The organism is Xylanibacter rodentium, assembly GCF_013166575.1.
Classification (GTDB): domain Bacteria; phylum Bacteroidota; class Bacteroidia; order Bacteroidales; family Bacteroidaceae; genus Prevotella; species Prevotella rodentium.
Map to the genome: position 1 here is coordinate 1 of NZ_JABKKE010000012.1, position 57,671 is coordinate 57,671.

42 protein-coding genes, 1 tRNA gene, 2 pseudogenes and 1 riboswitch (1 of these 46 running past the window's edge) are annotated in these 57,671 nt (G+C 49.4%); of the genes and pseudogenes, 26 read left to right on the forward strand and 19 right to left on the reverse strand.

The window, feature by feature from the left end:
* Positions 1-529 precede the first annotated feature (529 nt).
* The 3 genes and pseudogenes from HPS55_RS14380 to HPS55_RS08100 form a co-directional block, all read left to right on the forward strand.
* Positions 530-745, forward strand: a pseudogene (locus HPS55_RS14380) (DUF4492 domain-containing protein); the annotation flags it as partial.
* Positions 746-879: 134 nt separating this feature from the next.
* Positions 880-2,487: a cytochrome ubiquinol oxidase subunit I gene (locus HPS55_RS08095; protein ID WP_172178716.1), complete on the forward strand. Its 1,608-nt coding sequence runs from the start codon at positions 880-882 to the stop codon at positions 2,485-2,487.
* A gap of 40 nt (positions 2,488-2,527) precedes the next feature.
* The gene (locus tag HPS55_RS08100; RefSeq protein ID WP_172178718.1) at positions 2,528-3,670 is read left to right on the forward strand and encodes a cytochrome d ubiquinol oxidase subunit II; all 1,143 of its coding nucleotides are present in this window, start codon (positions 2,528-2,530) and stop codon (positions 3,668-3,670) included.
* A 22-nt stretch (positions 3,671-3,692) separates the two neighbouring features.
* Here HPS55_RS08100 and HPS55_RS08105 read toward each other — a convergent pair whose 3' ends face one another.
* Positions 3,693-5,162 carry a methyltransferase RsmF C-terminal domain-like protein gene (locus tag HPS55_RS08105; protein WP_172178720.1) on the reverse strand — a complete coding sequence of 490 codons (1,470 nt, stop codon included), beginning with the start codon at positions 5,160-5,162 and terminating at the stop codon, positions 3,693-3,695.
* 119 nt (positions 5,163-5,281) lie between these two features.
* Between HPS55_RS08105 and HPS55_RS08110 the strand changes: the two genes are divergently transcribed.
* The 3 genes from HPS55_RS08110 (at position 5,282) to HPS55_RS08120 (ending at position 7,086) form a co-directional block, all read left to right on the forward strand.
* Entirely contained in the window at positions 5,282-6,133 is an 852-nt protein-coding gene (locus tag HPS55_RS08110) for a DUF6249 domain-containing protein (RefSeq protein ID WP_172178722.1), read from the forward strand.
* A gap of 61 nt (positions 6,134-6,194) precedes the next feature.
* Positions 6,195-6,734: an RNA polymerase sigma factor gene (locus tag HPS55_RS08115; protein WP_172178724.1), complete on the forward strand. Its 540-nt coding sequence runs from the start codon at positions 6,195-6,197 to the stop codon at positions 6,732-6,734.
* A complete protein-coding gene (locus HPS55_RS08120; protein ID WP_172178726.1) occupies positions 6,724-7,086 on the forward strand; it encodes a DUF5056 domain-containing protein in 363 nt (120 codons plus the stop codon). Before HPS55_RS08115 ends, HPS55_RS08120 begins: the two co-directional genes overlap by 11 nt.
* Before the next feature lie 84 nt (positions 7,087-7,170).
* On the opposite strand, the gene HPS55_RS08125 is transcribed toward HPS55_RS08120, so the two are convergent.
* On the reverse strand, positions 7,171-8,391 hold the full coding sequence (locus HPS55_RS08125) for an ISL3 family transposase (RefSeq protein ID WP_172178763.1): 1,221 nt from the start codon (positions 8,389-8,391) through the stop codon (positions 7,171-7,173).
* Positions 8,392-8,585: 194 nt separating this feature from the next.
* Here HPS55_RS08125 and HPS55_RS08130 point away from each other — a divergent pair, with 194 nt between their 5' ends.
* The 5 genes and pseudogenes from HPS55_RS08130 (at position 8,586) to HPS55_RS08150 (ending at position 13,543) form a co-directional block, all read left to right on the forward strand.
* A complete protein-coding gene (locus HPS55_RS08130; RefSeq protein WP_172177401.1) occupies positions 8,586-9,611 on the forward strand; it encodes an ORF6N domain-containing protein in 1,026 nt (341 codons plus the stop codon).
* A gap of 208 nt (positions 9,612-9,819) precedes the next feature.
* On the forward strand, positions 9,820-10,149 hold the full coding sequence (locus HPS55_RS08135) for a helix-turn-helix transcriptional regulator (RefSeq protein WP_172177400.1): 330 nt from the start codon (positions 9,820-9,822) through the stop codon (positions 10,147-10,149).
* Positions 10,136-11,382 (forward strand): annotated as a pseudogene (locus HPS55_RS08140) (primase-helicase family protein). Before HPS55_RS08135 ends, HPS55_RS08140 begins: the two are co-directional and overlap by 14 nt.
* Positions 11,383-11,472: 90 nt before the next feature.
* Positions 11,473-11,691, forward strand: a complete 219-nt coding sequence (locus HPS55_RS08145; RefSeq protein WP_172177398.1) for a hypothetical protein — start codon at positions 11,473-11,475, stop codon at positions 11,689-11,691.
* 343 nt (positions 11,692-12,034) lie between these two features.
* Positions 12,035-13,543 (forward strand): mobilization protein, encoded by a 1,509-nt coding sequence (locus tag HPS55_RS08150; RefSeq protein ID WP_172177396.1) that lies wholly within the window; start codon positions 12,035-12,037, stop codon positions 13,541-13,543.
* A 17-nt stretch (positions 13,544-13,560) separates the two neighbouring features.
* Here the strand turns inward: HPS55_RS08150 and HPS55_RS08155 are convergent, their stop codons facing one another.
* Positions 13,561-14,328: a response regulator transcription factor gene (locus tag HPS55_RS08155; protein ID WP_172177394.1), complete on the reverse strand. Its 768-nt coding sequence runs from the start codon at positions 14,326-14,328 to the stop codon at positions 13,561-13,563.
* Positions 14,329-14,419: 91 nt separating this feature from the next.
* Here HPS55_RS08155 and HPS55_RS08160 point away from each other — a divergent pair, with 91 nt between their 5' ends.
* The 3 genes from HPS55_RS08160 to HPS55_RS08170 all read left to right on the forward strand — a co-directional run bounded on the left by HPS55_RS08160 (position 14,420) and on the right by HPS55_RS08170 (position 17,039).
* The gene (locus tag HPS55_RS08160; RefSeq protein ID WP_172177393.1) at positions 14,420-15,172 is read left to right on the forward strand and encodes a DUF1349 domain-containing protein; all 753 of its coding nucleotides are present in this window, start codon (positions 14,420-14,422) and stop codon (positions 15,170-15,172) included.
* A gap of 24 nt (positions 15,173-15,196) precedes the next feature.
* Positions 15,197-15,745, forward strand: coding sequence for a flavodoxin family protein (locus tag HPS55_RS08165; RefSeq protein WP_172177391.1), 549 nt, complete (start codon positions 15,197-15,199; stop codon positions 15,743-15,745).
* A gap of 124 nt (positions 15,746-15,869) precedes the next feature.
* Positions 15,870-17,039, forward strand: coding sequence for a glycosyl hydrolase family 8 (locus HPS55_RS08170; protein ID WP_172177389.1), 1,170 nt, complete (start codon positions 15,870-15,872; stop codon positions 17,037-17,039).
* A 275-nt stretch (positions 17,040-17,314) separates the two neighbouring features.
* On the opposite strand, the gene HPS55_RS08175 is transcribed toward HPS55_RS08170, so the two are convergent.
* A tRNA-Leu gene (locus HPS55_RS08175) sits at positions 17,315-17,396 on the reverse strand.
* Positions 17,397-17,583: 187 nt separating this feature from the next.
* On the opposite strand from HPS55_RS08175, the gene HPS55_RS08180 reads away from it, so the two are divergent.
* The gene (locus HPS55_RS08180; RefSeq protein WP_172177387.1) at positions 17,584-18,537 is read left to right on the forward strand and encodes a DUF362 domain-containing protein; all 954 of its coding nucleotides are present in this window, start codon (positions 17,584-17,586) and stop codon (positions 18,535-18,537) included.
* A gap of 95 nt (positions 18,538-18,632) precedes the next feature.
* Positions 18,633-19,724, forward strand: coding sequence for a mannose-1-phosphate guanylyltransferase (locus HPS55_RS08185; RefSeq protein ID WP_172177385.1), 1,092 nt, complete (start codon positions 18,633-18,635; stop codon positions 19,722-19,724).
* 138 nt (positions 19,725-19,862) lie between these two features.
* On the opposite strand, the gene HPS55_RS08190 is transcribed toward HPS55_RS08185, so the two are convergent.
* Together HPS55_RS08190 and greA are read right to left on the reverse strand one after the other, a co-directional pair.
* Positions 19,863-20,270 carry an HIT family protein gene (locus tag HPS55_RS08190; protein ID WP_172177383.1) on the reverse strand — a complete coding sequence of 136 codons (408 nt, stop codon included), beginning with the start codon at positions 20,268-20,270 and terminating at the stop codon, positions 19,863-19,865.
* 13 nt (positions 20,271-20,283) lie between these two features.
* Positions 20,284-20,751 (reverse strand): transcription elongation factor GreA, encoded by a 468-nt coding sequence (gene greA / locus HPS55_RS08195; protein ID WP_172177381.1) that lies wholly within the window; start codon positions 20,749-20,751, stop codon positions 20,284-20,286.
* Positions 20,752-21,495: 744 nt separating this feature from the next.
* Here greA and HPS55_RS08200 point away from each other — a divergent pair.
* The 3 genes from HPS55_RS08200 to HPS55_RS08210 are packed head-to-tail and all read left to right on the forward strand — an operon-like array spanning position 21,496 to position 25,156.
* Entirely contained in the window at positions 21,496-22,365 is an 870-nt protein-coding gene (locus tag HPS55_RS08200; protein WP_172177379.1) for an electron transfer flavoprotein subunit beta/FixA family protein, read from the forward strand.
* A 9-nt stretch (positions 22,366-22,374) separates the two neighbouring features.
* The gene (locus HPS55_RS08205) at positions 22,375-23,400 is read left to right on the forward strand and encodes an electron transfer flavoprotein subunit alpha/FixB family protein (RefSeq protein WP_172177377.1); all 1,026 of its coding nucleotides are present in this window, start codon (positions 22,375-22,377) and stop codon (positions 23,398-23,400) included.
* Between the two features lie 25 nt (positions 23,401-23,425).
* On the forward strand, positions 23,426-25,156 hold the full coding sequence (locus HPS55_RS08210) for an acyl-CoA dehydrogenase family protein (RefSeq protein ID WP_172177375.1): 1,731 nt from the start codon (positions 23,426-23,428) through the stop codon (positions 25,154-25,156).
* A 478-nt stretch (positions 25,157-25,634) separates the two neighbouring features.
* Here HPS55_RS08210 and porE read toward each other — a convergent pair whose 3' ends face one another.
* The gene (porE, locus tag HPS55_RS08215) at positions 25,635-27,701 is read right to left on the reverse strand and encodes a PorE family type IX secretion system protein (protein ID WP_172177373.1); all 2,067 of its coding nucleotides are present in this window, start codon (positions 27,699-27,701) and stop codon (positions 25,635-25,637) included.
* 249 nt (positions 27,702-27,950) lie between these two features.
* On the opposite strand from porE, the gene HPS55_RS08220 reads away from it, so the two are divergent.
* Positions 27,951-29,495, forward strand: a complete 1,545-nt coding sequence (locus HPS55_RS08220) for an ATP-binding protein (RefSeq protein WP_172177371.1) — start codon at positions 27,951-27,953, stop codon at positions 29,493-29,495.
* A gap of 35 nt (positions 29,496-29,530) precedes the next feature.
* Positions 29,531-30,412, forward strand: coding sequence for a hypothetical protein (locus HPS55_RS08225; protein WP_172177369.1), 882 nt, complete (start codon positions 29,531-29,533; stop codon positions 30,410-30,412).
* 51 nt (positions 30,413-30,463) lie between these two features.
* Here HPS55_RS08225 and HPS55_RS08230 read toward each other — a convergent pair whose 3' ends face one another.
* Both HPS55_RS08230 and HPS55_RS08235 read right to left on the reverse strand, forming a co-directional pair.
* The gene (locus HPS55_RS08230; protein ID WP_172177367.1) at positions 30,464-32,512 is read right to left on the reverse strand and encodes a DNA topoisomerase 3; all 2,049 of its coding nucleotides are present in this window, start codon (positions 32,510-32,512) and stop codon (positions 30,464-30,466) included.
* A gap of 61 nt (positions 32,513-32,573) precedes the next feature.
* Complete coding sequence (locus HPS55_RS08235; RefSeq protein ID WP_253945851.1) at positions 32,574-33,221, reverse strand: lactate utilization protein; 648 nt, start codon at positions 33,219-33,221, stop codon at positions 32,574-32,576.
* Positions 33,222-33,413: 192 nt separating this feature from the next.
* Between HPS55_RS08235 and HPS55_RS08240 the strand changes: the two genes are divergently transcribed.
* Both HPS55_RS08240 and HPS55_RS08245 read left to right on the forward strand, forming a co-directional pair.
* Positions 33,414-34,208 (forward strand): thymidylate synthase, encoded by a 795-nt coding sequence (locus HPS55_RS08240; protein ID WP_172177365.1) that lies wholly within the window; start codon positions 33,414-33,416, stop codon positions 34,206-34,208.
* Between the two features lie 45 nt (positions 34,209-34,253).
* Positions 34,254-34,742: a dihydrofolate reductase gene (locus tag HPS55_RS08245; RefSeq protein WP_172177363.1), complete on the forward strand. Its 489-nt coding sequence runs from the start codon at positions 34,254-34,256 to the stop codon at positions 34,740-34,742.
* A gap of 100 nt (positions 34,743-34,842) precedes the next feature.
* Here HPS55_RS08245 and HPS55_RS08250 read toward each other — a convergent pair whose 3' ends face one another.
* From HPS55_RS08250 to HPS55_RS08290, 9 genes are all read right to left on the reverse strand, one after another.
* Positions 34,843-35,730 carry a 4-hydroxy-3-methylbut-2-enyl diphosphate reductase gene (locus HPS55_RS08250; protein WP_172177361.1) on the reverse strand — a complete coding sequence of 296 codons (888 nt, stop codon included), beginning with the start codon at positions 35,728-35,730 and terminating at the stop codon, positions 34,843-34,845.
* Positions 35,731-35,851: 121 nt separating this feature from the next.
* Positions 35,852-36,955, reverse strand: coding sequence for a methylmalonyl Co-A mutase-associated GTPase MeaB (gene meaB / locus HPS55_RS08255; RefSeq protein WP_172177359.1), 1,104 nt, complete (start codon positions 36,953-36,955; stop codon positions 35,852-35,854).
* Positions 36,956-36,968: 13 nt separating this feature from the next.
* The gene (locus tag HPS55_RS08260; protein ID WP_172177357.1) at positions 36,969-38,030 is read right to left on the reverse strand and encodes a DUF1573 domain-containing protein; all 1,062 of its coding nucleotides are present in this window, start codon (positions 38,028-38,030) and stop codon (positions 36,969-36,971) included.
* Between the two features lie 18 nt (positions 38,031-38,048).
* A complete protein-coding gene (locus HPS55_RS08265; protein WP_172177355.1) occupies positions 38,049-43,628 on the reverse strand; it encodes an alpha-2-macroglobulin family protein in 5,580 nt (1,859 codons plus the stop codon).
* A gap of 720 nt (positions 43,629-44,348) precedes the next feature.
* Entirely contained in the window at positions 44,349-45,143 is a 795-nt protein-coding gene (locus HPS55_RS08270; protein ID WP_172177353.1) for a DnaJ-like cysteine-rich domain-containing protein, read from the reverse strand.
* A gap of 130 nt (positions 45,144-45,273) precedes the next feature.
* Positions 45,274-46,401, reverse strand: coding sequence for an ATP-binding protein (locus tag HPS55_RS08275; protein ID WP_172177351.1), 1,128 nt, complete (start codon positions 46,399-46,401; stop codon positions 45,274-45,276).
* Between the two features lie 629 nt (positions 46,402-47,030).
* The gene (locus HPS55_RS08280; RefSeq protein ID WP_172177413.1) at positions 47,031-48,335 is read right to left on the reverse strand and encodes an MATE family efflux transporter; all 1,305 of its coding nucleotides are present in this window, start codon (positions 48,333-48,335) and stop codon (positions 47,031-47,033) included.
* A gap of 67 nt (positions 48,336-48,402) precedes the next feature.
* Entirely contained in the window at positions 48,403-49,953 is a 1,551-nt protein-coding gene (locus HPS55_RS08285) for a family 43 glycosylhydrolase (protein ID WP_172177349.1), read from the reverse strand.
* Between the two features lie 123 nt (positions 49,954-50,076).
* Positions 50,077-52,182 carry a S9 family peptidase gene (locus HPS55_RS08290; RefSeq protein ID WP_172177347.1) on the reverse strand — a complete coding sequence of 702 codons (2,106 nt, stop codon included), beginning with the start codon at positions 52,180-52,182 and terminating at the stop codon, positions 50,077-50,079.
* 443 nt (positions 52,183-52,625) lie between these two features.
* Here HPS55_RS08290 and HPS55_RS08295 point away from each other — a divergent pair, with 443 nt between their 5' ends.
* Together HPS55_RS08295 and HPS55_RS08300 are read left to right on the forward strand one after the other, a co-directional pair.
* Entirely contained in the window at positions 52,626-54,479 is a 1,854-nt protein-coding gene (locus HPS55_RS08295) for a TlpA family protein disulfide reductase (RefSeq protein ID WP_172177345.1), read from the forward strand.
* 437 nt (positions 54,480-54,916) lie between these two features.
* Positions 54,917-55,016: riboswitch (TPP riboswitch) on the forward strand.
* Positions 55,017-55,181: 165 nt separating this feature from the next.
* On the forward strand, positions 55,182-55,955 hold the full coding sequence (locus tag HPS55_RS08300) for a thiazole synthase (protein ID WP_172177343.1): 774 nt from the start codon (positions 55,182-55,184) through the stop codon (positions 55,953-55,955).
* Positions 55,956-56,282: 327 nt separating this feature from the next.
* Here HPS55_RS08300 and HPS55_RS08305 read toward each other — a convergent pair whose 3' ends face one another.
* Entirely contained in the window at positions 56,283-56,900 is a 618-nt protein-coding gene (locus HPS55_RS08305; RefSeq protein WP_172175615.1) for an OmpH/Skp family outer membrane protein, read from the reverse strand.
* Positions 56,901-57,210: 310 nt separating this feature from the next.
* Here HPS55_RS08305 and HPS55_RS08310 point away from each other — a divergent pair, with 310 nt between their 5' ends.
* Positions 57,211-57,671: the 5' end (the start) of an aminoacyl-histidine dipeptidase gene (locus HPS55_RS08310; protein ID WP_172175617.1), read on the forward strand. Its footprint extends 997 nt past the window's final position; the window shows 461 of its 1,458 coding nt (coding positions 1-461); it begins with the start codon at positions 57,211-57,213; its stop codon lies off the right edge, out of view.

A 57,671-nucleotide genomic window follows, 5' to 3' on the forward strand; every position in this document is an offset into this window, starting at 1 on the left:
CCGAGTGATTATGTAGTTTGATTCTGTTGACTAACTTAATATATTTATTTGACTATGATTCCAGAAATGAGCGACAAGTTTTGGACACCCTACCCAACGGGGCAACAAACACACAGCCCGGGGAGAGCGCAGCGGCATGTCACGGCGGCACTATGATAAAATGATGTAAATGAAAAACAAATTTAATGTCAATAACTTTACTGTTTAAAGTTAATAATATTACACCTTAAAATTAATAACTTTACCAAGTAATCTTATTGACTTCATTTTCCCGCAAAGCCACCATGACAATCCAACAAGGCCGTGACTGCAAATATAAACTGTAGCAATAGTAGACTGACTTTTCCGTGTTTTCAGAGCAATTCTATTTGGTATTACAAACATTTTGTGTTTAAGTTTTTACAATATACCTTGTTATTTTAGCGATTATTCCAAAGATTTTTTGTAAGTTTGCAACTGACAATCAAGCTACCTTAGGCACAACGCAGGAAGCACCGATGACACCAAAACCATCAAACGACAGAACGGAATGAGCAAAACCGACAATCTGCCTCGCAGGATATACGACCTCTATGCCGACGGCTTCCGCCATATGACAATAGGACGGACGTTGTGGACGATTATCATCATCAAGCTGGTGATAATATTTGTCGTGCTCAGACTGCTGCTACTGCCTGACTTTCTTGCCAAAAACGCCGGACAAGGCTGCGAAGACGACTATGTGGCTACAGAAATGATAAAGCGTGGCGAGACTGCAGGACTGTCCGGCCGACATGGAGACAATGTCAGCCCGGAGACCGGCAAAACCGGTCAAGACAACAAGAACCAAACCGATATACCGACAACTACCCATAAAAACAACAAAACAGAATAACACTTATGACAAACATTCTCTTAAACATCGACGCAGCCACTGTAGACTGGTCGAGAGCACAGTTTGCCCTCACCGCCATCTACCACTGGCTCTTCGTTCCGCTCACACTGGGCTTGGCACTCATCATGGGCATCATGGAGACGTGCTACTACCGCACCCGCAAACCTTTCTGGCGCGACACGGCCAAATTCTGGCAAAAGCTCTTCGGCATCAATTTTGCCATGGGCGTGGCCACAGGCATCATTCTCGAGTTCGAGTTCGGCACCAACTGGAGCAACTACTCATGGTTTGTGGGCGACATATTCGGTGCGCCGCTGGCCATAGAGGGCATCGTGGCTTTCTTCATGGAGTCCACGTTTGTAGCCGTAATGTTCTTCGGATGGAAAAAGGTGTCGGCCGGATTCCATCTTGCCGCCACATGGCTCACCGGGCTGGGCGCCACAATCTCGGCATGGTGGATACTCGTAGCCAACGCATGGATGCAGTATCCCGTGGGATGCACATTCAATCCCGACACGATGCGCAACGAGATGACATCGTTCATGGAGGTGGCACTGTCGCCGTTTGCCGTCGACAAGTTCTGCCACACAGTCACGTCGGCATGGATTATCGGTGCTCTCTTTGTCGTGGCCGTGAGCTGCTACTATCTGCTGAAAGGCCGCGAGAAACAACTTGCCGTGGCAAGCATCAGAATCGGAGCCGCTGTGGGACTGGTGGCGTCGCTGCTCGCCGTGCACACGGGCGACGGCTCGGCATATAATGTGGCACAGGTACAGCCGATGAAGCTGGCCGCCATGGAGGCACTTTACGACGGCGGCCACGACCAGGGACTGACGGCCATAGCCCTTGTCAATCCGTTCCGACAGCCCGACTACAAGACAGGAGGCGAACCGCCGCTGCGCATCGCCATACCCTACGGTCTGTCGTTCCTTGCCACACGCGACATCAACGGATATGTGCCGGGCATCAACGATATAATGCGGGGCGGATATATGCTCGAGAACAACACCCGCGAGATATCCATGGACGAAAAGATACGCCGCGGCCAGCGGGCCATACTGGCTCTGAAGGAATACCGCGAATTGGGAGCAAAGGCCCGCACGGGCGAACTGTCCAAACAGGAGACGGCCCGCCGCGAGATACTGCGCAACGGACTGCAGCAGAACATGCCATACTTCGGATACGGATATATCAAGGACAAGGCGCAGCTCGTGCCTTACATTCCGCTGTGCTTCTATGCTTTCCGCGTGATGGTCGGACTCGGCACGCTGTTCATCGTCTTCTTCGCCGTGGTGCTGTTCGTCGTTTTCCGCAAGGACATCACCCGCTACCGCCTGCTCCACCGCACCGCCATCGTGCTGCTGCCACTGGGCTATATTGCCAGCGAATCGGGATGGCTCGTGGCCGAATTCGGACGTCAGCCGTGGGCCATACAGGACATGATGCCTACGTGGGTGGCCGTGAGCAACGTCGGTTCGGGCAGCATCATGCTTACGTTCTTCATCTTCCTCGCCCTCTTCACCACACTGCTCGCCGTAGAGATTAGCATTCTGCTGAAACAGATAAAGAAGGGTCCGGAAAAGGAACTGCAAGAAATCAGCGACAACAAGTGACACATCAATCCACAACCGTTTATATTAACAATCTACATATATGACATACGAATTTCTGCAACAATATTGGTGGTTCCTCGTTTCGTTGCTTGGAGCCCTGCTCGTGTTCATGCTCTTCGTCCAGGGAGGCAATTCCGTGATTTTCTCTATCGGACGTACTGCCGAAGAGCGCCGCATGCTCGTCAACTCTACAGGACGCAAATGGGAACTGACGTTCACCACTCTCGTAACCTTCGGAGGTGCTTTTTTCGCCTCGTTCCCACTGTTCTACAGTACAAGTTTCGGCGGAGCCTACTGGCTGTGGATGATTATCCTGTTCTCGTTTGTACTTCAGGCGGTGAGCTACGAGTTCCAGAACAAACTGGGCAATCTGCTCGGCCCGCGCACGTTCCAGTGGTTTCTCGTTGTCAACGGCGTAGTTGGTCCGCTGCTGCTCGGCGGTGCTGTGGCCACATTCTTCAACGGTTCCAACTTCCTTATAGACAAGGACAATATGGTGAGCGGCATACAGCCGGTGATAAGCCGGTGGGCCAACTCCGGTCACGGCCTCGATGCCCTGCTCGACCCGTGGAACCTTGTGCTCGGATTTGCCGTATTCTTCCTTGCAAGATGCCTCGGACTGCTTTACTTCATGAACAATATCGATGATGAGGACATACGCTGCCGCTGCAGTGTACGCCTGGTAGGGACGGCCATACCGTTCGTTATACTCTTTGTGGCGTTCCTCGTGCGCACGCTTCTCAAGGACGGCTATGCCGCTGATCCTACCACGGGGCTAATTACGATGGAACCTATGAAGTATCTGAACAATCTTGTCGACATGTGGTATGTGTCGGTAGTGCTGCTCGCTGGTGTAGTATCGGTGCTCTACGGCATCGTGCGTACCATTGTCAGCCGCACATATATAAAAGGCATATGGCCGGCCGGCATCGGCACGGTGCTCACCGTTCTTGCACTTATGCTATGTGCCGGATGGAACGACACGGCCTACTATCCATCCGCCGCCGACCTGCAGAGTTCGCTGACCATATCCAATTCGTGCAGCAGCGAATTCACACTGCACACCATGGCCATAGTGAGCTTTTTCATACCGATTGTACTCGCATACATAATATACGCATGGCGGTCAATCGACAACCGTAAGATTACGAAAAAAGAAATGGCGGAAGACGAGGCTTATTGACCGGCTGTGCCTGTATAAAACGTCATACAAGCACCCATGGCTCTCTATCGGGCACATGGGTGCTTTTTATCTTCCATTCCTGAGGATACAGATTGTTGGCACGGTTTCCGATGTTCTTCACAAAACCGAGCACGGCATCGTGCCAGGCGACAAGAACAAAGCCCATCGGAGTGTCGGGCGGAAGGGCGACTGTCTCACGACGCAGATAGGCAACGGCCTGCGTGTATGTGAGCGGGACTACGGGAAAAGCATCAGGACAAAGCACCGAAGACAAGGCAAGAGAATGATTAGGAACGATATCGTGCCCCTTGACATTGCCGAGAGTGACGCCCGCCGAAAGAACACGGAGCGACAGAGAAGCGGCATCGTACAACCTGGCAAGATGCGGAGTAAGCGCCAAGACACAGACATCGGACTGCCGGAGAGCCGGCTCGATATGCTCATCTCCGGATACAAAAGATGTCCATCCGGAAACAATCTTTTCAATATCCCTTGACACCAAGGATGCAGCAATGGCCTTATCTTTTCGTTTTTTGTTGCCATTGTCATATTTATCCTGCACATACCGCTTCCCTTTTCGGAGGATTATAGGAGACTCTGCGTCAGGTGATTTCCGCAACACTGCCATAAAAAGACCTTCGCCACGGGTACATCCGGGGATAAAACGGTATACGGGAGCGGTAAAGTCTGCAAGCAGAGAACCACATATCCCCCACCCTTCAGACACCGGAACAGCAACCGGCATACCACCAAGTTCGTCGACAATCCACCTGATATTTTCCTCGTTCTCGGTGGCGTTGAATGTACATGTGGAGTATATCAGCAGGCCGCCCGGACGCAGACATTGCCAAGCATCTGCAACAATCTCACGCTGGAGCCGGCTGCAAGCGTCAACATTCTGCGGACTCCACTCTTCTACCGCTCCTTCATCCTTGCGAAACATCCCTTCTCCCGAACACGGAACATCACATAGAATCACATCGAAATCAAGACCCGAACGGACATAGTCACGGGGATAGTTGTTGGTAACTATTACATCGGGCGAGCCCCATTTCATCATGTTCTCGGCAAGAATATTTGCCCGGGCACGCACCGGTTCGTTGCTCATCAGTATACTACCTTCGGGTAAGGCGCTCGCTGCCGCAGTCGACTTGCCACCGGGAGCGGCACACATGTCTAGCATAAGTACAGGCGTAGAGACAAGACTGCGCAACACGTGGTGGACAAACATGGACGATGCCTCCTGCACATAATAACAACCGGCATGCAGAAGCGGGTCGAACGTAAAATCAGGACGCTGCGGAAGATAACGGCCGTCGCCACACCATGGAACATTTACGGCTGTGCCCGCCACCGAACGGCCGCGGCTCTTCAGCCTGTTGATACGTATGCTTACGGGAGCTTCCTCGTTGAGTCCGTCTGAAAAACGGGCGTATAGTTCGTCGCCCATCAGGCGGCTGGTATATCGGATAAAACTGTCTGGCAAGTTCATCGCATTCGTTTTTTGTCATTGAATGTTGCAAAGTTAGAAAAAAAAATCGCATCTTTGCAACTTATTCAATACTACTTACGTCTAACAGACAAATAAAAACAATATAAAGAAAGACAACAATGAAAAATTATCTTATAGCATTGGTCATAACGGCAGCCATGACGGCAAGCGCCTCTACAGTGCAACAAATGCACAGGCACACCCCGCGCACGACGATAACCGACGACGGACAGACAACAGACAACAACCGGAAAACCGCGAAAAAAAACACCTCCGAAGGTAATACTGACGCTGCCACGGTAAAACAAGGCACCACTGACACACACGATTTCACAGTTAAGAAGAGCACAAAGCACAGTGCCAAGGCAAAGAACAGTTCAAGAACAACGCTGACAACCGATACCGACAACACAGACGGGAACAACGATGGCATAGAGGCTTACTCTGATACATCGTCGACAAACTTTGACAGCATATACGGACAGCACCAATATTCATATCAGGTAAATATGGACGAGGACAGTCTCAACCATATGATGAACGGTTTGTCATGGATAAGCAGCGGCATGGTGAACACACTGCTGATACTGCTCATCATCTTTGTGATATCGCCCGTGGCTATACTCATCGTATTGTTCTACTTCATATACAAAAGCCGTAAGCAGAAACTGCAACTTGTAGAAATGGCAATAAAGAACGGACAGCCGATACCCGACATGTTCAACAACAAACCGTATGCAACATCCAACGATGACATTCTATGGCGCAAGGGTATCAAGAATGTCTTTGTCGGTATAGGACTGATGTTCCTCTTCGGCTTCATGGACATTTCCACAGGCATCGGTATAGGATTCCTCGTACTGTTTTATGGCGCGGGACAAGCTGTAATCGCCCGCACATCGCAAAAGAGACATGACAACCCGAATGACAGGAACAGTGTAAATGACAGCGACGATTTTGAGAATTTCTAACACCGCTGAACCATAACGGAAAAAACATCAAGCAGCAGACAGACCAACCGGAACTGAAAAAATGGACAAGCTGAACGACATAACCCTTGTCACACAAGTGGCTGTATTACACGACAAACGGGCCTTTGACAGGCTTGTGAGGAAGTATCAGTCGCCCGTACGACGGTTCTTCCTGAGCCACACATTGGGAAATGTCCAGCTGAGCGACGACCTTGCACAAGACACATTTGTCAAGGCATACGTCAACATAACGAAATTTCGCGGGCTATCCAGCTTCCAGACATGGCTGTTCAGAATAGCATACAACGTTTTCTACGACTATACACGCACACACCATGTCAGCGACGACATAGACACTGCTGTGGCTACACGGCCCGACACCGCCTCAACGGACAGCAACCTGAAAATGGACATATACGACGCTTTGGCAAGGCTGAAAACCGTGGAACGATCGTGTATAACACTACAACTGATTGACGGACAGCCAATAGACAAGATTGCAGAAATAACAGGAATGCCGCTGAACACGGTGAAATCACACCTATCGAGAGGTAAGGAGAAACTTGCAACATATTTAAAAAACAACGGATATGACAGATAACGACAACATAATTATAGAACAACTGTTCAGCGAAGCACGCAAGACAGAGATTGAGGACAACGGATTCAGCCACCGCGTAATGCGCAGTCTGCCTGATACTATCGCGCCAATATCGCGCCACACCATTATCATTTCGCGCTTATGGACGTTTTTTTGCGTGGCCATCGGTCTTGCGTTCTCGTTCGCTTTCCATTTTTGGGAACTGGCGGCAACATACATTGAAGTGTTTGTGCGCACATTGCCAACATACGACACGCCAGGCATTTGCTATGCACCGATGACCATAGTCATGGTTGTCGCATCTGCTTTCGGCATATACAAATGGGTAGACACTGGACGAATGCCAGTGTGACATAAGCAAAAAGGGGCTGCCGATATTTCGACTTTTCGAATATTCCGGTGAGCCAAACAAGGGCGGATAGGAAAAGAAAAAGGCTCATCCGACATTTCGAGTGATGCGACAGTCGTGCAGTGCATATAGCCTTAGTTTGAAATACCTTTCATCTCTAAAGCCATATGCATTGCGTTTCATTACTTTTATCTTGTTGTTTATCCCTTCTACTTTGGCTGTTGAGATATGACAATCATACCATGATAGTATTCCTCTTCTGTAAGCCAATACAGTCATAACCATCTTTTGTAACTGGGGTATTTTACTTTCCCTTGCCTGATCCACCCAATCCGCCAAGACCTTTTCCGCATCCTCCTTACATCCCTGCGCCCAGATTTCCCTCAGCTGTTCTTTCAGATAATAAGCCTTTGACAGAGGCTCGTTCATTGCCAGGGCATTTTCCAGCCTCGTCTTGTATTTCGAGTCATAGATGTCAGCGCCATTCCCAAGCAGCAGATATCTGGTTCCCTTGAGCACCTTGCGTTTGTTGATGTCCTTTTCCATATTATACTGCATTCGCCGTATATCGTCAAGTTTGTCATTCATCAGCTTTACAACATGAAAATGGTCAAATACGTGTATGGCATTCGGGCAGTTGTCAAGAACAGAGCTAATGAAAGCTGCGGACAAATCTGTTGCTACATATTTGATTGATATATTCTTGCGCCTTACCTTCTTCCAGAAATCCGCCAATGCTTCAACCCCCTTGCCTTCACCGACATAGAGGATGCGGCCACTGAGCAGGTCTACTACAATCGTCTTGTATATATGACCTTTCTTGACTGCGAACTCGTCTATGCCGATACATTCCACCCCATCAAGAGATGGAGGGGAATAGTGGCTTTCAAGATACCGTGAATGTATCTCTTTTACCATGTCCCAACTTATGTCCAGCCTTGCCGCAGCGTCTTTCAGGGTCATGGATCGCAATAAGTCTACCACATGTTTTGCAAAACGGTGGGTGTAGGAACAACTGCCTGTCGCAAACGGTATGTTTTCCTGTTGGTCGTAATCGCAGCCATCGCATTTGCACTTGTAGCGTTGAACTTTCATACGTATGATGATTTTCTTGCCTCCTATAGGCAAACCAAGGAAATCCCTTGTACGGTATCCGTTCTTGACCAAATTGCACTTTCCGCATTTGGGACAAGTCTTTTGAGGCTTTTTGCTTTGCACATGAAGAATAATTGTATTACCTTTGTATTCCTCTCTTGTACATTCAAGGCTATATAGGCCCCATGCATGATATAGAAAACTGCTGTTCATTTTTATATATTTGTTTGTGGTTATTCAAATATACAAAAACTTCGGCAGTTTTCTTTTATTTTTTTTATTGACTTTATCACTCGAAATGTCGGATGAGCCAAATAAAGACTGTGGCATTGAAAGGTCGTTCATCAATGAATGGAGGGCTTATCTCACAGACAACAAATAGTTGAACATATAACTAATTTTGAAATATGGATAAAGACATCATAGCCCAAGAAATAAATGACGAATATCTGAAAGGCCATATATACTATGTCAGGGGAACTCGTGTAATGGTAGATACTGACTTAGCTAAAATCTATGGTTACAGCACCAAAGATTTCAATCGCCAAGTGAAGAATAACATTGAGAAGTTTGAACAGGACTTCATGTTCCAGTTGACCGATGAAGAGTGTGAAATCTTGAGGTGCAAAAATTCCACCTCAAGTTGGGGCGGTCGCCGATACAACCCATACGTTTTCACCGAACAAGGTATCTATATGCTCATGACCGTCTTGAAAGGCGAGCTTGCGACAAAACAAAGCAAGGCACTTATTCGCATCTTCAAGCAAATGAAAGACTACATTGTCGATAACCAGCCATTGTTAGGGCAAAGGGAATACCTGCAATTGTCCTTACAGACCACAAAAAACACGCAAGACTTGCTGGATTTGCGAAATTCTTTGTCTGCGGTGGATGACAAGGTTGCCAGCATAATTGACACATTGGGCAATGTCGTAACCAAATCGGAATTGGCGAACGTCATGCTTGATTTCAGCAATCCTTCCGTTAGAAGAGGTTGGCTGATACTCAACGGTCATCCCGTGGAATCGGATTTGGCATACCAACAAATTTATGGTACAGCCAAGAGAACCATATTCGTTGTGGATAACTACATTGGGTTGAAGACATTGGTTCTTTTGAAAGATGTTCCTGCCAATGTGAATATAACGATATTCTCCGACAATATCGGCAACCGCTTGCATAAAACGGAGTTCGATGATTTCTGTCGGGAATATCCCAATGTTACTATCTCATTGCATACTTCGGGCGGCATATTCCATGACAGGTATATCGTCATTGATTACAATACTGCTGATGAACAGATTTATCATTGCGGTGCATCATCCAAAGATGGAGGAAATAAAGTTACTACCATTACAGCCGTAACTGATGGTGGAATTTATCACCCGGTAATAGACCGACTTATTCAAAACCCTGCATTGACGTTGAAGTAAATCCAAGTCAAGATAGACGAATTTGGCTTGTTTCATATTTCGTTTCTTTCGTTCACGATTTCGGCGAAAACAACGAAATGTAAATTATTGAATTACAGAAAATTCCATTTATATTTTTGCGCCATCGTTCCAATATCGGAGCGGTGGCGCAATCATTTGTAATGCTGTCGGAATGGTTGTGTCGGGCTACTGGCAGCACGCATATATTATGACTGATTTAATGCAAATCATCTCCAACGGCACAGCCAATATCAAATTGGAGATTACGAGTGAAGACCTGCGCAATTTCTCTAACGAGCTTATCAACCGTGCGGTGAACGAGGTGGCAGCAGCTCTCAAAGCCACCAATGAAGATAGGTTACTGACACGTGAAGAAGTAAAAAGTATGTGTGGCGTTTGCGACACAACCCTATGGCTTTGGAACAAGCGTAATTATCTGAAAACGGTAAAGGTAGGAAACAAAGTGAGATACCGCTACTCTGACGTAAAGCGCATTTTGGGTGAAACAAATAGAATCTCTGGAAATGGAAAAATTTGATAACCAACTCATACCACATGAGAACGAGATTACCGAGAAAGTGGAGGAAGAGTATGTCCGAGTAGGGACAACCTTATTTCGTATTCTCAATCAGCCAATGATGAATGGTTCGTTCCGCAAAATGCGTGTAGAGTGGAAGATGAGCGTGTTCGGCAAGACCACAGCAAGGATGATGTGGCAAGTATTCCTAAATATGACGGTTTCTGCACGATGCCAAGCCATACGGACTACAGGCACAACGTGAACAACTTCTACAACCTCTATGAGCCGATAACACACGTACCTGTAGAGGGGGATTTCAGGCATATACAATCACTAATTGGACATATCTTTGGCGAACAGCACGAAATGGGAATAGACTATCTCCAATTGTTGTACCTGAAGCCGACACAGAAGTTGCCGATACTTCTCTTGGTGTCGGAAGAACGCAACACTGGAAAGAGTACATTCTTGAACTTTCTGAAAGCATTGTTTCAAGAAAACGTCACGTTCAATACAAACGAGGATTTCCGCAGTCAATTCAATGCCGACTGGGCGGGCAAGCTGATGATTGTGGTGGACGAGGTTCTTCTCAACAGGAGGGAAGACAGTGAACGGTTGAAGAATCTTAGTACGGCACACTCTTACAAAATGGAAGCTAAAGGGAAAGACCGTTACGAGGTACAGTTTTTCGCCAAGTTCGTATTGTGTTCCAATAACGAGAACTTCCCCGTGTACATTGAACCGGAAGCAACACGCTATTGGGTGAGAAAGGTACGCAAATTGGAAAAGGACGATACATCATTCTTGCAGAAACTGAAAGACGAGATACCTGCTTTTCTATACCACTTGCAACATCGGGACTTGACCACCAAAGAAAAAAGCCGTATGTGGTTTGCGCCGTCACTCATCCGCACGGCAGCTTTGGAGAAAATCATCCGCTGCAACCGCAGCCGCATTGAGCTTGATATGGCAGAGCTGTTGCTTGACATCATGGACAACATGCAGGTGGATGTGGTGGATTTCTGCATCAACGACCTGTTGGCGTTGTTCAACTATTCGATGGTAAGAGTGGAGCGCCATCAGGTAAGGAATGTCCTGCAACAATGTTGGAAACTGGAGCCTGCGCTTAATGCGTTATCTTATTCTACCTATCAAATATCTGTGTTGCCGGGACAGAAATATTCTGCTTCGCCCAAAAAGGTAGGACGCTTTTACACCGTTACCCGTGAAAAATTGAAGGACTACCGTTGAATTTGTTGAAAGTGATGAATAACAAGAGATAGCTTGCAAATAAACGCTTTATAAGTCAACAACATCTTCAACAAAGCTCAACAAAGGATATTGCTGGCCAAAAGAGAAAATTTTTCTTTTCCCTTTTGTTCGTCTGTAGTTTCCGACCATTCCGCTGACGGGCAGGACAGCAATGGCAACATAGAGCATTTCCAAATCATAGACAAAAAGAATGCAATAGCCAACGGAAGCCGCGCAGAGAGCCACAGAGAGGCGCAGGACGGCACGATTGACGGCATGGACGATACCGACACAGGCACGGTGAGCTAAGCGGCACAAAAGAGGGATTTCAGCGTTACTCCGTTGTCGTGGCTTGGCTGACTGGGCTTGCCCAGATATAGCTCACTATAACTTCTCCGCTGCGCTCCCGAAGTTGTGGGCTCTCCCGAGGGGCTGGGCGTTGCCCCGTCCTACTTAGGACGCTGCCCTAAGAACCCGGCAAGGACTTTCAGCCCTGTGCAACCCGACCAAAGAGTGACCCTCTCTTTGGAAACTCCGCTTAGTGGTTTCCACCCCTAAGAACCTGGAGCAGGAAGTGACACTCTCCCTGCACCCTCCGATTAGGACGCAGCCCTAATAACCCATCAATGAAACTAAAATACAGACAAACCTCATGGCACAGAAGACATCCATCAACATAAAGCCGTGCAACATCGGCAGCAGCGAGGCGCACAACAAACGGACAGCGGAATACCTCGTCAACATCCGCAAGGAAAAGTTCTACATCCGCACCGACCTAATGGCAGGAAATGAGACGTGGGTATCACCTGATTTCGGTGAAGCCACGTTGACCGACCGCTACAATCAGATAGCCGCAATGGTCAAGGAAAAGACGGGTCGGGCGATGCAGACCAAAGACCGTGAGCGAGTGAACAAAAAGACTGGAAAGGTGACCATAGTTCGTGGTAGCACGCCACTGAAAGAGGGAGTGGTTGTCATCAATAAAGACACCACAATGGAACAGTTGCAGGGCTTTTGCACAGTTTGCAACGAGAGGTGGGGTATCACTGCCCTGCAAATCTTCATCCACCGTGACGAGGGGCATTACGGAACGCCCGGCGACAATGCCACGTGGAAGCCCAATCTCCATGCCCATATCGTCTGGGATTGGATGAACCACGAAACGGGCAAGTCCTGCAAGCTGGACGAGAAAGCCATGAGCAATATGCAGACACTTTTGGCTGAGTGTCTGGAAATGGAAAGGGGCAGCTCAAAGGAGGTCACGGGAAAGGAACATTTGGAACGTGCCGACTTCATACTTGCCAAACAGAAACAGGAAGCGGAACAAGCCATTGCAGCCAAAGAACAGGCGGAGGAGGCTCACCGCAATATGGAGAAAGAAAACAAGGAACTGGAGCAAGTCAACCTCTCCCTTGGCGTGGAACTTGCCGGACTTAGACGGAAAAAGGCAGCGGCGGACAAGGAGAATACCGACAGCATAAAGTCTGGATTAGCCAACTTCTTCGGCAAAGGTAAGTATGCGGCTATCGAAAAAGAGAATGAAACGCTCCGTGCCGAGAACGAAAGGATAAAGCAGTCTTTTCCCATTGTCGTAAAGAACAAGGTTGATGAACTGACAAGAGCCTTGGTTGCCAAGAAGCAGGAAGCCGAAGCCCAGCGTGACAGGGCACTGGTGCTAAGCCGCTCTCTTACCATTGAACGGGACAAGGTGGTAAAACTTCTTCAAGAGCAGGAGGATGGCGAACAACGCCGCATAAGCCAAGCCGTCCTTACCGCCACAAAGGAGAAAGATAAGACCATACGTTTGCTGCAAAGCGCATTGAAAGCGAGCCGATATGTCCTAAACACATTGGCGGACTTGCTTTATAAGGCAAGCGAAGTATTTAGGCGAGCCATAGATGCTATTATCCATTTCGGGACAGAGCGGCACAAGTCTTTCTTTACCCCGTCCGAAGCTGCTAACATAAAAAGCGTGATGCAGGAATATGGAGATACTGCCGAACAGAAAAAAGCGGTCGGTGCATGGCTCTGTGATTATGCGGAAAGCCGAAAACCATTTGACGAAATAAAACATAGCCAAACACTCAAAGAGGTTGGCGATGTTGCTAATGGTGCTTATGACTGTAAAATTTACAAAAGGATGAAAGGTGTTCAACGATAATCAAGGCATTATAGGAATTAAATAATATTCATTCTTAACGCGATTTCCACGGCCGATGCGGTATTTGCGACTTTCAATGCAGCCAAAATATCCTGCCGATGACGATTTACGGTATGAACCGATATATTGAGATTATCGGCAATCTGCTTGCTTGACACTCCCTTGGCTATTAACGACAGAACTTCAAGTTGCCGTTGGCTAAGAATTTTCCGGTCACTTGCTTCATATTTTTCTCGCTCGACCACCTCTCCTGTCAGTACATTAAAGATGATTCCGTCTTGTCGGTCATAAGAGACGGGATATGGAATGTATGTACACAAACCGAACAGGACGCTCCCATCGGAGCTATAACCGAAATATCTCGTTGTATGCAACATTTTCACCCTCTCGTTACTTTCTTTTTTGTAAAAACTTAGAATACATGAAGCCGAGAAACAGGCTTTTTCTTTGACAGGCAGTTCTTTTATGAAGTTGAAGAAACGTAGTTCGAGTACATGACGTTCAATAAGTTCGTTTTCATCGGTTTGGCTGAATATGCTGTTCTCAAAGGCCGTATTATGGTCAATCGTATATTGAGGGAGATTCATTGTAGTTTGTCCGAATCTGCCAGCGTAAATGTGGCATTCGTTGTTTTTGAAATCAGACACTACAGCTATACCTTCGGTGGCAAGGGCAAAACCTTTCGCACGTGCCCTTGTCTGGGCAAGTAACAGGTCTGTATTCTCAATGCCTTCAAACGGTTGCTCGGTCAACAGCGATTTTAGTTCATTCTCTTGCTCTATCATGCCCCTAATTGGTTATTTTTAACCATTGTAGGTTTTTGCCTTTTTACCTAACTTTGCCGGCAAAATTATAAATAATAAATGAAATAATAAGATGAAAAAGACTGTTTTATTCAGCGCATTCCTTATAGGGTGTATTACATTAGTTGCTTGTCAGCAAAAGAACTCGCCCAAATTGGAGGAGGCAAATTTGACAGATAACGCAACCTCAACAAGTAGCCAGATGGCAGAATGTGAAATAAAGGTGGGTGATGTTACTTTTACCCGCTCCATCAATGGCGCGGACACATGTGTTAGCTTGTTGGCCGATGGGGCGCTGGAGTTCCGTTGCAGGGAAGGACTCGATTTCTTCTGCGACCCTAACGAGGGCAAGCTGTCAAACAACACGCTTCCCGTGTTGTTGATTCCGACAGACAATACCAAGCCATTTACCCTGACAGCCAAGGTCACCCCGGAAATCACAGCCGAGGGGCTTTACAATGCCGCCGACCTCTTTGTGTATGTCAACGATACACTTTGGCAGAAACTTGCTTTTGAACAGGACGAATATGGCAACCACCGCATTGTATCGGTACGGACACAAGGCACGTCCGATGATAACAACCATGACCGGATAGACGCAAAGTCGGTCTATATGAAAATATCTTCCGACACTCGGACTATAGCCAGCTATTATTCATTGGACAAAAAAGAGTGGCACATGGTGCGTCTGTACCGCAACTACTACCCCGATAGTATCTATCTCGGCATTAGCAGCCAGTGTCCGCAACGTGGCGGATGCACAAGCCGTATCGAAGACGTGACATTAAGCCATGACAATGTGGGAGACTTCCGCATGGGAGAATAACTTACCCAAAATAGATAATTAAAAATGAGTAAACGCATATTGATTTTAACCGGCAGTCCACGTAGAGACGGTAACAGCGACCTCATGGCTGAAGCCTTTGCACGTGGTGCGTCAGAAGTTGGAAACCGAGTGATGCGGTTTGAGGCTGCACATAAACATATTCAAGGTTGCCGGGCTTGTGACCAATGTTTCAGCAAGGATAACAAAGCCTGTATTTTTGACGATGACTTCAATGAGTTGGCTTCCTTAATGGCAGAAAGTGATGCAATTGTATTCTGCACCCCTTTGTATTGGTACACATTCCCTTCTCAGATAAAAGCTGTCATAGACAAGTTCTATTCCTTTATCATAGGCAAGAAGGATGTGCCTATCAAGGAATGTATGCTTATCTCATGCGGTGAACTGGATGATCCTCACGTATTTGACGGCATAGTGCGTTCTTTTGAACTCATTGCGCAAGACAGAGGATGGAAAAACAGTGCTCACTATTTTGTGAATAACGTCAGCGAGAAAGGCGCGATTTCACATACAAAGCATCTTCAAAAGATTTACGATATAGGAAAAGAATTTTGATTCTTAAATTTACATCGTTCGGAGCAATCCACAATTTTATGGCGACCTTAATGCGGTGTAAAATTAACAAGTAATTTTCATGATGAAGTGGAAAATCGTCTTGGCAGCGTTGCTTTTTATTACGATGTCGTTGGGAACACATGCCGAAAACCTGTTTGTCTCATTATTGGGAAAGAGCGAGAAGGAAGTTAACGAACGGATTGAGAAAATATGGGAACATTTCTTCACCCCGGCAGATTTAAGCTGCTATGAAGCAGGCGATGAAAAATCGGTCTACTATGAAGGTCCGGATGGCACAGCCTTTATCTTGGATACAGGAAACAATGACGTGCGCACCGAAGGAATGTCGTACGGCATGATGATTTGCGTACAGTTGGATCACCGTGAACAGTTCGATAAACTTTGGAAGTGGGCGAAACGATACATGACCTTTTCATCCGATTCCGCATGGGATGGCTATTTCTGTTGGCAGTGCAAGTCAGACGGCACCAAGATTGGAGGGAGCAATGCTTCGGACGGTGAGTTGTATTTTGTCACTGCCTTATTCCTTGCTTCTGAACGTTGGGACGAACCCCATTACAGTGACGAAGCCAACAAAATATTGGCAAAAGTAATGAATAAGAATAGCATAGAGAGTGGAGTTTACAATCTTTTTGACAGCGACAGCAGGTTGGTTACTTTTGTTCCCACTCGGACGGGGCATGGTTTTACCGACCCCTCCTACCAGCTTCCCGCTTTCATTGACAAATGGGCACGCACGGCGACCGCCAACCGTCCGTTCTGGAAAAAGGCTGCAACAGCAGCCCGCCAGCATCTCATCGCATCAGCAAACTCCATCACTGGTCTATATCCCGATTATAGCCAGTTTGACGGAAAAGCCTATGCCTGGCCTAATGCCACTTATGACACATCCTTATATATGTACGATGCCATCCGCTGCCCAATGAACGTAGGCATGGATTACTATCTTTGTGGGAAGGACAGGCGAAACCAAGAGACCGTTATGGGCCATCTGCTTGCGTTCTTCAAGAAAGATGGATTCAAGCACGGCCATTTCTCTCTAGATGGTTCAAGGGCTTTCGGACAATATTCTTGCGGCATGGCCGGTGCTAATGCTGTTGGCGCAATAACCCTTGCCCACTCAAATGTGCCGGAACAGCGCGAACTAGCTCGTGAATACGTTAAACGCCTGTGGGACGTACAACCTCCAACAGGCAAATTTCGCTATTATGAAGGTTTGGTGTATTTCCTTTCCATGCTGCACGTGTCCGGACACTTCTCGCTGGACTTCTAATCTGAAACGGACGATGAAAGCTTGTTGTATGAACAAAAAGCAATTCACAATATAAGCTGAAGATGCTTCAAAAACTATGCTGCCCATAGGTCAATCAGTACCTATGGGCTTTATAAAATCCGTTGACTCATATATAGTTTAACAGGTTTATTTAGTAGCATTCAAAAGCATTTAATATATTGATTAGAATGGCTGTACGGGAACAAATTGGGAACAATGGGGATAAAATAAAATTGGCCAAGTGTTGATTTTCAACGACTTAGCCAATTTGCTCGTACCCAGACCCGGGCTCGAACCGGGATGGGTTGCCCCACTGGTGTTTGAGACCAGCGCGTCTACCGATTCCGCCATCTGGGCGCGATTTGCGGGTGCAAAGATAATGATAATATTTGAAACTACAAACTTTTATAACGAAAAGTTATCAAAATCCGTAAAATTGGTTGCAATATCCATTATTTGTTTATCTATAATTACAAGAAATATGTATAACTTTGCAACATTGAAAATAACCATATTGGCAATAACACATAACACATGAGTAATTATGATTAAAAAGAAGATTTTTATTTTGGCCGTCGCAATGATGGCGACAGTGACCGGATTAGGCCAGTCGAAAGTGTACTTCACCAAGGAAATAAGTCCTGAAGCACTCGTAAGAATATATAACGCAATGGACCGAAAGGTGGAAGGACGCGTGGCCGTAAAGATAAGCACAGGAGAGGCCGGAGGGCACAACTATTTGAAACCAACACTAATACGCAGCCTTGTTGACAATGTCAACGGCACCATTGTAGAGTGCAATACGGCATATAACGGCAAGCGAAATACTTTTGAGGCTCACTGGCAGACAATACATGATCACGGGTTTGACTCGCTCTTCGCCGTCGACCTGATGGACGAACAAGGCGATCTGCGCATACCTGTCAAAGACAAGAAACACCTGAAATACAACATCGTGGGCAGCCACCTGGGGTACTACGATTGGATGATCAATCTGGCCCATTTCAAAGGGCATGCTATGGGCGGATTCGGTGGCGTGCTGAAAAACGCAAGCATCGGCGTAGCTTCAGCCAACGGAAAAGCATATATACACACGGCAGGAAAGGTACAGAGCACGCGCGAACTTTGGCAGAATCTGCCAGCACAGGATCATTTCCTCGAGTCTATGGCCTCAGCGGCACAGTCCGTACACGAATGGTTTGGCGGACGTGTACTCTATATCAATGTGATGAACAACATGAGCGTAGACTGCGACTGCGATTCACATCCGGCCGACCCAAAACTGAAAGACATGGGAATACTCGCATCCACCGACCCCGTGGCATTAGACAAAGCCTGTCTTGACCTCGTATTCAGCCACAAGGCAAAACCCGGAGACGACAACAAGCCGCTCATAGAACGTATCAACCGGCAACACGGCACATACATAGTGGACTACGCTGAGCAGATAGGTCTCGGCAGCAAGAACTACACAATAATAAACATCGACAAGAGATAGTGCAATTTAGCTTGTTTTTCTAATAAAAACTTAAAATCCTTGTACGTATCAATGAATTTTCGTAATTTAGTAAGCGAAATACAAACTTTGTTGATATGGATATGAACAACGCTAATTTTTGTGTAATTCTTGCCGGTGGGCGCGGCCGCAGACTGTGGCCATACAGCCGGGAGAAAAAACCGAAACAGTTTATTGATTTCTTCGGAACGGGGCGCACTCTTATACAAACCACATTCGACAGATTTGCAAAGATAATGCCCAAAGAAAACATATATGTATGCACGAATGTCGAATTCAGGGATACGATAGACGAGCAACTGTCCGACATACCGGAATCAAACATTATATCAGAACCTGTAAGCCGAAACACCGCTCCAAGCGTGGCATGGGCCAGCACGCTCATATACCAGCGCAATCCGAAGGCAAACATCATCATAACACCGTCAGATCTCTTCGTACTAAACGAGGAATCTTTCGACGACAACGTCGCCAAGGGGTTTGAATTTGTTGCCGGACACGACATCGTACTCACCATGGGTGTAAAGCCAACAAGGCCTGAACCGGGCTACGGATACATACAGGCTGGTGCGCCCTCAGATATGGAGAATGTATACACGGTAAAGTCATTTACAGAAAAACCCGAACGTGAGTTTGCCAAAATGTTCGTAGAGAGCAATGAATTCTATTGGAACACCGGTCTATTCCTTGCCAATGCCCGACATCTTGGGCGTGTGCTCCGCAAGCTCTTCCCCGAACAGATGGAACTGCTGACCGACAGCAAGCCCGACTTCACGCTTACCGACAGTAAAGATTTCATTGACAACCGGTTCTCGTCGTTCCCCAACCTGTCTATCGACTACGGAATATTGGAACGTACAGACAACGTTCATGTAATGCTGTGCGACTTCGGATGGGCAGATTTGGGCACATGGCACTCCATGTACGAATGTATGCGCAGGAGCGACGATGACAATGTGGTAATCGATTCGGACGTGATTCTCGAGGACTGCCGTAACAATGTTATAAAGCTCGACAAAGGCAAACTTGCCGTAATCAACGGCCTCAACGGATATATAGTCACAGAAAAAGACAATGTATTATTTATCTGCAAAAAGAGCGACTCTTCCGCACTTGTCCGCAAATACGTAAACGAAGTACAGATAAAATACGGAGAAAAATTTGTTTAGATCGGACCGGATACAGACAATAAAAAACGCGCGACAACATCACAAGATGCTTCGCGCGATTTTTTATAAGCAATCATCTTTATAAGATACCACCCTGTTTCAACCCGAAAGTACAGCCCGGCAGCTAATCTCCGGATTTCAATCCATACTCTTCTCAAATTCGGAAAATATCCTTTCCGAAATTTCCCGGAATTCTTCGTCGCCCAACTTCAGTTTAGGATTGGAGAAGAGCATATCCTTCTCTGAATTCATAGGCACAAGATGAATATGCGCATGGGGAACCTCAAGACCGAGCACGGCCATACCCACCTTTATACACGGAAAAGCCCTTTTTATGGCCTCAGCCACCTTTTTGGCAAAAACCGTCATCTCAGCAAGCTCATCATCAGCCAAATCAAAAATATAATCAACTTCACGGCGCGGAATCACAAGTGTGTGTCCCTTTACCAACGGATTAATATCGAGAAATGCATAGAACTTGTCATTTTCAGCACATTTGTAGCTTGGGATATCTCCGGCTGCAATCTTTGCAAATATTCCTGCCATAGCCTCTATTCTGTCAGTCTATAGAAATATTGTCAATACGCAGTTTTATAGTTCCGCGCGGAATGGTTATCTCCACCTCATCGCCGACTTTCTTGCCCAACAGTCCTTGAGCAATCGGTGTTTTTATAGATATCTTGCCCGCACGCAGATCTGCCTCATTCTCACTCACGATGGTATAAGTCATCTTAGCCTTTGTAGTGAGATTGGTCATCTCCACCTTGCACAGTATCTGCACCGAATCCGTGCTCAGGCGTGACGTATCGATGATTTTTGCGTCCTGGATGGCCAGCTTCATCTGATTGATTTTATCTTCAAGATGTGCCTGTGCCTCCTTAGCTGCATCATATTCGGAATTTTCACTCAGATCACCCTTATCACGAGCCTCTGCTATAGCGGCTGATGCCTTGGGGCGCTCCACGCTTTCCAAGCGTTTCAACTCGGCTACCATCTTATCGTAGCCCTCTTGTGACATGTAAGCCATAATTTCTTTTTTAAAGTTATTACTTATTCGTGTTTCCTGGAAAAGACATCAAAAAGAAAGAATTCCAACATTATCATTTGATGTCGGAATCCTCCATTTTAATCAATGTGTCTTGTTATTCGTTTACAAAGGTAGGCATTATTTCCGAATAGTCCAAACTTGCGAATGTTAAAAATCCTTTTACTTGTCACAAGTATAATATTACAAGGTGTATTATATATGCTACAAAATATGAAAAATGACTGTTTACACTTAAAAACACATTTTTTCCGGGCATCACTCCATAAAACCTACAATCACATTGATTTAAATCAATAAAGTGTCCGCTACACACTATTAATCCTTTAATAATATTGTTTTTATAAAAAATATACTTATCTTTGCATCGTGTTTTTCATAGTATTAGATTTAAGGTTAACAAAGGTTGGGTCTCAGCGGAGACCCTTTTTTATTTTTAAATTCTAATATTCATTTGAATACTGCCCCGCACATGACCTCATGTTTATAATAAACACATTAGATATCCCCCATACAAACACACATCCCAACATTGCACAAATTATAATAATTGTGCACGTTTAACCGCAATATGTGCATTTTTCGTATCTTTTTCTTTGCAGAACAACAAAAAAAGACTACTTTTGCAAAGATATACGTTCCTTAACAACCGGTATCATCATTAACAAAAAAGACCTTGATGACAAGGTTGAAAATATAAGTTTATACAATAACTAAAATAAATTTATGAGTTTAAAAATCGTTGTACTTGCCAAGCAAGTACCAGACACAAGAAATGTAGGCAAGGATGCCATGACAGCCGAAGGCACCGTAAACCGTGCCGCCTTGCCTGCAATCTTCAATCCTGAAGATCTTAATGCCCTTGAGCAGGCTCTGCGACTGAAAGAACAGAACCCCGGTTCAACTGTTGGCATCCTGACGATGGGACCTCCACGCGCGGCTGAAGTAATCCGCCAAGGTCTTTACCGCGGTGCTGACACGGGATGGCTGCTAACCGACCGTCTGTTTGCCGGTGCCGACACACTGGCCACATCCTATGCGTTAGCTACGGCTATCGGAAAAATCGGCGGAGCCGATGTTATCATCGGAGGACGTCAGGCCATCGACGGTGACACGGCTCAGGTGGGTCCGCAGGTGGCTCAGAAACTCGGATTGTCGCAGGTGACATACGCTGAGGAAATATTAAAATGTGAAAACGGCAAGTTGACCATACGCCGACATATCGACGGTGGCGTTGAGACAGTCGAAGCTCCGATGCCCATCGTAATCACAGTCAACGGAAGCGCAGCACCCTGCCGTCCGTGCAACGCCAAACTGGTGATGAAGTACAAGCGTGCAAAAGCTCCGTTGGAATGTACTGCTGACATGGCATATAAAGAACTATACGAGGAGCGCCCGTATCTCACACTGACACAATGGTCGGTAGCCGATGTAGACGGCGACCCGCAGCAGTGTGGCCTGAGCGGTTCACCAACCAAGGTGAAAGCCGTGCAGAACATTGTATTCCAGGCAAAAGAAAGCAAAACCCTGACAGGCAGCGACGCCGACATAGAAGGTATGATAAAGGAATTACTTGAAGAGAAAATCATTGGATAAGTTTGAAATATGGCTAATAACGTTTTTGTATATTGCGAAATAGAGGGCACTCAGGTACAGGAAGTATCGCAGGAATTGCTCACAAAGGGCCGCAAGCTGGCCAATGAACTCAATGTTGAACTGCACGCCATCGTTGCAGGAACAGGTATCAAAGGAGCTGTGGAGGAGCAGATACTGCCCTACGGTGTCGACAAGTTGTTCGTGTTCGACGGCGAGGGACTATTCCCCTACACATCGGCTCCCCATACCGACATTCTCGTAAACCTCTTTAAAGAGGAGAGGCCGCAGATATGTCTTATGGGCGCAACTGTCATCGGTCGTGACCTCGGTCCCCGCGTGTCGTCATCGCTTACCAGCGGACTTACCGCCGACTGTACACAACTGGAAATTGGTGACTACGATGACAAGAAATCAGGCAAACACTACGACAATCTGCTGTATCAGATCCGTCCGGCATTCGGCGGAAACATCGTTGCCACAATCGTCAATCCAGACCATCGCCCTCAAATGGCGACAGTACGTTCAGGCGTGATGCAGAAAGCCGTTTATGACGGTGAAAGCCGCAAGGAAGTGGTTTATCCCGAAGTATCGGAATATGTAAGCAAGGAAGCATATATAGTCAAGGTGCTTGACCGTCAGGTGGAGGAAGCCAAACACAATCTGAAAGGCGCCCCCATCGTCGTTGCCGGAGGCTATGGCGTCGGTTCGAAGGAAGGTTTCGACCTGCTGTTCAAACTGGCCAAGGAACTGCACGGCGAGGTCGGCGCGAGCCGCGCAGCAGTGGATGCAGGATGGGCCGACCACGACCGACAGATTGGCCAGACGGGAGTTACGGTTCACCCGAAAGTATATATTGCCTGCGGTATAAGCGGACAGATCCAGCACATCGCTGGAATGCAGGATTCGGGCATCATCATCTCTGTGAACAGCGACCCGGAGGCTCCCATCAACAAGATTGCCGACTACGTAATAGTAGGCACTGTTGAGGAAGTGGTGCCGAAGTTGATTAAGTATTATAAACAAAACAGTAAATAAAAAACTCCTCATCCCATCAAATATTATGGCAAATTATTATAGCGACCACCCGGAACTCGAGTTCCATCTCAGCCACCCGCTCATGAAGCGCGTTGTGGACCTTCGCGAGAAGAACTATGAGGATAAGGATAAATATGAAGACGCTCCCGTAGACTACGAGGACGCCATAGAGAACTACAAACAGATATTGGAAATAACAGGCGATGTCTGTGCCAACGTTATCGCGCCTAACTCTGAAGACGTAGACCTTGAAGGTCCGCACCTTGAAAACGGCCGCATGATTTACGCATCCAAAACATACGAGAATCTCGATGTAACGCGCAAAGCAGGCCTGTGGGGTATCTCTATGCCCCGCCGCTATGGCGGACTCAATCTGCCCAACACCACATTTTCAATGCTCAGCGAGCTGATTGCAGCAGCCGATGCCGGTTTCCAGAATGTCTGGAGCCTGCAAAGCTGTATCGACACCCTATATGAGTTCGGCAGCGAGGAACAGCGCCAAAAGTATATACCGCGCATCTGCGCCGGTGAAGGCATGTCGATGGACCTCACCGAACCTGATGCCGGTAGCGACCTGCAACGCGTAATGCTCAAAGCCACATACGACAAGGAAAACGATTGCTGGAGGCTGAACGGCGTGAAGCGATTCATCACCAACGGCGACTCCGACATACACCTCGTGCTGGCACGCTCTGAGGAGGGCACACACGACGGCCGCGGACTGTCGATGTTCATCTACGACAAGCGGGACGGCGGTGTGGATGTGCGCCACATCGAGCACAAACTCGGTATACACGGTTCGCCCACATGCGAGTTGACATATAAGAACGCCAAAGCAGAGCTTTGCGGAAGCACCCGCTTGGGACTAATCAAATACGTCATGGCACTGATGAATGGTGCACGTCTGGGCATTGCAGCACAATCTGTCGGTGTAGAACAAGAGGCATATAATGAAGCGCTTGCCTATGCCAAGGAGCGCGCGCAGTTCGGAGAAAAGATTATCAACTTCCCTGCTGTCTACGATATGCTCTCACGCATGAAGGCCAAACTCGATGCCGGCCGTTCGCTGCTCTATCAGACAGCACGTTACGTAGACATCTACAAGTGTCTGGAGGATATCGCACGCGACCGCAAGCTCACTCCCGAGGAGCGCACCGAGTTGAAGAAATACACCCGTCTGGCCGATGCATTCACTCCGCTGGCCAAAGGAATGAACTCCGAGTATGCCAACCAAAACGCCTACGATGCCATTTCGGTGCACGGCGGTTCGGGATTCATCATGGAGTACAAGTGCCAACGCCTATACCGAGACGCCCGCATCTTCTCCATCTACGAAGGCACGACACAGTTGCAGGTGGTGGCTGCCATACGCTACATCACCAATGGCACATATCTTTCAATTATCAAGGAGATGCTCGAAAATGCTGTTGCTCCCGAACTTCAGTCTCTGAAAGATCGCACCACAGCTCTCGTTGATAAACTCGAAGATGCCGTCAATACAGTCAAAGAATCCGGCAATCAGTGTGTTCAGGACTTCCTCGCACGTCGCCTCTACGAGATGACTGCCGACATAATAATGTCGCTGCTCATTCTTGATGATGCCACGCGCGCACCGGAACTCTTCGCCAAGAGTGCCAACGTATACGTACGCCACGCTGAAGCAGAAGTGAACGGGCACTACGGTTTCATCAAGAATTTCCGCGAAGAGGACATCGAATTCTACAAGGCTCAAGAGAAAGAGGCTGAGGAGGCTTGATAAAAACGCTTCATAAATACCAAAAAACGCGCGTCTTTTATAATAGGCGTGCGTTTTTTGTTATACCTTTATACTCACATAAACACCTAAAGCCCAATCATTAAACTCACAGCCGCCAAAATTCAAAATACATGCTTCGTCTCCACTGTGGTACAAGACCGCTGTACCAACAGTTCAAAGCCGTTGAACCAGCAGTACAAGGCTGCGGAACCGGCAGTACAACGGCCTTGTACCAACTTCATAATATCGGCATGGCCCTGAGTAAGCTATGCTACAAGTCCGGCATAACCATTGAGACAAGCCATGAAACAAACAAAAGACAACAGCATTATGGCCTGCAAAACAACTACAAAAGTATATCCCAAATGTACGTATCATCAATGGTGCGCACATTTGGGATATAACTTCTTATTACTTTACTTCTTTTTTTTGGGGGGGGGACTAATTTTGCTGTCATAAGTACAAAACCATACTCCCTTCAGAACAAATCATCAAATCCGTCGTCATCCGCCGCTTCCTTTGCCGCATCACGCTTAGGCGGATTCTTCAAATTGCCTTCCTTGTCAAACATGCCGTAGGTGGTACGCAGCACGATAAACTCGGTACGGCGGTTGAGCTGGTTGCATATCTCCTGCTGGTCTTCGGGCAGCTTTTTTATGTACTCTTCGGTCAATACGTCGTCCGCTTTCAGGAACGGAATCTTCTCGGTCAGCTTCTTGCGAATCGTCTTTGGTTTCTCCTTGCCATACCCCACCGGCGAGAGGCGGTCGGCGGCAATGCCGTGCTCAGTAAGATATGCCACCACACTCTCGGCCCGGCGCTGCGACAGCAACTTGTTGTAAGCCTCCGGACCACGGTAATCGCAGTGTGCGCTCAATTCGATGGTAACGTTTGGATTCTCGTTGAGCAGCTTTATCAGTTCGTCGAGAGCCGCGGTCGATTCCGGACGCAGCGTTGCCTTGTCAAAGTCATAGAAGATGTTGTCTATAAGTACAGGAGACGTGATGCTCGCCAACGGGAACTGAAGCACATACTCCTCCGATTTGCCTACCGGCTCCACGCGCAACTGCTCCTTGTGATTAAGGAATCCCTTGCACGTGCCAAGGAATACATAATCGACATTGGGATTGATCTGTTGCGTGAATGAGCCGTCACCTTTCACACTCAGCTTCAGATTGGTACCATCGTTGCCCACCATATAGACCAAGGCTTCCGGCAGTTCATAACCGTCCTGTTCGTAAACCCATCCCTTGACAGTCTGCACAATCTCCGGATTCTCGAAACTGTAAATATGATCCCATCCCTTGCCGTCACCACGGTTTGAAGAAAAAAAGCCACGGTTGTGCAGCCCTTCGAACGTCATCCCGAAGTCGTCGCCCTGCGAATTGAGCGGAAATCCCGGATGCTCAATCTTCCATCCCTGCATCACCGTGTCGGGCTTGGCTATGTAGATGTCGAGACCTCCCATGCCGGGATGACCGTCTGAAGAGAAATACAGGTCACCATTGGGACGGAACGTCGGGAACATCTCGTCGCCCTCGGTGTTTATCGGTGCCCCAAGATTCTCAACGCCACCCGTTCCGCTTGCAGTCAGCCGCACACGCCAAATATCAAGGCCACCCATGCCACCTGGCATGTCACTCACGAAATAGAGCCACTCCCCATCGGGTGAAACAGCCGGATGGGCATAGCTTGACAATGTGTCGCGTGTGATTTCGAGCGGTGTCGACTTGCCCCAACTGGCGTCTGAACGCGACGATGTGCAGATGGTAGCATAACGCGGATAAGAAGGGTCGCTGAGACACTGCGTGAGATACATCGTGCGACCGTCGGGCGTGAACGAACATACACCCTCATCAAAATCCGAATTAAGCTCCGAGTCGATACCCTCCGGCTTGGTCCATTTGCCTTTTTCATCCTTGGTTGATACGAAAATATCACCATTTTTTGTTCCGGTGATACCGCTCAGTTCGTCACCTTTGACATCGTTGCGCGTAGACGTAAAGTAAAGCTGGTCGTACTCGTCACCAGCAAGCATAGGCGAATAGTCGGCACGACGTGAATTGAAGAAGTTCTCGCGTTTCACCGTATACTGCGAACCGGCGTCTTTCCACTGCGGCGCCATCTCTGCCGAACGCAGTCCTACACGTGCACGGCGATGGTCGGGCATGCTGTCAAGCACAGTCTGAAAATGCTTTGCCGCATCCTTATAGTTGCCGTTCTTCATCAGCTGCTGTGCCAGTTGAAAATGAGTCAGGCTGTCTGTCTTCTTGTATCTTATGGCGTTGTTATAGGCCGCTATTGCCCGTTGCGTATAGTTTATCCTTCTGTAACAGTCGGCCAGTTTCAGCGCCCGCTCTCCCCGTGTGGTCCGTTCTTTGGCCGGTGTGGCCGAATATGCCTTCTTGTACTGCGCGGCCGCGTCATAGTACTCACCAAGGGCATAAAACTTATCACCCTTCTTCATTGCAGCGTCGGCCCCGCACGAGACAAGGACTACCAAGACAACCGCCATATATAATATTATGTATAACTTCTTGCGCATACCTTATTATATAACGCCGTTAACGACAGTTTATTGTTCCGTAAATATTTTAATCCTATTGTATAAGTTTCAAGAAGGTATAAGATGGTTGGATACGAGAAAATCGGTTATCAATCAGCCTTTTTCCAAAAATTTTATTGTATATTTCCTCTAAAGAAAAATATCATCTTCTTTATCCTGCCAGTGTATAATTTCACGATTTTATTGTATATTTGCAGAAAGATATTTATAAACAAAACAGGTTGGTATATGAAATTTCCTATCGGTATACAGAATTTTGAGAGTCTGCGCAACGACAATTACGCATATGTAGACAAAACAGCACAGATATACAAACTGGCCGTTACCGGCCGATACTACTTTCTAAGTCGCCCGCGACGCTTCGGAAAAAGTCTGCTCATATCCACGCTGGAGGCCTACTTCAGCGGCAAGAAAGACTTGTTTGCAGGACTGACCATCGAAAAGATGGAAAGCCTATGGACCGAATATCCCATCCTGCACCTCGACCTAAACTCACGCCTGTACGAAAACAAGGAATCTCTGCAGGCCGAACTCAACAAGCATCTGGAGATCTGGGAACGCCGCTACGGTGACGAGTTCAAAGACCGTGCACTCGAAGAACGCTTCTATCAGGTGATAATCAAGGCTTACGAACAGACAGGCCAGCGCGTGGTGATACTCGTGGACGAGTACGACAAACCAATGTTGCAGTCCATCGGCAACGAGATGCTTCAAGACGAATACCGGAATATACTCAAAGCATTCTACTCGGTACTGAAAACGCTCGACCGATACATACGCTTCGCATTTCTCACCGGTGTGACAAAATTTGGCAAGGTGAGCGTGTTCAGCGACCTGAACAACCTTAATGACATATCTATGGACCGCCGTTATATCGACATCTGTGGCATCACGGAAAAGGAAATACACACTTATTTCGAGAACTCCCTGCATGAACTGACCGATGCCACCGGCTCCGACTATGATACTGTATGCGACAAACTCCGTCAACTTTACGACGGCTATCACTTCACAAGCAACAGTATTGGGATATACAACCCGTTCAGTCTGCTCAACACTTTCAATAAGTCGGAATTCGGCGACTACTGGTTTGAGACGGGCACGCCGTCGTTTCTCGTGCATCTGCTAAAACAGTCTGACTACAATCTCAACAATCTGCAAGAAGAACTTGTATCGTCCGACCTGCTGAACAGCATCAACTCGATGTCGCAGAACCCCATACCCGTGATTTACCAAAGCGGCTATCTAACGATAAAGGAATACGACGAGACATTCAAAACCTACCGGCTCGGATTCCCAAATATGGAGGTAGAGAACGGATTTATAAAATATCTCACACCGTTCTACACTCCGATAAAAGAGAACGAGACCCAATTTTTCATTGTCAACTTCGTAAGAGACATAGAGCAGGGACGCCCCGATGCCTTTATGGAACGCATGCAGACCATGTTTGACGACACGAGCTATCAGATAGCGGGCCGTATGGAGATATACTTCCAAAACTCCATGTACCTCATCTTCAAGATGCTCGGATTCTACACCGAGGTGGAGCGCACCACGAGCCGGGGCCGCATCGACATAGTGATGAAGACCCGGAACTACATCTATGTGATAGAGATAAAACTCGACGGAACACCCGACGAGGCGTTGCAACAGATAGAAACACGCGGATATGCCGCTCCATTCGTCAGTGACGGACGAAAGGTTTATAAGATTGGCGTGAACTTCTCGTCAGCGACAAGGGGCGTAGAAGAATGGAAGATTGCGGAATGAACATAGTATTACAGTATTAGTTAACTAATGAAAAGATGGATACACTTGAATGGAAATACTATCTTGTAAAATGTGAAGTGCTTGCCATAATAATTCTTGCGCCATTATTCGGTGCTTATTATTTATCACAAACATCCGGATATTTCGATTTTTATCCTATTTCATACAATATATCCGAAAAGCTCCTGTCTAAAGATTTCTTCATATCGGTAAGTGGCGGTATGCACATGTACGACTGGTATCTGATAGTGATGACGTCAGTCATATTGTGCGTTGCCATATCTTTACATAAGGATAAAATACCGGTTATCAATAAGATATTTGCTAAAAACGACAGTGATACAGGCACCCTGGCACTATACCAACCGAAAACGAAACAAGGACATGGTACATTAAAGACCTCTTTAATTGTATTCCCTATCGGCATTCCGGTATTCACGTTTATAGGGTGTCTGGTATGCAGAATCATATATATTATCATCTTTTCAGTCAATAACATATATATCAGTGAACCTTATATACAGGACGCGACAATACAGGCATTAATGGTATCTGACTACAAAGAGGACCAAACTGGCAAAACAGAACAAGAGTATAATGTCATTCAAGCAATCACATATATAGACGGCAAGCAATACCGATGTGAGACAAAACTGAAAGCAAGCAAAAGTCCGACATGCGAGTACGGTCATTTCCCTCGTATTGGCGACACGCAAATAATGTATAATAATTCCCCGGAAGATTGTGAGATATGCCGTTTTCTAAACCTGGCACAACTCAACCGCCCTGGCGACACAATACAACTGAAAATATGCAAAGGCGTATTGGGCATACCCGTAGTCAAGTCATTCAGTATGAAGACCAAAAATACCCCCGATGAATATGATTTTTTACCGACAAGCAGATATCAGGACTAAAGGGAATGTATTTTTAATACATACCTTAGTACGTTTTAATGCACAAAACCATCAGAACATCTGCCTCCACCGGCATCCCTCCTTCCAGCGCGAACAGCCATAAGCAGCCTTGCCCTTTATCACCGGAGCGCCACAGAGCGGACATATCTCGGGAACAGCAGCAGAAGGCTCGGTAACAGATGATTCTGAGGTAGCAGCCGGCAATGTTTCCTTATCGGCTACCGTGGCAGGCTGTACAGCCGGTTTCGGTGCCGTCTTGGCTTTGGGCGCCATCTTCTTCTTCATGTCCTCCTCGGTCATCACCGTCACGCGACGTGCCGTATTGTCGGCCAGAACATCGCGAACAATCTCGTCAATCTGCTGTTTCAACTCTTCGATGAATTGTGATGCATCATACTTCCGATGCTCAATATCGCGCAATTTCTTCTCCCATATACCCGTCAGTTCACAACTCTTGAGCAGTTCTTCGCGGATGATGCCGATTAGTTCTATGCCCGTTGGCGTGGCTATCAGATTCTTTCGCTCACGCTTGATGTAGCGGCGCTTGAAGAGTGTCTCTATTATGCCCGCACGCGACGACGGCCGTCCGATACCGTTTTCCTTCAGGGCGGCACGCAGTTCGTCGTCTTCAACAAACTTTCCCGCCGTCTCCATGGCACGCAGCAGCGTCGCCTCGGTGTAAAACTTGGGCGGTGTGGTCCACTTCTCCGTCAGACACGGCACGTGCGGTCCGCTCTCGCCTTTTACGAACGGTGGCAGTGTGCGCTCCTCATCATCCTTTTTCGAGTCATCTTCTTCGGACTGCGTCAGCACATCTTTGGCGTATACCGTACGCCAACCGGCATCGAGAATGGTCTTTCCAGTCACCTTGAACTCCACGTCCTCCACACGTCCAAGCACTGTTGTGGTGGCAAACTTACAGTCAGGATAAAACACACTGATGAAGCGACGCGTCACGAGATCGTACACATGGCGCTCCATGTCAGTGAGGTTCATGGCAGGCACACCGGTGGGAATGATGGCGTGGTGGTCGGTAACCTTCGACGAGTCGAACACTTTTTTCGACTTCTTCAGCTTCGTGCCCACAAGCACACCGGTCAACGCCTCATAGCCGCGCAGTCCACGAAGCGTGGCGTCGCACTTGGGATAGATGTCGTCGCTGAGAAACTGAGTGTCCACACGCGGGTATGTAGTGAGCTTCTTCTCGTAAAGGCTCTGTATGATATTGAGTGTCATCTCGGCACTCATAGAGAATTTCTTGTTGCAATCCACCTGTAGCGATGTCAGGTCGTAGAGATGAGGCGGGGCCTCGGTGCCATTCTTCTTCTGCACCAATGTCACGGTGAACGGCTTGTCGGCAATGGCGGAAAACGACCGTTCACCCTCATCCTTAGACGAGAACTTGCCTTTGGTAGCGGTAAACGTAGTGTCGCGATATACCATCGAGAGAATCCAGTAGGCTTCGGGCTTGAAACTTTCTATCTCCTTCTGACGGTTGACGATGAGCGCCAACGTAGGCGTCTGCACCCGGCCTATGCTCAGCACCTGACGGTTTTGCCCGTACTTCAGTGTATAGAGGCGCGTGGCGTTCATTCCCAATAGCCAGTCGCCGATGGCACGGCTCAGTCCGGCGAGATATAGCGGCTGATATTCGGCCTGGTCTTTCAGTGTCTGGAAACCCTCACGTATAGCCTCATCGGTCATCGACGATATCCACAACCGGCGCACGGGACATGCGGCTCCCGCCTTCTGCATCACCCAACGCTGTATGAGTTCTCCCTCCTGACCGGCGTCACCACAGTTGATTATGCCGTCGGCATCCTTCATCAGCCGCTCTATCACGCCGAACTGCTTCTGTATTCCCTGGTCCTCTATGAGCTTTATGCCGAATCGTTGCGGAATCATCGGCAAGGCACTCAGGCTCCAGCGCTTCCACATCGGTGTATAGTCGTCGGGCTCTTTCAGCGTACAGAGATGGCCGAAGGTCCACGTCACCTGGTATCCGTTGCCCTCCATGAATCCTTCCCTCGACGCCGTTGCGCCGATGATACGCGCTATGTCACGCGCCACACTGGGTTTCTCAGCTATGCAAACTATCATTTTTTCAGAAGTTAAAGGAGTTAAAGGAAGCGGCGTCTCTCTTTGAATCCTAAAATAAAGACTAATATCCCAACGGCTCCCCCACGAGCACTACCGTATGCCGGCGGCGCGGAGAGTTGCGCAGGAAATGAATATGGTTGCATATACACTCCGGCGAATTGCAATTGTGGCACACGCCGTCGGCCTTGCAAGGTGTGCTGATGTCAAAACGTGCCGTGTTTATCGGTCCTGCCGTAGAGCGGGCACGGGCCAAAGCCGCGTCGACGGTCTGTGTTACCTTATTAAGTCCGATGACAAAGATGACATGGCTCGGGCCGAAAGTAATGGCTGCCACACGGTTGCCGTTACCGTCGATATTGACAATCACGCCGTCCTCTGTGATGGCGTTGGCACTCGAAAGATAATAGTCGGCACGGAACGCCTGCAGATATATCTCGACAGCCTCGGCACGGTCGACCGCCCGATCGCGGTCTAACAATATATACCGCCCGTCGTCGTGCAGCGCCCGCGTAAGTCCCATATCGCGCAGGGTCATCGAACCACCCCACGACACGGTACTGCCCTGTGGCATAAGTTCCATAACCTTGGCTATGGCCCCGGCCGATGTAGGACAGTAAAAGGCATCCATGTTTCTTCTGTTCAGACTCTTTATCATCCGCTGCGCCAACAGCTCGTTTCTTTGTTCTATAGGTGTCATTACCGTAATCATTATGTTTGTCAAGATGCAAAATTACGGAAAATCCGTGAGATTACGCCCTGCCGACACAGGAAAATTGCCACGACAACGCCACCGGATTTTGACGTTTCGCAGAATTATCGTAACTTTGTCAACCGAAAAAAGGGGCGCACGCACGATGGCAGATGCGGCTGCGATACATCATAAAACGACAAAAAAGAACCGATGAAACAATACTTAGACCTGCTCAACCGCATTATGACGGAGGGCACACAGAAAGGCGACCGCACGGGGACGGGCACGATGAGCGTGTTCGGACATCAGATGCGGTTCGACATGGAAGAGGGGTTTCCGCTGCTCACTACGAAGAAGCTGCACCTCAAGTCGATAATACACGAACTGCTGTGGTTTCTCAGCGGCGACACCAACGTGAAGTATCTTCAGGACAACGGCGTGAGGATATGGAACGAATGGGCCGACGAGAACGGAGAACTTGGTCCCGTATACGGACATCAGTGGCGCTCGTGGCCCGATTACAACGGCGGAACGATAGACCAGATTGCGGCCGTAGTCAGTCAACTGAAGACCAATCCCGACTCACGCCGGATGATTGTCTGTGCATGGAATGTGGCCGAGGTCGAACGCATGGCCCTGCCACCGTGCCACACACTGTTCCAGTTTTATGTGGCCGACGGCCGCCTGAGCCTGCAGCTCTACCAGCGTTCGGCCGACACGTTCCTCGGCGTGCCGTTCAACATCGCATCATACGCACTTCTGCTTCAAATGATGGCACAGGTTACGGGACTGAGCGCCGGCGAATTCATCCACACCACCGGAGACACCCATCTGTACCTAAACCATCTCGATCAAGCCCGCCTGCAACTCACTCGCACACCGCGCCCGCTGCCTCGCATGGCCATCAATCCGGATGTTAAGAGCATCTTCGACTTCCGTTACGAGGATTTCAAGCTCGAAGGTTACGACCCGTGGCCGCACATCAAGGCCGAGGTGTCAGTGTGACGACAAAACATTTTCCCGTCAACTCCTTTAACTCCCACAAATAATATGACCATTACCATTATAGCTGCCGTGGCCCGCAACCGCGCCATCGGCCACGAAAACAAACTGATATACTGGTTGCCCAACGATTTGAAACGCTTCAAGGCACTCACCACGGGCCATACCATCATCATGGGACGCAACACCTTCATGTCGCTGCCAAAAGGCGCACTGCCCAACCGCCGCAACATTGTGCTGAGCCGAACGGCAACCGGCTTCCCCGGCTGCGACACTTATGCGTCGCTTGACGAGGCACTCGCCCACTGCCGTGACGATGAGGATGTATATATAATAGGTGGAGCGTCTGTCTACAAACAGGCCATCGGCATGGCCCACCGCCTCTGTCTGACAGAGATTGATGACACTCCGGCCGAAGCCGACACGTTCTTTCCGCCATACGACGGATGGAAAGAAACATCGCGCGAAGAGCACGACACCGACGAACGGCACGCGTATAAGTACGCGTTTGTAGACTACATACAAGTTAAGGATTAAGAGCTAAGAGCTTAGAGGTATGATTAGCACGGATGAACAGAAACATCATATTCGTCCAAGCCACAAAACAACAGAGCCTATCATACCTCGAAACTCAAAACTACAAGTTCCGAATTAAAGAATTTATCGCGTCGCGGCACTGTTCCATGAGCCATTTCGGCGTGCTGGTGGCACCACATATTCCCACAGTATCTATTCCATTGAGCCATTCTGACTGTATCTCGTCGGGCCCTTCGATAAGGTGGCAGTTGGAATTTACGCGCAAACACTCGTTGAAAAGCACCTTGCCGTTGCTGCTCTTCCGGCCGCAGACAAAGAGGATGAGGTCATGACGTGTGGCAAAGTTGCTGATATTGGGCATCCGGTTGGCCACCTGCCGGCAGATGGTGTCAAAGCTGCGGAACGTGGCCGACGGAGCTATATGGCTCTGTATATAGTCGATGATGCGGTGGAACTCGTCAAGCGACTTCGTTGTCTGCGAATAAAGGTAAATGTCGCGTGCGAAGTCGAGCTTGGCAACGTCTTCAAACTGTTCTATGACAATGGCGCGGCTCTCCGTCTGCCCCACCAGCCCAAGCACCTCGGCATGGCCTTTCTTGCCGAAGATTACTATCTGCGAAAGCCGGTTATCCTTATGCGGACAGCTGCCATTGACATACTGTGCTTTGATACGGCGCTGCAACTGAAGCACCACAGGACACGTGGCGTCTATTATCTCAATGCTGTTACGCCGGGCCAGCTCGTATGTCTCGGGCGGTTCGCCATGGGCACGCAGCAACACTTTCACACCATGCAGACGGCGCATGTCGTCGTGGTTTATCGTTATAAGCCCCATTTTGCGCAGGCGCTCACACTCCATTCCGTTGTGAACTATATCACCGAGACAATACAGTGTCTTCCCCTCTGCCAGTTCTTCCTCGGCCTTCTTTATGGCAGTAGTCACACCAAAGCAAAACCCGCTGCCGTTGTCTATCTCTATTTGTAGCATTGTCTGTTTATATAATGGAGTTTTTTCAAGAGTTAAAGAAGTTAAAGGAGTTATCGCTTCCTGCGGTCGCCAAGGAGTCAGAGACCGCAGGAAGCGACAACTCCTTTAACTCCCTAAACTCCTAAAAAGAATCCCTCTCATTAAAATACATATCCAGCAAATCTTTCGCTGCCATGAAACTGGTCTTTTCTCCGGCCAGCACAATGCGCTCGGCATCCTCAAGACGTGCCTGAATGGCCGCATTGTTATAGAAATGGCTGCGCAGATGCTCGTTGATGCTCTCATACATCCAGTATTTGCTCTGCTCGTTACGACGGTAATCGAAGTAACCGTTAGCCTTGACAAAATCGATATACTCGTATACCATATCCCATATCTCCTTGATACCGATGCCATAGAATCCGCTGTAACACAGCACGCGTGGAGTCCATCCGCTCTCCGGTTGCGGGAAGAAATGGAGGGCATTGCGGAACGATGTGGCCGCAAGATGGCACTTGTCGACGTTCTCACCGTCGCACTTGTTGATGACAATGCCGTCGCTTATCTCCATTATTCCGCGCTTGATGCCCTGAAGTTCGTCGCCCGTACCGGCAAGCTGTATGAGCAGAAAGAAGTCTACCATGGAATGACAAGCCGTCTCACTCTGCCCCACCCCGACAGTCTCTACGAATATATTGTCGAAACCGGCAGCCTCGCAGAGTATTATTGTCTCACGCGTCTTGCGGGCCACACCGCCAAGCGAGCCGGCCGAAGGGCTGGGACGTATGAACGATGAAGGATGCTGGGCGAGCTTCTCCATGCGCGTCTTGTCTCCGAGAATGCTGCCTTTGGTACGCTCCGAACTGGGATCGATGGCAAGCACGGCCAGTTTTCCTCCATATTCGCGCAGCACGTGTATGCCGAACTCGTCGATACTCGTCGACTTTCCGGCTCCCGGCACTCCGCTAATGCCGATACGTACCGACCGTCCGCTGTGTGGCAGACACTTCTCTATCACTTCCTGTGCCTTGGCACGATGATCCGGATTGACACTTTCCACGAGCGTGACGGCCTGACTGAGCACGGTGATGTCACCACGCACAATGCCTTCGACCATCTCACCGGCAGACAGTTCGCGGCGACGGAAGCGTCCGCGCTTGAGATAAGGATTTATTATGGAGGGCTGTTCCACACCGCCATTGACGGTAAGTCCCTTGTATTCCTCGTTGTTCTCAGGGTGTTCCATGACTTTGTCTCTTTTATTTCACATTAATCTTTATCACCACCTTAGCCCTGTCCGGGTCGTTGGTAATCATGAGCACACGCGGTTTGGAGCGCTGTTTCTTCAACTCGTCACGCATGGCCGTAATCTTCAACTTGGTGGATTCTCCCGGCTTCAGCTCGCGTTTGCCGAGCGTAACCTTCAGTCCTGACGTAAACATCTGAAGTGACGAAATCTTCAATTCCGTCCGTCCGGTATTCGTTATCATTATGTTACCGCTCTTCTTCGCCTTGCCGTCAAATACGAAATCGAGCGAGTCGGCCGATATCGACATCTTCGGGCCGTACTGTTTCTGCGCGTCGGTGATGCCTGCGAAATTGGGCAGAAGCACGGCCGATACGGTCAGTTCGTTGTCATTGCTCACCTTCTCACCGATATTGCTTGCCACGTAAACCGAAGTCTGCGTCAGTCCGTAGTCGTGCAGTTTTGCAGAATGCAGCATCACGGAAATCTTTCCCGAGTGGCCCGGAGACAGCTTTTCAGGAGTGACAATGGCCGAGAGATAGGCCGGCAAATGCATCATCGTCGGGGTGAACACCGTTGTACCGGCATTCATTATATATATGTCCTGCACCGGATTCTCCCCCTTGTTCACGTCATCAAACTCCAATTCGTTGCGGTCGAGCAGCAAATCGCCCATGGCAAAAGGATAAGATGCGGTGTTGTCCTTAAGGTCGGCCATGACCACACCGGTCATATTGACATACAACGGCTCTTTCGTGCCGTTGCTCACTATGCGTGCGCTCTTGTCGAAATGGCCGAGCTGCCTCGCGTCGTATGTCAGTTTCATAACGAACTTGTCGCCGGCCGCTACCTCCTTTTTGGGATATTCCACACCGATACATCCGCAACTTGTCCTTACATCGGTTATCTTCAACTTACGATTGCCCTTGTTGCGCATCTCGAAAGTGGCGGTAATGGGTTTGTTGTATGCCACAGGCCCGCAGTTTACCGTCGGTCTTGTCACTTGAAGCCGCTGCGCCGATACCGGCAGAATTGCCATCAGAAGCAGCGATGATATAATTGTCTTTCTATTCATATAATCAGGTTTGTTCTCTTATTTCACTACAAAGGTATGCGATTTTGCCGTGGCACGATATTCAGGAGCATACGCGCATCCGGCAGTACAGGTGCCTGTCTCGTAAGTTCCGGCGCGGTCGATGTAGTACTCTGTTTCTATCACACGTTTTCCCTTGGGCATACGGTCAATGTAGTAATTGGTAGTGTTGTCCTTGGGCGAGCAATACATGCCGTTGCGATAGCCGCTCAACTGTCCCACCGGCTCCATGCAAGCGGCACGACGGTCAACGATTTGCACGAAATCGAGGTCACGGCCGGCCTCTATCGTTATGCGCACTACAATACGGTCGCCAACAGACAGAACGGCCTTTTCGGCACTCTTGTCTTTCTTGTCCCCTGTCTTCACCAACACTTCGCGCTTCACGCTTATCCCGCTTCCGGATGCCTTTATGTCCGATGTCTTCTGCATAAACTGTGCATATACAGCTCCCCATGACGTACCTTCGGATGTCTTTGTGGCCGTGAATGTATTTCCCTTCGGTCCGTTGACAGCCGTCCTGACATATCCGATACCGGCAGTTGCTTCCGGAAGAGCAAGAACCTTACCGTCGACGGCAAGCACCGTCTGTTCCCGTGCGGCAAGTTCTTTCATATTGTCAAAAAGGAACGCATAGACGGCATCTACGCTGTTCACCGGTGTATCCCACGCCTGCGTGCGCTTCTGCTGGAGCAGCCAGCGGCGCATCTCGTCGACAGTCTGCGTGTCTGAAGGCGTAACGGTCCTTATAGCCTCTATTGCCGCCACCTCGGTAGGAATCTTATAGTCGCGCCATGAATACGCCGCACGCCGGGTGTCATAGTAGCGTCCCATCTCCTCGGTATACACAGTATACTCTTTCAGGCTCCTTACATACTCACGGCTTCTTTGCGTCTCTCCGTGCTTTGCAAGGATTATGGCGGTCAAAGCCTTCTCATATATGGTCTGACCGGCAATGTCTTTCTTCAACAGAGCTATGAGATAGTTGCACGCCGACTGCACCGATGCCGGACGGCTGCGGCCGTCCACAGCCCTGAGATACAGATATTGCAGAGTCGTGACGCCGGGGAACGACGGCTTCACGCCCTTGCGCTCGGCTTTCTTCATCTCCTCCACATCCTTCACAATCTCCTTGTCCATATAGCCGATAGCCGATGAGAGCATCTTCTTCGTGTCGTTCACGGCACCCGTCATGGCATTCAGGCGCACAAGCATCTGGGCTATCTCCACCGTCATATACATGCTTCCGTCCATACCCGGACACCAGCTCCACGAGCCGTCGGCAAGCTGCAACTTGGCCAACTTGTCGATAGCCATGGCCCGGCGGTTGGCCGCCGTAGACTCGTTGAAGAAGTCGGCCAACCGTTGTTTCTGCTCTGCCTCACGGTCAGCATCGGCCACCCACGGTGTCTCGCTGAGCACAATATCTTTCAGCGAGGCATTCTTTTCGAGACTGCTCATCAGCGACGTCTCCTCTCCGCGCTCCATACGCCAACGGTCAAACGCGGTCTTCACTGCGGGATTGCGGCTTATGATGCTTCCGGCTATGGTGTTGGCATACAGCGAAACGGCCTGCTCCACGGCATTGTCATCGCGCGGCGTGCCCATCGACGGCAGCGCCTGCACCATCATCCATGCCGGATTGCCGGCATATTCCACCGTCAGTTTGCCGTCCTTGCTCTTTGCCGGGAACAGTTTTGATATGTCCACCGATTTCACGCCCGGTCCGTTCTGCGTGAACGGCACCGTCACCGTCACCTGCTCACCGTCGGGCAGAACAGGCAGATAGTGCTGCTCGCCGTCGCTGAACGTCTTGCCGGCAGCAGTAATGCGGCACACCAGCAAACTGTGGGTGCCGTCAGGAACATAGCCGAACGCTACTACGGCAGTGCTGTCCGGACTGACACTGAAGTCGACCGCCTGCGAATAAACCTCACGTCCGCCGTTCGGCTCGGTCAGTACCATACGCGCCTTGCCTTTGGCCACACCCTTTCCGGTGTTGAATATGCGGGCCTGTATCCTGGCCTTGTCGCCTACACGGACGAAACGCGGCACATTGGGCTGCACCATCACCTCCTTTGCAGCAACGACCTCGCCCCCGATGATGCCGCTGAACATATCAGCCGTATGGGCCATACCTATGAAACGCCACGTGGTGAGACTGCCCGGCAGGGTAAACGCGAGGCTCACCGAACCATCCTTGTCAGCGAGCAGAGCCGGATAGAAGAACGCCGTCTCGTCGAGATTCTCGCGCATCTGCACTTCCTGTCCGCCACTTTCGTCACCGCCATCTTGTGATTCCGTGGATATTTCCTTGGCTTCCTCCTTGACAGCTGCCCCATTCCTCATTTTGGCTAAACCGACAACGAATCCTCCCGACGCCATCGGTGCCGCTTCTTCCACACTGACCACGTCACTTTCCGCAGCAGAATCGTATGTTACGCTCTGTGACATCTTGTACATTGCGCCGCCCCTTATCCTCATGCTCCGTACCATTCCATAATATGAACCCGGGAAAAGACTGCTGTCAAAACGGCTCGGGGCAAATTCCTTCCACGAAAGCGACTTCCACGATGCCATGCCCCATGCCGAGAATCCCGACACACGAGGAGAATGCAACGGCAGATACGGCACATTGAGCCACACCGACGGGCTGAAGCTCCAGTCGTGGCGGGCTATCTGGTCGAGCGACTTGTCGTAGAGCGTAGCCATGAGCTGTGCGTCGGCAGGCGTGCCGTCGGGTCTGAGAACGGTCATGCGCCATTCCTCTTTCTGCCCCGGAGTGAGACGGTCGCGGAACGTTGTCCACTTCATCTTCAACTTCGTGTCGGGCACAGGGCGCCTTATCGAAACGCTATGTGTATGACACTCACCTTTCTTGACCCATGCAAACAGCAAGGTCAGACCGTTGCCATACTTTTCATCGTATGTAAACTTGCGGTTTATCAGTGCATTGCCGATGTCGGTGCGGCCGCTCTCTACGACGGTGTTACCCGATACAATGGTGTATATGACGTGCACATCCTTGTCGGACGAACCCACCTGCACCGTCACCGGACCACCGTCGGCCGGGAACGATTCGGCCGAAACATAGAACCAGTCGCGGGTGTCGGCAGGCGGTACCGTGTCGTCAAGTCCGAAGACAATGAAGTCCTGTTCCAGCGTATCAGTCTCGCAGACAGCCTCAAGCCTGTGCCGGCCTGAAGCAAGACGGCTGCCGAAAGCAAACACACTGCCCGTGCGGGCAACCTGCCATTCGCCGCTGTCAATACGGAAACGCACGTCGGCATCGACATTGATACCCGCCGCATTGCTGAGAGTGAACGTCAGAGTCTTAAGGCTGTCGGCCAGCACCTTTTCCGGCATATCGCTCGTAAGCACGGTGGTGCGGCTGCCCAACGGTATTCTCATACTGCCGCTGTGGGTCTCTCCGCCCATATCGGTGACATCGGCATCTACCACAAAGTCGTAGAACACAGGCATCCTGCGGTCGGCCAATACATCGTCAGGCAACACCACAGGAACCTCAACGACGAAAGTTCCGTCAGCTCCCGTTGTAGCCGTTCCGTTGAATATGTTATCGCCCGAACCCGGATAGTATGGCGCCACCTTTCCGCGCACGTTGCTGCTGCGCCACCATAACGACACGTTCCGCCTTACGGTATAGCTCACGGCAGCGCCCTGCACAGGCACACCGGCATAAGTTGTGGCGCGCGCCCTTACCATGAGAGTGTCGCCGTTTTTGTACTTTTCGTTTATATCGGGAAACTCCACACGGAACGTGGGACGCTTGTACTCCTCGACACGTACCGACGATGATGTCCCGTTGACCTGAACGGTAAACGCTCCGTTGAGCGTTCCCACAGGCAGGGTGAAGTCGGTCGAGCACGACCCGTAGCCGTCGGTGACGAGTTCGCGCTCATCCACTATCTTATAATTGGCGTCGCGCAACACAGCCTTCACCGCCTTTCCGCCCACGGACTTGTGGGATATAGCACCGTCGGACTCATATACCACGGCAGCCACATGCACCGTCTGGCCGGGACGATAGATGCGCCGGTCTGTAAACACGGCGGTCATCTCTCTGAAATTCCTGTTGTCGCTGTAACTGTAACGCCCGTAGGCCGACCATACTGGAGCGGCCTTATCCTTGTCCGTATAGGCGTATATCTCCCGTCCGGAATCGGGACCGGTCAGTTTGCCCACGGCCTCACCGTTGGCGTCGCACGCAAATGTGACCGCGGCATCGGCCTGTCTGCGGCCTGTGCCCTTCACCCTTATCTTTGCACCGGGCAGCGGCTGTCCGGTAGTGGCACTCACCACCACATAGCGCACAGAGTCGCCCGGAAGCGGATGAGACATGCAATAGACGTCGCTCACATAGTACATCTGGCGTATGGTCTCCGTGGCCGGCACCGTCTGAAACTCAAGCATATATACGCCAACAGGCAGCGTCCCGAGCTCAATGGAGTCTTCAAACTGCTGATAACCGGGGCGGGACATATATGTGCGCACCTGCCGCCGGTCGGGCAAGGCCGTCAGCAACGGTTTCAGCCGCCGGTAGTCGTTGCTGTTGCGCGGCGTCCCGCGATAGTCGCCGTTCACCGCCGCACGGTATACATTCATCGTCAGCGACGTGATGTTGCGCAGGTTGGACAGCCTCACCGTCTGTCCTACACCCGGCCCGACCCTGTATCGTCCGGCCTCCAGCGACATCTGCGATGCCGTCAGTTCGCGCTCGGCGTTGCGCAGATAGTTGGCCCGCTGCCATCCGCCCCACTTGTCGAGAGCACGGCGTATGAAGGCTATCTTGTCGCCGGCGGTGACATCAGGACACTTCTGCATGTAGTCGTAGCGCTCTATGGCCACCTCACAGGCAATGTCGAGGTCCTCGTAAACATGTATTATAGAGTCGAGCGAGTTGATATATTCCGACTTGTCAAGCCGCTTGCCGCCGGCCGGGCGGTAATTGCGGAGCAGTTCGAGAGCCGATATACAGGCTGCGGGCCTCATGCCGGCATCCTTGTACCATCGCCACATGGTCATGAAATCCTCCACCTCGTAGGCCACCACACTGAGCATGTCGCCGCCGAACACCGAGGCATTGTAGCCCCGCGCCACAAACGGTTCGTAGCCTGCGGCACGGGCGGCAGCCAGCCTGGCGGGTTCGGACGTTGCCGACTTCCTGTAGCGTGTGGCCGCACTGTCGGCCCCGTCGCCTATATGTCGTGCATTGTCGGTGTATATCCTGTAGAGCACGGCGGCATAAACGGCCTTTGCCACGGCATTGCTCTCGGCACGTTCCTTACTTTCCATCCGCCTCAGAGCCGGCAGCAGGGAGTCGGGCGACACACCGGTCTCCACAGCGATGCTCTTCAGTTCGGCCTTCATCAGCTGTCCGTATTCGTTTTCGGCCGCGGCCTTTGCCACAATCTTCCGCAACACTTCGAGTTGTGTCTTGGGCAGGTCCTTCTTCTCCGCCGCCTGTTCCTGTGTCCACAACGACGCATATGTCTGAGCGGCAAGCGACACCGGAAGCATCACCAATGCCACCGTCAAGGACAGTATTGTCTTGTTCATAAACTTCATTCGTTTGATATTATTCATAAAGTCACTACAACCGATGCCATCTGCATATCCAAAGATGGCGTATATCATATCCTTGTTCATAAGCATAGAGATATTAACAGCATATTGATGATACAAAGATAAAACAATTATCCCACAATGCAAAGTTTTTTCGACGGCATCGGCTGTTTTTCCGTTTTTTTAATGTAAGAGGCCGAAACATCCGGTTTGAATTATATTTACTTTAACGAATGTTAAGCGACATCATAAGCGCGATTTTCCGACAACGGTCAGAAAACGGCACTTTTTGCGCCAAAAGGGAAGCTCTGATTATCAAGACGTTACATCGCAATGGCTTTGTCAAGAAAGCAGAGAGGGCCGTTTCGCATTGCAATAAGGCCGTTATTGCATTGCGAAACAGGCCCCGTTGCAATGCGAAACGGCCGTTGCGGGAGTGCCGGGAGGCCCTTACGGCAGAAAAACAGGGCCAAAAACAGGTGTAAAGAAAGCAGAGAAGGCCTTACGGTTTCTCTGGTTCGGGAAAAAAGAAATGTTAAATTCAAGATATTCGTTTTACGTTTTAACATTAATTAAAGCACGCCAAGCTAAGGCCCTGCCATTCGGACTGCCATTGCCGCCGAATGGTCATACAGACACCGGCTATCGGTCTGAGGACTTGTCTGACGGTATTCTCATACCACAGCGTCTGCATAATACTGTCTTGTCCGCACCTCAATCTTCTCCCTTGCACCCGGGACACTTGCCTGTTCCGCCACAATTGGTGCAATCGACGAACCGCCACACGCCCTGCGACATGGTGTAATGGCGTTTTGCACCGGCACACGCCGCGCATACTCCCGAACCGTCACAATGGGCGATATCGGCGGAAGATGTCTTCCGGCAGCCTGCCGGATTCAGTCTGAACGCAGGTTTCGTCACCTCGCCATCCGTTGCGGCCACAGCCGTATCTCGGGGCGCCACGACGACCGGACGGACTATCGCGGACGTATCGGCACTGAAGCCGGTGCCGGCAACGGCAATGCTGTCGGAACGAACGGCCCTGCGAGCCACGGAATCGTCAAGCAACTCGACATTGGCTCCACCTACGGCATTGAGAGAGTCGCGGATATGTTGCATACGTGCATTAAGGGTCTTTCTCGCATCGCGAATAGCCTTCGTGCCAACATAGACTGCATATCCTACATTCACGCCCGGAACAGACAACAGGATTTCTTCCTTGACTCTCTTCCAATTCTTCTTTTTCTTCTTCCCTCCGGCAGCAAGCGTGTCTTCTGCAACAGCAGCTGTGTCGGGCACTGTCATGACTGACAATCCACCGGACAACAGCAATGACTCATCAGGCCACGGCAACGATTCATCCGGCAACGGCAACGATTCGTCCGAGGACGGCAATACTGAAGACAAATGGTGAGAAACGTTCTGTGGCAACGACAGCGACGACAATGACGGCAAGGCCACAAACACGGTCAATACCACCAATACGGACAAGCTCTTTATTCTATTCATTTCCTTGGATTTTGATTTATAATAATCTTAACCGACTGATATTTATGATTTAACTGCTGCAAAGATAAATATAAATTCCAAGATTCATACACCGGCAGGATAAAGATTTTAGTTTTTCTTTAGAGGAAATTTACAGCAAGAAATCATCAATGTCATCAGGCGACACCACCGTGAACACGGCATCAGGATAGGTTCGCGCAAACGAATCAGGAACTTTCGTGCGTTGGGCCTTGACCGAATTCCACTTGAATTCAAAGGCATTCAATCGACCGTCGGCCTCCTCTATCAGGTCTATCTCCTTCTGTTGCTGCGTACGCCAAAACCATGTGTTGACAAAATCCTCCCGCATATAGTGGCATTTCATACGCTCGCTAATGGCAAAATTTTCCCAAAGGGCCCCCGTGTCAGCACGATTTTCCACCTGCTGGAAGTTGGCTATAACAGCGTTTCGTATGCCAAGATCCCAAAAATAAATCTTTCGGCTCATCTTCAGTTCGTTGCGCAAATTACGTGAAAAGCTGCCTACCCGGAACACAATGTAGCACTTTTCGAGCACGTCGACATAGCGCTCCACCGTCTTCGGGTCGAGTCCGACAAGCTGTCCCACCTCATTATAAGACACCAGTTCGCCTATCTGATGGGCCAACGCCTGCACAAGACGTATAAGACGGTCAGGTTTGGATATGCTGTCAAGCATCAATATATCCTTGTAAAGATAACTGTCAGTAAGTTCACGCAGCACAGCACGCTCATCACCCTGCGACGTAACCACCTCAGGATAATATCCATAGACCATGCGGTGTGGAAGCATGCGGTGTTCTTCAAGAAGATTGGTGTGGGCGACCATCTCACCGTATGTAAGCGGAAACATGCGGAATGTGCGCTTACGACCGGTAAGGGACTCACCGACACGTGCTGCCAACTCAAACGACGAGCTGCCTGTGGCCACCACCTGAACATCCGGCACTTGGTCGGTAATGAGCTTCAACCGCAATCCTATATCGGGAATGCGTTGCGCCTCATCTATGACAAGACATCTGCAACCACCCAACAAGGCACGTATACGCGTTGAAGTCATTCCGGAAAAGAGTTGCCGCACGTCCGCGTCATCACCGTTCATCCACATCACTTCTTTCTGTCCGCCGAACATTTCGGACAGAAGCGTGGACTTGCCCACCTGCCGTGCTCCCATTATCATGATGGCCTTGCCCTTGCCGATCGTCTCTTTTATCTTCCGTTTCTGAAATCTTTCTATCATGGAAATATATTGTTTGTCAACGAAGACGTCACCGTACAAGCATATCCGCACTGCTTTCTTAGCCCTATCTTCAATGCAAAGATAGGCATTAAACATTCAAAATCCAAAATTATTATAAGTTTTTTGGATTCAATTCCAAAATTATTATAAGTTTTTTGGATTCCATTCCAAAATTATTAATAACAGCAATGTGACATCGCTGCTAATGATACAGACATTTGCAATTATCTAAACTAAGTTGGTCAACAAAATTAAATTATATAATCGCCCAGATATAGGATGGATGCGCCTTGAAAAGGCAGCAAGCACATAGCCCGGGGTAGAGCGCAGCGGCACCCTGGGTATCATGTTCTATTATCCTATTCGCCCTAAAAGGGCAAAAGCATTATTTATCAGATAATTACATTCTCCATATCCCATATGTTTTTATGCTTTTGCCCTTGCAGGGCGCGGGGATTGTCGATGTCGATTCCCGGGGTGCCGCTACGCTCCGCCCCGGGCTATGTGCTTGTTGCCCCGTTGGGGCGCATTCTGTCAGGGTACGTTCTGTCCAGAGGATGATATAGTTTAATTTTGTTGACTAACTTAATTTTGCTAATTAACTTATATTCCTCTTCCCTCCGCTGTCCTCATATTTTTCCGGCAATATCCCGGCGGTACAACACCGTCTGCACCATGCCTCGCACGGCCAGATACAGCGTCATGGCAAGCCAAAGGGCATGGTTGCCGAGCCACGGACTGAGACAGAAAAAGGTAACAAAGAATACCGATGCCGACACTGCCAGCGACACGAGCATGCCGCGCGTGGCGGTGACACCGATGAAAATGCCGTCCCATACGAAAGCAGCCATGCTGCAAAGCGGTATTACAAGTGCCCACGGGAAATAGGCCGACGAGGCACTGATGACAGCCTCATCGTCGGTGAGCAGGCGCAGAAACGGCATTCCGCCAATGGCATAGACTACAGTGAAAGCTGCGGCCATAAACAATCCCCATAAGAAAAGGCGCCGCACAGTGTCACGGAAAGCATCACCATTGCGCGCCCCGTAGTATCGTCCGCCAAGCGCCTCACCGGCATTGGCAAAACCGTCCATGATATAGGAGAAGAGCAGGAAGAGCTGCATGAGCACTGTGTTGACAGCAAGAATAACGGCGCCCTGACGTGCCCCGGCAGAGGTAAAATATAGATTGACAGCCACAAGACAAAGCGTGCGCAGGAATATATCACGATTGACGGTGAAGAAACGCCACAACTCATTACGCTGCAATACACCGCGCCACACCATATATCGCCCCAACCGGCCGTAATGACGCAACAGAAGCACTATGGCTGCGGCAAAGCCTGCATACTGGGCAATGACCGTGCCCGTGGCCACACCTTCTATCCGCATGCCCAGTCCATAGACAAACGTGAGGCTTGCAAAGATGTTGACCACGTTCTGCATGATTGATATGAACATCGGCATGCGGGTGTTCTGCATGCCGACAAACCATCCCATCAGTCCGTAAAGCCCCAGCACGGCGGGCGCGCCCCATATACAGATGGAGAAATACGTGCGTGCCCAAGGCTCGACATCGGCAGTGGGCCTCATCAGCCTCACCATCGTCCACTCCAACGGCCACTGCAACACTATCAGCGTTAGTGCCACTGCAAGTGCCACTGTGAGCGAGCGTACGAGCAACTGCATGACACAAGCCAAATCGCGACGACCGAAAGCCTGCGAGGTCATGCCACTGGTGCCCATGCGCAAGAAACCGAATATCCAATAAATGAGATTGAACGCCATTGAGCCTACGGCAATGGCACCGATATAGGCAGCATCGCCAAGGTGACCAACAATGGCCACGTCGACAAGTCCGAGCAACGGCACGGTGATATTGGAAACTATTGAAGGACCCGCTATACGAAGTATCTGACGGTCACGCTGAGTTATTGGCATGGTTATATGTCACAGGTTATCAAAATCTGCAAGGTATGTGCTTATATAAGTTCAGATATTTTCAAGCCATACGGCTCACGGCCATGTGCAGACTGTGGGTGTCATCATGATGGAATACCATCAGATATGCCGACATGTCCTTCTCCGATGGCACAGCGTCACTGTACTTGAAATCGTGGAAAACAGACTTGCCCTTGCCCGATACCGACAGTGCCGGCCGCAGGGCATAGAAACCGCCGTGATTGTTGTGGTGGAACTGCGACACGTCGATGCCTTCAGCCACGGTCTGCCAGCTGTTGCCGTCATGGCTTATGCCGATGGCGAGTGTGTTGGCACGGTTGTGGAGTCTTACGAACATGTGACGGCCCAACTTGCAGGGCAGCACTTTCCTTTCCGTAGACGAAGAATATATGAAAAGCTGACTGCCGTCGGATGTCAGTCCGGCAAAGGCCTTGTCGCTGTAATAAAGCAGCAATCCGGCGGTGCTGCCTTTGCCTATGGTTATCTCCGTCTGCACGGTGTAGTTCTTGTGCTGCGGTGTGACGAGCAGCAGACGGCTGTCTGCCGGCGTCTTGCCCTTCGCCTTTACCGTAACAGAACTGTTGCCGAAGACGAGCGTCCCCTTGCCGCTTTCTCCCCACAGAGTCCACTGCAGTCCCAATGAGCTGCCGTCGAAGCCGTCGGAAAGCACCATCCCGTCGGGCGTGGGGTTGTCTGCCTTAGGGAACTGTGCGTCCGACAAAGTTCTGAACCATCCGTCAGACGTCCATGCTATCGGTTCGATGAGCGTGCTGCGGCCAAGTGTGTGGTAGCCGTTGAGATAGGCATGATACACCACCCACCAGTTGCCATCGGCATCGTCAATGATGGTGCCATGTCCCTTTGACCACCAATTGTCGTCGGCCGTATATGTGTGTACGATAGGATTATAAGGGGAGTTTTCCCAAGGGCCTTCAATATTGCGCGAACGGGCCGACACCACCATATGGCTCGTTGGCGGTCCTGCCGTTCCGCCCTGTGCAGAAGTCATGTAATAGTATCCGTCGTGGTATATGAGCTTGGGCGATTCCAAATACATGCCCTCTGTCTTCCAATGCTTTGGATATTTCCATCCGTCATAAACGGTCTTCTTCTCACCTACGGTGGCAAGGCCGTCTGGAGTTAAAGCTATCACTTCACCGTTGTTGACAAACAGGTAGCGGTTGCCGTCCCTGTCGGCCACATGGCCCGGGTCTATCCCCCGTACCTTGAGGTCTACCGGCTTGCTCCACGGCCCACGGATGTCGTCGGCCCAAGACACCCAGTTCGTGCCGGCTGACGGAAAGTATATGTAATAGCGGCCGCCGTGCTTAACGAGGTCGGGGGCCATAGCCGAGCCTGTATATTCGGGGACGGCACGACACACTGGCTCCCAATTCTGCAAATCGCGCGAATGCCATATCAGAAAACCGGGGGCGTAATAAAACGGCGAATGTGTCATGTAATAATCATCCCCGTCGCGCAGAATCGTAGGGTCGGGATAATCGCCGGCAAGCAGCACTTTGGGAAACGGCACGGCACTTATGGACAATGATGCCCAAAGCAGTGCAAAAGACAATAACAACTTTCTCATTATTTAATACTTGGTTGTGAGTTAGAATCGGATTAACGGTATTGACGCAGGAATAACAATAATGCAATGCCGCACTTTGTTTTACCGTCTCTGCCTGCATATAATACGGACTACGCCACCGGATTACTTGTCATCCGGCAACAGCATTTCCAACTCCGGCCATGCCGGCGGTACCACACCGAGCAGATTCTTCACAAAGAAGTCGAAGCGCTTGTGTTCGCCGTAGCGCTCACCCATGGTGTGGCCTACACCCGGCAACACCACTAATTCGAAATCCTTGTTGGCACGAATGAGCGCGTCGACCACCTGATAGGTGCTTGAAGGGTCGACATTGTCATCAAGTTCGCCCACAACAAGCATCAACGCTCTTTTGAGCCGATGGGCATTATATACGTTGCTGCACTCCACATAAGAGCTGTCCACGGGCCATCCCATCCACTGCTCGTTCCACCATATCTTGTCCATGCGGTTGTCGTGGCATCCGCACGACGAATAGGCAGCCTTGTAGAAATCACCGTGCAAGAGCACCGCCGTAGTGCTTTCCTGTCCGCCCGCCGATGCTCCGAATATGCCCACGCGCGTGGTGTCCATGTAAGGATAGCGCCGTGCGGCGGCCTCTATCCACAGCCGACGGTCGGGAAAACCTGCATCCTTCAAGTTCTTGTAACACACATCCTCAAACTTCTTTCCGCGCCACGACGTCCCCATACCGTCCATCTGCACAACGATGAACCCCAGTTCGGCCAGCGCCGTCATGTTCCAGTCGTAAGAAATGAAGTCTTTCGGAGTGTAGGCGCTTCCCGGTCCGGCATAGATATATTCGATGACGGGGTACGTCCGCGACGGGTCAAAGTTGGTCGGTCGCCTGATGATACCCCAAATATCGGTCTTGCCGTCACGTCCTTTGGCTGTAAACACTTCGGGAGCCTTCCATCCTTCGGCCGTGATGGCTGTGATATCGGCCGTCTCAAGTGTGCGGACAAGGCGGCCGTCGGTGGTACGAAGTTCTGTCACAGGCGGGCGGTCGACCATAGAATAGGTGTCTATCATATATCGGAAATCGGACGAGAACTGCGCCCGGTGATTGCCTTCGGCCGGTGTCAGACAAGTCATGCCGCGACCGTCGGTGCCTATGCGGTAGTAACGTACAAGATAAGGGTCCTCACCTTTATTGACTCCCGACGCTGTGAAATATATCTGTCCGGCCTGTTCGTCCACGCGCACCACCTCACGCACACACCACTCGCCACGCGTTATCTGCCGTATGACACTGCCCTTGGCAATATCATAGAGATAAAGATGATTCCAGTTGTCACGCTCGCTCATCCATATCATCTTGCTGCCGTCGCGATAGTCATGCCGGAAATAACGGTTATAGTTTACAAACGTTTCCGACCGCTCCTCCACGACCGTACGTATCCTGCCCGTAGCGGCATCCATAGCCAATATGCTCAGCAGTTTGTGGCCGCGCCGGTTGTACAGCATCGTCACCTCACGGCTATCCGGCTGCCAGCGAAAATAATTCAATTCATACTGATTGTCACAAACAGTCATATCGGCTTCCACCTTGCAGCCTGTATGTGTGTCAATTATTATCGGTGTACGCTGCGGCAGACGGTCGCCCGGCTTGGCGTACTCCTGCTTATGAAGTATGGGCTGTAAACGGTCGTTGGGCGACGACTCAACATAATGCACATAACGTTTGGGCACGGGCTGACGCCGGCAAACCATGATATAACGTGAATCCGGTGACCAAAGAATACGGTTTGAATAATAATCTCCCGGCGAACCATCCTGACTGAGAATACGCTTCACCGTATATGGCTTGCCCACATCATGCAGCACCACGTTGTATTCCTCGATATAAGCCTCCGTCTTGCCGTCGGGAGAAAGCACCGGCCACGGCCTGTCTTCCTCGTCCACCTCCATCCAATGCGGCTTTTGCTGACGGCCGAACTGCGGTTTGTATGCCGGCCGCGGCCGTCGGCCTATTACGCTGTCACGCTCCTGCTCGGTCGCATATACCGTCTGCGTCCCGTCGTCGGCATTGCCTACGATATAGCGTCGCCCAGCCGGTGTGTCTATATAATAATGGTACATGGCCGTAGAGTCTTTCCACGCCACACCATGCGCCCAATGATAGACCCGCTCGCTGCTGAACTTACCGCTCAGCCCATATGCCCGGCGGTAGTCATCCACTGTGCCCTGTGCCGATATGCGTTGTATCATTCCGCAGAATACGAAAAGGCATGATGTGGCAAAAAATCCGATATTTAGTCTCTGTCTACGCCTGATACTTTTATACAAACAGAATTTTGTGTTAATATAATTTGTCATATCCAAATATGTAATTTTTTCGCAAAGTTACATTAAAATTCCGGCTTACAGAATATAATTCCCCCAAAAAGATGTACCTTTACAACCCAAATACAATACCATAGATTCGACCGAATAAAAATGAATTGCCAATTATCCCCATAAAAAACAATAAAATGAAAATAATTTGGAACAAAACAACAACAATGACCGACACCCATATCTCGTAACCTTACGAGGTACTGAGCGAAGAGAAAAGAAAAACTGACAGTAACACTTCTCTCGAAACTCTGAAACTGATTATGGAATTAGGATTTGTTGACTAACTTAAATAAACAATCATGATGTTTATGACAATGAAAAAATTATTTGCCGTTCTCATGCTACTGTTGCCGTTCGTAGCTTTACAGACCGAAGCGGCACGCAAGAAGACAACCGTATGGGAGAACCCCGTGAAAATGTATGCCAACACGGGAACCATAGAAGTGACGCGTGTAGAGTTAGCAGACACGGCTACTGTGTTATATCTGCATGCGGAATACACGCCCAAAAACTGGATAAAAATAGCCAAAGAGAGCCGGCTAAAAGACATGGACGGCAAGACATATCGGCTGACGTCGGCTGAAGGAATTGTGCCCGGAAAGAAGTTCTTCATGCCCGACAATGGCGAAACGGACTTCACATTACGTTTCACTCCGATGCCGAAAAACACGAAGATGATAGACTTTGCAGAGGGCGAGACAAAAGACGACTGGCGTATCTTCGGCATCCACGATGACAGTTACTGTCCCGACATCGACATACCGAAAGAGTTGCGCAACATGAAATACGCCGCAAACGAGACCCTGCCCGTGACACGATACGCTCCCGGAAAAGTGAAAGTGCGCTTCAAGGCTTATGGATACAGGCCGGAGATGCAGGCGAAACTGGACGGGTGGTACAGCGTCTTTGGAGAAAAACGGCAACACCTTTTATCTCCGAAACTCAACGATGACGGGACGGCAGAGTTTGAAGTCCGCCTCACTCATCCTTCAGTGATAGTCATCGGCATCCGCTACGTGAACTATGCGAGCATATTAGCTGTGCCGGGAGAGGAAGTATCACTGGCCTTAGACTTGGCTAACGCGCAAAAAGATAATGCTTACTTCGGCTTCACCGGCACTTTGGCACACACCAACAAAGTTGTGAACGAGAACAGATTCAGACTACAACAACTCTTTATGACATCATACGACTCCATGATGGTTGCCGTAACTGAACGGCGGTCGGCAGCGGAATATGCGGCCTTAATAGGCAAAATACAGAAAGAGAAGAAAGAGTTGGTCAATTCCTGTGAAGGGTTAACGGATGCCGCACGCGCTTTTCTACGCATGAATTTGGAGAGAACAGCTTTCGACTGGCAGTATGACTTCAGCCGCTCATGGGAACAGGCGAAGATACGCCTGTCAAATATAAAGACGAGAGAAGAATATGAGGAACTGATGAAAAGCATGAATGTGCCGCATTTTGACGCACCGCTGACCGACGGCACGACGATGGAGAGTATCGAATCAGACTACGCCATGTTCGGAGACTGCCTTTGGTCGGCATTCTCCTACCCCACACCTGTTGTCATAACCAACGACTACAACCGTCAGGTGGCTACGGTCGATGCTTTCCTCAAAGGCAGAATCACCCTCGATGCAGCCGTCGAGGCAACCATAACTGACCCCGCCCTGAGAACACTGATAGCGGATAAGCGTGCCAAGGACAAACAGATGGAGGAGGAGATGGCACGCCGCGCCAATGTCTTCTTCCATAAGCTGGATGACGTGAAACCCGAAAATATCCTTTCTATTATTCTCGACAAACACAGAGGCAAGGCCGTGGTAATGGACATCTGGGCCACATGGTGCGGACCGTGCAAGGCGGGTCACAAGCGGATGGTACCGCTGAAGAAGGAACTGGAAGGCCAGGACGTTGTCTTCATATACGTCACCGGCCCGACATCACCTGCCGAGACATGGCAGGAAATGCTTGGCAACATCACCGGTGAACATTACTATCTGACGCGCGAACAATACAGCCACATCCTCGAAAAATATGAATCGGACGGCATACCTACCTATCTCGTCTTCGACCGCGATGGCCAATTGACGTTTAAAAACATCGGCATGGTCGACAACGGAAAAATAAAAGAGGAGATTGAAAAAGCAATGGAATGGAACTGAAAGGCCATTGATTGAAACCGAGAAGACGGTAAACATACCCTCTGTACGGTGCAATCCACAGGTCCAAACAGCTCTGGGCCGCTTGGATATTATGACAATGTCCATCATACTATCGGCCAGGGTATGCGCACCAATACCCCCAACTTCGGTGTGTCTGTAGGCAGTCCACCTACAGGCACTTTTCCGAGGAATGGACTCCAAAAAACTTCTTGACAGCATCGGCCGAATATTTTCCAACCATCAAATCACCACATGAATTATGAATTGTGGAAGAAAATAGCGACTTCAACACCCAAGGAAACACTCACTATAAAATAACAACATTTTTGAATGAACAATAATATCCTAAATGAAAGGGCCGTGTATCACTAAAAATAAATATCTACAAATATTTTTGAGTACCGGATATATTTATTACCTTTGCACACAGCAAAACATATTACTTGATGGGGTGCTCCGGTGTTTGCCGCGGCTGAGATTATACCCGTGAACCTGATTCGGATAATGCCGACGTAGGGATATAAGAATGGATATTTAAAAAGACCTTATTATAAGAGCGGAGTTAAAGTTTCCGTAGCTTTACATAGGATTTCCCCATATATTTTTTCGACGAACAAAACATTGTGAGTAACGGCCAGCCGTGTGGCGGATGACCTAAGGTCTCCGTAACCGAGGTGCCGCACTCTATACAAATTAACAATTATGGAGAAACTGATTATTGCAGGAAAGGAATTCACATCCCGGCTGTTTATGGGCACCGGGAAATTCAGTTCTAATGAACTGATGGAACGGGCCATTGTCGCCTCTGAAACACAGATGGTGACCATGGCCATGAAACGTATTGACCTCGACGACAGCGGTGACGACATGCTGCGTCATATCGCCCGTCCGGGCATACAGCTGTTGCCCAATACATCAGGAACACGCAACGCCGACGAGGCCGTGTTCGCGGCAAAGATGGCCCGCGAGGCTTTCGGCACCAACTGGCTCAAACTCGAGATACATCCCGACCCGCGCTATCTGCTGCCCGACCCTATGGAGACGCTGCTCGCCACAGAACGGCTTGTGAAGGAAGGCTTCGTGGTGCTGCCATATTGTCAGGCCGACCCCGTACTGTGCAAGCGTCTGGCCGAAGCCGGAGCCGCCACGGTGATGCCGCTGGCCGCGCCTATAGGCACCAACATGGGACTGCGCACACGCGACTTCCTACATATTATCATCGAAGAAGCCACAGTGCCAGTGGTTGTGGACGCCGGTATCGGTGCACCGAGCGATGCCGCCGAGGCGATGGAGATAGGCGCTGACGCCGTACTGGTGAACACGGCCATAAGCGTCGCCGGCGACCCGGTTGCAATGGCGCGGGCTTTCAAGAAAGCCGTAGAGGCCGGTCGCGAGGCTTATGAGGCAGGATTGGGACGCCAGTCTATGGATATGACGGCTGAGGCAAGCTCGCCACTAACGGAGTTTCTAAATTAAAATCAGGAGTTAAAGGAGTTATCACTCCCTACGGTCGCTAAGGATTAGAGACAAAAGCATTAGTAATCAAATAATTACAATTCCCATATTCATATGTTTTTATGCTTTTGCCCTTGCAGGGCGCGGGTATTGTCGATGTTTGATTCCCGGGGTGCCGCTACGCTCTGCCCCGGGCTATGTGCTTGTTGCCCCTGCGGGGCGCGTTCTTCCAGGGCGCGTTCTGTCCGTACGATAATGTAGTTTAATTTTGTTGACTAACTTATGGAAAACCCCAAAAGTTTTTTTAGTCCAACTTTTGGGGTGCAGTTTATTTTAGGCAAAAAACTGTTATTTCTTTGTCTCTTCTTTCTTTGTCGCCGGCTTGTAGCGTTTGTTCAGTCCGTTTATCACGTCTTTTGTAATGTCGTGACGCTTGTCGGCAAGTAGGATGTTGTCCCCGGCCTTAGATATGATGAGATCATATTTCTTGCTCTTATTGTAGTCTTTCAGGAAGTTTTGGAGCGAATCGTGTAGGGCCGTGTTGTATTTTGCCGTTTCAGAGTCCAACTCAGCCCCCAAACGGCCCTGCAGTTCCTGCAAGTCTTGCTCTTGGCGTTGTAGGGCAGCCTGTACGCTCATGGCTTGCTCGCGACTGGTAAATCCATTGTTGTTTATTTTCTGTTGGAAGTTCTGCATGGCAGCCTGCAGTTGTTGTCCTTTTTGATTGAGGGTATTGCGGGCATTGTTGCTCTTTTTTTGTAATATGAGGGAATAATCCTTGCAGAAGTTATACTGCGACATGAGCGAGTCCACTTCTACATATGCTATCTTCATTCCCGTGGTTGCTGTTTCTGGAGTGGCAGCCGGTTGTTCGTCCATTTTGGGACTTGAGTTGTTGCATGCCGTCAGGAATAGTGCCGATACGGCGCTCAATGACATCATGCGGATGATTTTGTTGCTATTCATTTTTTATGTAATGTTTAAATTATCCGATTCTTTCTTCTGTGGCAAGAATGTTTTTTGTACGCATCTCTCTGTCTTGATCCATAACGCAGTGTATCTTGCGTTTTTTCATATCCTCACTGTCATGAATGTGTATGGAGGAAAATCTTCCGTCTTTAAGGAATATAACCTTGACACATAAAAATGCCATACATATAGCAATAATTAACGCGCTTATTAACAATATCTCAACCATATTCTGTAACTTTGCGGGTACAAAGATAATGTAAATTAATCAATTTATAAACAATTACTATATAAAAAAGAGAAAATAATGGCTAAAAGTGATTTAAAACCGGCATGTGTTTTTGAACAGTTTGCAAAAATAAATGAAATACCGCGTCCTTCCAAGCGTGAGGAGAAAATGATAGACTATCTGAAAAACTGGGGAGAGAGCCATGGTTTGGAGACCAAGGTGGACAAGACAGGTAACGTCTTGATAAAGAAACCGGCCACTCCGGGATACGAGAATCTTAAGACAGTGATTATCCAAAGTCATATGGATATGGTCTGCGACAAGTTGGTGGACGTGGAATTCGATTTCGATAATGATCCCATACAGACCTATGTTGACGGTGAATGGCTTAAGGCTAAAGGTACGACGCTGGGAGCCGATGACGGCATAGGCTGCGCCATAGAACTGGCTCTGTTGGAGGCCGATGGAGTTGAACACGGTCCGATAGAGTGTGTGTTCACACGCGACGAGGAGACACAACTGACGGGTGCGAGTGGTAT

Excerpts from the sequence above, each read along its gene's own strand:
- HPS55_RS08095 (WP_172178716.1), top strand. The coding sequence starts at position 880 with ATGACAAACATTCTCTTAAACATCGACGCAGCCACTGTAGACTGGTCG.
- HPS55_RS08100 (WP_172178718.1), top strand. The coding sequence starts at position 2,528 with ATGACATACGAATTTCTGCAACAATATTGGTGGTTCCTCGTTTCGTTG.
- HPS55_RS08105 (WP_172178720.1), bottom strand. The coding sequence starts at position 5,162 with ATGAACTTGCCAGACAGTTTTATCCGATATACCAGCCGCCTGATGGGC.
- HPS55_RS08110 (WP_172178722.1), top strand. The coding sequence starts at position 5,282 with ATGAAAAATTATCTTATAGCATTGGTCATAACGGCAGCCATGACGGCA.
- HPS55_RS08115 (WP_172178724.1), top strand. The coding sequence starts at position 6,195 with ATGGACAAGCTGAACGACATAACCCTTGTCACACAAGTGGCTGTATTA.
- HPS55_RS08120 (WP_172178726.1), top strand. The coding sequence starts at position 6,724 with ATGACAGATAACGACAACATAATTATAGAACAACTGTTCAGCGAAGCA.
- HPS55_RS08125 (WP_172178763.1), bottom strand. The coding sequence starts at position 8,391 with ATGAACAGCAGTTTTCTATATCATGCATGGGGCCTATATAGCCTTGAA.
- HPS55_RS08130 (WP_172177401.1), top strand. The coding sequence starts at position 8,586 with ATGGATAAAGACATCATAGCCCAAGAAATAAATGACGAATATCTGAAA.
- HPS55_RS08135 (WP_172177400.1), top strand. The coding sequence starts at position 9,820 with ATGACTGATTTAATGCAAATCATCTCCAACGGCACAGCCAATATCAAA.
- HPS55_RS08150 (WP_172177396.1), top strand. The coding sequence starts at position 12,035 with ATGGCACAGAAGACATCCATCAACATAAAGCCGTGCAACATCGGCAGC.
- HPS55_RS08155 (WP_172177394.1), bottom strand. The coding sequence starts at position 14,328 with ATGATAGAGCAAGAGAATGAACTAAAATCGCTGTTGACCGAGCAACCG.
- HPS55_RS08160 (WP_172177393.1), top strand. The coding sequence starts at position 14,420 with ATGAAAAAGACTGTTTTATTCAGCGCATTCCTTATAGGGTGTATTACA.
- HPS55_RS08165 (WP_172177391.1), top strand. The coding sequence starts at position 15,197 with ATGAGTAAACGCATATTGATTTTAACCGGCAGTCCACGTAGAGACGGT.
- HPS55_RS08170 (WP_172177389.1), top strand. The coding sequence starts at position 15,870 with ATGTCGTTGGGAACACATGCCGAAAACCTGTTTGTCTCATTATTGGGA.
- HPS55_RS08180 (WP_172177387.1), top strand. The coding sequence starts at position 17,584 with ATGATTAAAAAGAAGATTTTTATTTTGGCCGTCGCAATGATGGCGACA.
- HPS55_RS08185 (WP_172177385.1), top strand. The coding sequence starts at position 18,633 with ATGGATATGAACAACGCTAATTTTTGTGTAATTCTTGCCGGTGGGCGC.
- HPS55_RS08190 (WP_172177383.1), bottom strand. The coding sequence starts at position 20,270 with ATGGCAGGAATATTTGCAAAGATTGCAGCCGGAGATATCCCAAGCTAC.
- greA (WP_172177381.1), bottom strand. The coding sequence starts at position 20,751 with ATGGCTTACATGTCACAAGAGGGCTACGATAAGATGGTAGCCGAGTTG.
- HPS55_RS08200 (WP_172177379.1), top strand. The coding sequence starts at position 21,496 with ATGAGTTTAAAAATCGTTGTACTTGCCAAGCAAGTACCAGACACAAGA.
- HPS55_RS08205 (WP_172177377.1), top strand. The coding sequence starts at position 22,375 with ATGGCTAATAACGTTTTTGTATATTGCGAAATAGAGGGCACTCAGGTA.
- HPS55_RS08210 (WP_172177375.1), top strand. The coding sequence starts at position 23,426 with ATGGCAAATTATTATAGCGACCACCCGGAACTCGAGTTCCATCTCAGC.
- porE (WP_172177373.1), bottom strand. The coding sequence starts at position 27,701 with ATGCGCAAGAAGTTATACATAATATTATATATGGCGGTTGTCTTGGTA.
- HPS55_RS08220 (WP_172177371.1), top strand. The coding sequence starts at position 27,951 with ATGAAATTTCCTATCGGTATACAGAATTTTGAGAGTCTGCGCAACGAC.
- HPS55_RS08225 (WP_172177369.1), top strand. The coding sequence starts at position 29,531 with ATGGATACACTTGAATGGAAATACTATCTTGTAAAATGTGAAGTGCTT.
- HPS55_RS08230 (WP_172177367.1), bottom strand. The coding sequence starts at position 32,512 with ATGATAGTTTGCATAGCTGAGAAACCCAGTGTGGCGCGTGACATAGCG.
- HPS55_RS08235 (WP_253945851.1), bottom strand. The coding sequence starts at position 33,221 with ATGATTACGGTAATGACACCTATAGAACAAAGAAACGAGCTGTTGGCG.
- HPS55_RS08240 (WP_172177365.1), top strand. The coding sequence starts at position 33,414 with ATGAAACAATACTTAGACCTGCTCAACCGCATTATGACGGAGGGCACA.
- HPS55_RS08245 (WP_172177363.1), top strand. The coding sequence starts at position 34,254 with ATGACCATTACCATTATAGCTGCCGTGGCCCGCAACCGCGCCATCGGC.
- HPS55_RS08250 (WP_172177361.1), bottom strand. The coding sequence starts at position 35,730 with ATGCTACAAATAGAGATAGACAACGGCAGCGGGTTTTGCTTTGGTGTG.
- meaB (WP_172177359.1), bottom strand. The coding sequence starts at position 36,955 with ATGGAACACCCTGAGAACAACGAGGAATACAAGGGACTTACCGTCAAT.
- HPS55_RS08260 (WP_172177357.1), bottom strand. The coding sequence starts at position 38,030 with ATGAATAGAAAGACAATTATATCATCGCTGCTTCTGATGGCAATTCTG.
- HPS55_RS08265 (WP_172177355.1), bottom strand. The coding sequence starts at position 43,628 with ATGAACAAGACAATACTGTCCTTGACGGTGGCATTGGTGATGCTTCCG.
- HPS55_RS08270 (WP_172177353.1), bottom strand. The coding sequence starts at position 45,143 with ATGAATAGAATAAAGAGCTTGTCCGTATTGGTGGTATTGACCGTGTTT.
- HPS55_RS08275 (WP_172177351.1), bottom strand. The coding sequence starts at position 46,401 with ATGATAGAAAGATTTCAGAAACGGAAGATAAAAGAGACGATCGGCAAG.
- HPS55_RS08285 (WP_172177349.1), bottom strand. The coding sequence starts at position 49,953 with ATGAGAAAGTTGTTATTGTCTTTTGCACTGCTTTGGGCATCATTGTCC.
- HPS55_RS08290 (WP_172177347.1), bottom strand. The coding sequence starts at position 52,182 with ATGATACAACGCATATCGGCACAGGGCACAGTGGATGACTACCGCCGG.
- HPS55_RS08295 (WP_172177345.1), top strand. The coding sequence starts at position 52,626 with ATGAAAAAATTATTTGCCGTTCTCATGCTACTGTTGCCGTTCGTAGCT.
- HPS55_RS08300 (WP_172177343.1), top strand. The coding sequence starts at position 55,182 with ATGGAGAAACTGATTATTGCAGGAAAGGAATTCACATCCCGGCTGTTT.
- HPS55_RS08305 (WP_172175615.1), bottom strand. The coding sequence starts at position 56,900 with ATGAATAGCAACAAAATCATCCGCATGATGTCATTGAGCGCCGTATCG.